Genomic DNA, 52,765 nt, shown 5'->3' on the forward strand with positions numbered 1-52,765 from the left:
GTGCCAGGGGCGAGAAGCTTGAGTGGCGGGACGACGCCTGCCTGGCCTGGGCCGAATTTTACGGCCAGATTGCTCGCTGGAGTAACGGCGTGGATGCCTGGCTGGCCAGCGAATCGCCGCGTCGTCAGAAGCAGTTTGTCGAAGACCTGGACCGGGCCGTGCAGAAGGCCGGTATCGGGGCGCTGAAGCCGAATTCCGGGACGTTCGATGAGCTGTTCGCTTTGCTGGACGGATTGGGAGGGGATTTTTATCGCGGTTTTTACTCCGAATCGGAGCGGCAATGCTGGCGTCCCGAGGGTGGCTTCGAGTCATGTCGTCGCACGACATTTGTCGACATTCATGACATGGCGGTCGGCAATCTTGAAGAACGCTGGCCGCTACTGAGCGAGTTTCTGGGGTTCGAGGCAGAGGAATGGGTGTTTCACCAGGGTGAGGGCGAATACGCCGACCCTTTGATCGAGGCCCATTTACGCGGCCTGGAAGCCGAGTTCCTCAGCGATCGCAGCTATGAAGCGGGGTTCTCGGAACATGTCCAGCGCATGCTGGCGAACATGCAGCTGCAGCGGGTGCCGGAACCGGTCTGCGAGCAGATGATCGCAAGATTGGGGCAACGGCAGACCACGGAAGAACTGCGCGAAGCAGCGGCGAGCTGGCTGCACCAGACTTACGGTCTGAACGAAGCACAATGGGTCTGCCTGCTGTTCACGCCGTTCATCGAGCGTGGAGCCGGGCTCGAGCGGTTTCTGCGCAGCTGTCATCCCGGCATGTTGGTGGCGCTGCCTGATTTGCATCGGGCCATGCAGGGGCTGCACGGCCCGGAGCAGGTAATGCAGTGGATGATGGACGTCAGCGGTTTACCGGTTCGGCTCATCGGCCACCTCTACGCCATGGAACCCTTGCCTGCGCACGGTGCGGCCCGGCAAACACTGGAGACCGCACTCGACGCGGCAGGCCTCGATGGCTCCGGCGTGGGTGACCGGTCAGTGGAACGATGAAGTGAGCGAGCGATCCTTGGGCGCACCAACGGTTATGGTGTCCGCCTCATGAAGGCTGCACGGGAATCCGGTTTCGCCTACCAGGCAGTCTATCGATACCTGATGCGCTTGATGGCCGAGTCGGCTTGCGATGGCAATTCAAGGCTGCCATCGCTGCGTCAGTTGGCAGATCGCTTGAACGTGTCGATCTCGACCATTCAATACGCTTACTCGTTGCTCGAAAAGGAAGGGCGGATCTATTCGGTGGCCAAGTCCGGGTATTACGCCAGGGCGGTTTCGGGGGGGGCGCCACCTGCCATGAGCAATGATCTGCTCGAAACGCTCTATGTCAACGCGCGGCACCCGGGTATGCGTTTGTTGAATGCTGATGATCCGGTTTCGCTGCAATCACTGGACAGTCCATTGCTGTTGTTGGAGCGCGAGCTGCTGCGCCAGTATCCCCGCCAGCCGCCGTTGCTCGACCAGCCCTGTGGTGAGCTGGAATTACGCGCCGTCCTGGCGGCCCGCTATACCACCTCGCCAAAGCAGTGCTGGCACGCCGAGGACGTTTACATCGGCGCGGATATGCGCGGGGTGCTGGAGATCCTGGTGGCCGTTCTGCAGCTCAGGCACACAACCATTCTGGTCGAGTCGCCCTGTGACTGGGTGATACTGCGGTTGCTGCAGGCGGCTGAGGTGCGTGTAATCGAACTGCCGTTGCAGGCCTGTGGCGGGCTGGAGCTGCAGCGGCTGGAAACACTGCTCAAGACCGAAGACGTGCGGCTGATTCTGCTGTCCTCGGGCCTGTGCATGCCGCGCGGTACACAGGTTCCAGCGGATAACCGCAACGCGATCGCCGGCCTGCTTGGCGAGCACGGCACCTGGGTGCTGGAAAACGACTGCTACGGTGAACTGGGCGAGGCAACGGGCGTCGAGCGTCTGCGTGATCAACTGGACCCTGACCGACTGCTGGTCTTCTCCACGTTCGAGAAATTCATAGGTATCGAAGCGCCTTACGGGTACGTGTTGACGCGCCAATGGAAGCACGAAATGCAGCGGCATTTTCTGATGCGCTCGTTCCGGTTGTCGCCCGTTCTCCAGAAAGCCATTGCCCGGCTGTATGGAAACGGTCGGGTCGATCAGCACCTGCACGTACTTCGCCGGCTCCTCAAGGAACGCCGTACGCCGATGATCGACTTGTTGCGCGAACGTCTGGGCGAAGCGCTGCAGGTTGTCGAGCCACAAGGTGGGGCGACGGTCTGGGTGCGGGCACGGCGGCCGGTGGACATGCGCGATGTGTTTCAGCGCCTGCTCAGGCAACAGGTGTTGATTGCGCCGGGCGAACTGTTCAGCTTGCAGGGATTGCACCGTCGGCATCTGCGCCTGAACCTGCTGGATCACGGAGAGAGCGGCTTGGGCGGAGCGCTCGAGAGGCTGGGAGAGGCATTGCGCTTGGCGCCGCTGGAGTGAACGTTGAAATCTGTCGGATAGATCCCGTCGCGCTGCGGTCGAACTGTCAGTAAACTGCGCTGTATTTCCTGAACCACTCTATTTCAGAGGTTTTGCATGACTATCAGTCCTTTTGCGGGCAAACCGGCACCAGCAGAATTGTTGGTCGACATCCCGCGACTGGTAACGGCTTATTACACCGGCCAACCGGACGCTTCGATTGCCACCCAGCGTGTTGCGTTCGGTACTTCCGGGCACCGCGGCAGCTCCTTCGACCTGAGTTTCAATGAATGGCACGTTCTGGCAATCAGCCAGGCGATCTGTCTGTATCGCGAAGCCCAGGGCATCGACGGCCCGTTGTTCGTCGGTATCGACACCCATGCGCTGTCGACCCCGGCCGGGGCCAGTGCGCTGGAAGTGCTGGCGGCCAACGGCGTGACCGTAATGATCGCCGAAGGTGACGAATACACGCCGACACCGGCGGTTTCGCATGCAATCCTCTGCTACAACCGTGGCCGCACCTCGGGCCTGGCCGATGGCATCGTGATTACGCCGTCGCACAATCCGCCACAAAGCGGGGGCTACAAATACAACCCTACCAACGGCGGCCCGGCCGACACCTACATCACCAAGTGGATCGAAGCCAAGGCCAACGAACTGCTGGCCAACAAGCTGGCAGGCGTCAAACGCATCAGCTACGAGCAGGCGCTCAAGGCCAGCACCACACACCGTCACGACTACCTCAACACCTACGTCGCTGACCTCATCAACGTGATCGACTTCGATGCCATCCGTGACGCCAAGCTGCGTCTGGGTGTAGATCCGTTGGGCGGAGCAGGGGTGCGCTACTGGTCGGCGATTGCCGAGCATTACCGTCTTGATCTGGATGTGGTGAACAAGCAGGTCGATCCGACTTTCCGCTTCATGACGGTCGACTGGGATGGACAGATCCGTATGGACCCGTCGTCCAGCCATGCCATGCAAGGTTTGATCGGTCTCAAGGAGCGTTACGACGTGGCGTTCGCCTGCGACCCGGATCACGATCGCCATGGCATCGTCACCCCGTCGGGTGGTCTGCTGGCACCGAACAACTATCTGGCGGTGTCCATCGATTACCTGTTCCAGAACCGTCCGCAATGGCGCGCCGACGCCGCCGTAGGTAAAACCGTGGTCAGCAGTGGCCTGATCGATCGTGTGGCCAAGCGTCTGGGACGTCGTCTGTACGAAGTGCCGGTCGGTTTCAAATGGTTTGCCGATGGCCTGTTCGATGGTTCGCTGGGTTTTGGTGGCGAGGAGAGTGCTGGCGCTTCGTTCCTGCGCAAGGATGGCGGCGTGTGGAGCACCGACAAGGACGGCCTGATTCCAGCCCTGCTGGCGGCGGAAATGACTGCTCGTACCGGGCGTGATCCAAGCCAGGCTTATCGCGCCCTGACCGATGAGCTGGGCGAGCCGTTCTCGGTGCGCGTAGACGCCAAGGCCAACCCTGAGCAGAAAGCGCTGTTGAGCAAACTGTCGCCGGAGCAAGTGACGTCGACCGAGCTGGCAGGCGAGAAGATTCAGAGCATTCTCAGCCATGCGCCGGGCAACGATCAGGCCATTGGTGGTCTGAAGGTGATGACCGAAAACGGCTGGTTCGCCGCACGTCCTTCGGGCACCGAAGACATCTACAAGATCTACGCCGAAAGCTTCATTGGCGATGACCACCTCAAGCAACTGGTGGCTGAAGCGCAAACGCTGGTGGATGGCGCAATCAGCACCAAGTGATCTTCAGGGAGGTGAGTTCTTCCTGTGGTGAGGGGATTTATCCCCGATGGACTGCGTAGCAGTCCGCTCCATTGAAAAGAAGGCCGCTTTGCGGCCTATCGGGGATGAATCCCCTCACCACAAAAGCTGCAAAAAAGGGGCGACCATGACGGTCGCCCCTTTTTTTACCTGCATATCAGGCGATCAAGCCAGATCCACCAATACGATTTCGCTGTCTTCGAGCGCCGTCACAGTCAGTATTGACTCATGCTCGACGGCAACACCGTCTCGAGCTTGTGCGCGCAAGCCATTGACTTCAATCAGACCGGTGGCGGGTACCAGATACGCTCGACGTCCGGCATCCAGCTGATATTCAGCAGTTTCGCCAGCCTTGAGGTTGGCCGCGACCAACCGCGCATCACCGCGAATGCGCAGGCTCTGATCGTCGCCGTCCTTGCCGCTGGCGAGGGTCACAAAGCCTTCGCGCTGGCCTTTGGGGAACGGTTTGGCACCCCACGATGGCGGCGCGCCAGTTTCCGTCGGCAGAATCCAGATCTGAAAGATTCGGGTTTCCTTGTCTTCCAGGTTGTATTCGCTGTGTGCGATGCCGGTGCCGGCGCTCATGACCTGCACGTCGCCTGCTTCAGTACGGCCCTTGTTGCCAAGGTTGTCCTGGTGGGTAATCGCACCTTCACGCACGTAAGTGATGATTTCCATGTCGCGGTGCGGGTGCAGCGGGAATCCGGTGCCGGCGGCGATCACGTCATCGTTCCACACCCGCAGATTGCCCCAGTTCATGCGTTGCGGGTCGTAGTATTCGGCGAACGAAAAGTGGTGATGGGCATCCAACCAGCCGTGGTGAGCGCCGCCCAGTGTATTGAAAGGTCTGAGTTCAAGCATGATCGTCTCCTGAAAAGGTTCGTCATGGGGCGTAACGCCAGAGCCACGAAGCGAGACCGTCGGTTAATGACGGGCATCATCCATCAGTCAACCATCGAGAAAAAGCGTAAAAAGTGCGGCATTCTCATCGAATCCGTTGATGGGAAACCGGCTCAAAATAATCTCACGCAACTTTCAGTTCATCGCCTAAACCAATGAGCTGTAAGCATTTCGCTAGAACTCATGAGCAAATAAAGCCACCATAGCCCCCAACAGCCTCACACACTGGAGCCCCTCAGCGTGGCGCAACACACTCCCGATCTGCCTCCCGAACTCCGTCCACTGGCCGAAATGCCATGGTTCAAGCGTCTGGCCGCGCGTTTCTTCGGCCATGGCCTGACACGCTTGCGCGCTCAACACCGTGCGTCGTGGCTGCACGGCCAGGCGGACGGTTTTCGCAGCGGACACACCGCTGGCGTGGAGTACGGCTTCAAGGAGGGGAAACTCGAAGGCCTGGAAGAAGGCCGGCAGGTGCTGTTGATTCGTGACAGTCGCAGCACCGAGCATCGTTCGCCGAGCGTCGATAATCATCTGTTCGACGACTGGCGTCTGCCACTCAGCGCCGAGCTGAAGAAGCGCATGAAAGCCGATGTGGCACGCCTGCTGCCCGAACATGCCCAGCCAAGCGCCGCGCAATGGAAGATGATTTTCAGTGACACTCCTTCGACCTCGGTGATCGCCGGGGCCGGGGCAGGCAAGTCGACCACGTTGGTGCTGCGCATCCTGTTGCTCACGCATTATCTGGGGTTTGAGCTGGATTCAATGACCGTGGTGACCTTCACCCGTGAGTCGCGCAAGGATTTCATCAATAAGCTGATCGAAATGTTTGCGCTCTGGGGCCAGCCATTGAGCCTCAAACAGGCGCGGGAACTGGTGCGCACCTTTCACTCACGCATTTTGCCGATGGTACGCAGCCTGCCGGGGTTCGAACGCTTGCAGGCTTTTGAAAATCTAAGCAATCGGCCACAAGGCGCTGATGAGGAGGTCGACAGCAACCCGTTCGATCTGCGAATCAATGATGCCCAGCGCCAGCAGCTCAACGCGTGCTACCACCGATTATTCAATCAGGACCAACGTTTCCGCCAGTTGATTCAACCACTGGCCAAGGCTGCCTTGCAGCTCAAGGAGCTTGAGCGCGATCACCCGGACGTGCAAAAGCGCATGGCGGTGACCGAACTGGCAGCCAAACGCGACGAAGAACTGTGCGATGCCATCGAAGACCTGTGGTTTCGCGCCGGTGCCTGGCCGATCAAGGGCATTGAGCCCAGCCGGCAGACGTTCGAGATCAACGGTTCGTCCTTTCACTGCCACGGCTACATTCCCAGCCTCGATGCCTGGGTAGTGCTCGGCTTCGATCCCCGGGAAAACCCGCAAATCTGCCGCCCCAACGCCAAGCTCAGCCTGCGCGCTGAATGGGCCGTGAAACGCACCCTGTTTCAAGCTTTCTGTCGTAACCCATTGATTTGGTTGGATAGCTACGAAGCATCGAAGCGGGTGTTGGCGACATTGGCCGGCGACGCGAGCGCCGGTCCGGGCTTCGATTACAAGGTCAAAGGTGAACTGGTTTCGGCGCCGTTACTGGACTGTTTTGTTGCGGCGGCCGGCTTTATCGAAAACCTTGGGCTGGACGTGCCGGATGCCGTCGGCCGCATGAGTTTTGCCAAAGACGACCCGGACCGATTCTTCTTTGAGGCGCTGAGCCTGTTCTGGCGTGCCCTTGAAGATCATCTGCTCGATCAGAAGCCGCCGGTGATGACCTACAACCGGATGTTCGCGCTGTTCAGCGAACACTCGCCGGAGAACCTGAAGCTGCTGAGTGATGAGCTGCTGCGACCGATGTCGCACCTGATGATCGACGAATTTCAGGACGTATCGCCGCAGATCGTCTCGTGGATCCGTGCCAGCCTCGCGGAAATCCGCAGTCGCGGCCCGGCCATGCATGTCGGGCGGGGTGCACAGCGTTCTTCGTTGCTCTGCGTAGGCGATGACTGGCAGTCGATCTACGGCTGGCGCGGCAGTTCGCCGAGTTACTTCATGGAGTTCAACAAGGAATTCCCGTCGCCGAGCACTACTCGGGTGATGCTCAGCGACAACTATCGCAGCCATCAGCACATCATCGATGCTGCCGAACACATCGTCCGCGCAGCGCCGGCAATCCCCGGCAAGAAGGCCAAGGCCAGCGGTGCGCCCAAGGCATTGCAGCCAGTCAATGTGCTGGAGCGCGATGACCAGGCCATGGGGCAGCGCTTGGCCGAACATTACAATCGTGGCGATTCGATCTTGATGCTCTATCGAAAAAGCAGCGATAAGTTATTGATAGAGCAGCATATTCAGCCTGTAGTTAATGTTGATTCGAGCTTGCCGTACGAAGCGCGACGGCTGAAACAGCTGACTTACCACAGCGCCAAGGGGCTGCAGGCTGATGCGGTGTTCCTGCTCGGTGACTGCCAGCACCTGACCAGTTCGCCCTACAAGAACCAGGTGTATCGCATGGCCGGCTTGGGCAAGGCTGGCGACAGTGAGCCTTATGACACGGCGCAGAAGGACGAGATTCTGCGGCTGGCCTACGTTGGTATCACCCGGGCGGTCAGCCATTGCTACTGGTACGTCGAGCCGCAGGATACCCAGGCGGTGAACATGCCAAGGGCGTCCGATCGGGTTGCCCAAGGCAAGGCATTCTTCGTCGATCACCGAAAACAGCCGCAAAACGCGTAGCACGCAAGCACAAAAAAAGCCCGCCTGAATTGGCGGGCTTTTTTATATAAAACAATAGTTTATGCGTAACTCTTGAGAGATTCCGGAGGAATGAAAGCCTCCAGTTCGTCTTCCACAGCCTCAATGATGCGCTCGACATCGGCCGCGTTCATCACCGTCGCACAAGGAATACCGGCGATGGCGATCATGGTTTCACCGCTGGCACGATCAAACAGACGGGCAATCATGCTGCCCGGCGCATCCATCGTTGCCTCAAAACCCATGGGATGAAAGTGCCAACGCATCAGTTGGCACGCATTGGGAAACGTGACTTTACTGGAGCCTTTATTCATGTGTTGCCCGCCTTCTTCATCGAGCGCTTCCTTTTGCTCATGTTAGGTGGGAAGAGCCTTCATTGGCTCAACCGGTCAGTGACGTTAAAAGTAGCACCCGCATGTGAATTTTCCGTGAGATTTTTCAGTTCATTTTGCGATTGCTGCGCGTTTTTTGATGTAAGTCACGTCGGGATCAGTCATCGCCAAATGGCCACTACGGTTTGCTCGTTGATCGTTTTGTCGAACTTGGGCAAGCTCGGTTCTTTTGCGCCGAGCCCTTTATGCACGCCGACGATGACGGCCCCGAACAGACCCCGGCCACGGCCGCCACGGTCATGCGCTACCACCTGAGCTGGAAGCACCGCGATCTGGACAGCGTCATGGCGCTGTATCACCCGGACGTCCAATACAACGATTTCTTTCAGAACCGGGTCCTGGGTCTCGACGAATTGCGCGAGTACGTGCGCGTGAGCATGCCGCGAGAATCCGACGAAGCGCTCGAGCATTGCGACCGGATTCGCGTGGATGGCAACACCGCGTTCATTCAATACGAAGTGACTTTGCGCGGTGGCGACGGGCTGGTGTCGTTCCGATCCAGCGAAGCGATCACGGTCAAGGACGGGCTGATCTGGCGGGTCAACGAATACGCCTCGCTGGTCCGCACGCAAACCAACGGCGCAGTAGCACCCAGTCAGCGTCCGGCGGTGAGTCGTCTGGGGCTGTCGCCGCGCCAGATCAGTTTCATGGCCGAGGATCTGCAGCAATATTTCGAACGCCAGCAACCGTATCTCGATCCGGAACTGGATCTGCAACGGGTGGCGAAGGAGTGCGGCTACAGCCGCAATCAGATTTCCTACCTGCTCAATCAGGTGCTCGGCCAAAGCTTCTACCGCTACGTCAACCAGGCCCGCCTGCAGCACTTGCTCAAGACGCTGGATCAGGCCACGCCACCGCTGCGTATCGACGAACTGGCGTTTGCCGCGGGTTTCAACTCGCTGTCAGCGTTTTACAGTTGTTTTCGCCAGCACACCGGCCAGTCGCCGAAGGCCTACGCCAAACAAATTTCTTTGCGGGCACGCGCGCAAGACAGTGATTGAAGTCACGCACTAGGATCGACGCCATCGAAGGTTTTCAGTGGCGGAGTCTTGCATGCCGGCGTGGCGCACTATCAGTTTGTGGATGGATCAACTCGACGAGCCGTTGATTGCGCGGCCGGCGTTGGAACAGGATCTGGATGTCGACGTGGCGATCATCGGCGCCGGTTATACCGGGTTGTGGACCGCGTACTACCTGAAAAAACTCGCTCCCGGTCTCGATATCGCCATCGTCGAGGCGCAAACCGCCGGTTTCGGCGCGTCCGGGCGCAATGGCGGCTGGCTGATGGGTAACCTGCTGGGCGAGGATCGACTGCTCGCCGGTCTCTCTCCAGAACAACGTCGCGCATCGTTTGATCTGCTGCACAGCATTCCGGATGAAGTGGAAGTTGTCCTCGAACGTGAGGGCATCCACTGCGATTACCGAAAAGGCGGGGTGCTGTACTGCGCCGCCCGTTACCCGGAGCAGGAAGCCAGCCTGCGCGAATACCTCGACAAACTGCACGCCCAAGGCCTGACCGACAACGATTACCGCTGGCTGAACCCCGAGCAACTGGCGCAACAGATTCGTGTGGCGAAACCCTACGGCGGCATATATGCGCCGCACGTGGCGACCATTCACCCGGCGAAACTGGTGCGCGGTCTGGCGCGCACCGTGCAGAGCATGGGCGTGAAGATCTATGAAAACAGCCCAGTCACCCATTGGCAGTCCGGCAGTTTGCGCACGGCCAGGGCCAGTGTGCGCAGTCGCTGGATTGTGCCGGCGGTCGAAGGTTATTCGGTCACGCTCCCACCGTTGGGTCGCTATCAGTTACCGGTGCAGAGTCTGATTGTTGCCACCGAGCCGTTGTCGGCAGCGACCTGGGATGAAATCGGCCTCAACCGTGGCCAGGCCTTCAGTGAGTTCAGCCGTCAGGTCACCTATGGCCAGCGCAGTGCCGACAATCGCCTGATCTTCGGCGCCCGCGGCGGTTACCAGTTCGCCGGCAAACTGCGCCACAACTTCGATCTGACCCGTGATGAAGTCGAGCTGCGCCGCTATCTGTTCGGCGAGCTGTTCCCGCAGTTGAAAAACGTGCAGATCACCCACGCCTGGGGCGGCAACCTCGGCATGTCCCGGCATTTCAAGCCGCACATGCTCTGCGATCGCGCCAATGGCATTGCGCTGTCCGGCGGTTATGGCGGGGAGGGTGTGGGTGCCAGCAATCTCGGCGGCCGCACCCTGGCCGATCTGATTCTTGAGCGCGATACCGAACTGGTGCATCAGCCGTGGGTGCTGCCGGACGGCGGAATTCATGCGCTACGCGCCTGGGAGCCGGAGCCGTGCCGCTGGCTTGGCTACAACGCGATCATCAAAAGTTTCGTCCACGAAGACCAGACCCTGGCCAACCCGGCCAGCGCACCGTGGCGGCGCAAGCTGGCCAGTCAGGTCGCTGGGTTCATGGAAGGTTTCATGCACTAACCGCCGTTTTCTTCACAAGACAGGTCCCACCATGAGCATTACGCAGTTCAAGAACACCGCCAGCCTGCAACTGGATGAATCCAACCCGGTGGCCGTGCCACTCGGCGAGCCGGTCGCCATTGCCTCGACCACCAGCGTCGAGCGCGACGATGGCGTCGAAACCGGCGTCTGGGAATGCACACCAGGGCGCTGGCGCCGGCAGATCACCGCGCAGGAGTTCTGCCATTTCATCTCCGGGCGTTGCACGTTCACCCCGGACGACGGCAGCGAAACCCTGCACATACAAGGTGGCGACTCACTGATGTTGCCGGCCAACACGCTCGGCATCTGGGATATCCAGGAGACCGTGCGCAAGACCTACGTCCTTATTTTCTGATTGTTTGATCCTTTGATTGCCTGCCAACAAAAATAGCCACTACAGGAATCGACCCCATGATCCAGAAAACCCTCGCTCTGGCGCCGCTGCTGCTGGCCGCCTCCATTAGTCATGCCGCCGAAACGGTGAAAATTTACAACTGGTCGGACTACATCGCGCCGGACACCACGAAAAACTTCCAGAAAGACACCGGCATCGGCGTCACCTATGACGTCTACGACAGCAACGAAACCCTGGACGGCAAGTTGATGACCGGCAAATCCGGTTATGACGTGGTGTTCCCGTCCAACCACTTCATGGCGCGGCAGATCCAGGGCGGGGCGCTGAAGAAGCTCGACAAGAGCCAGTTGCCGAACTGGAAAAACCTCAACCCGGTGTTGCTCAAGGCCTTGCAGGTCAACGACCCGAACAACGAGCACGGCTTTCCGTATCTGTGGGGCAGCACCGGCATCGGCTACAACGTCGCCAAGGTCAAGGCGGTGCTGGGTGATAACGCGCCAGTGGATTCCTGGGATCTGATCTTCAAGCCCGAATACATGGAAAAACTGCAGAAGTGCGGCGTGGCGATCCTCGATAACGGCCCGGAACTGCTGCCGGCAGCGCTCAATTACCTGGGCCTGCCGCCCCACAGCAAGAACCCCGAGGACTACAAGAAAGCCGAAGCACTGCTGATGAAAGTGCGGCCGTATGTCAGTTACTTCCATTCCTCGAAGTACACCAGCGACCTGGCCAATGGCGATATCTGCGTGGCGGTCGGTTTCTCCGGTGACATCCTGCAGGCGGAAAACCGCGCCAAGGAAGCAAAGAACGGCATCGACATCGGTTACGCGATTCCCAAGGAAGGCGCCGCCATCTGGTTCGACATGGTCGCCATGCCCGCCGATGCGCCGGACGAGAAGGCCGGTTACGCGTTCATGAACTACCTGCTGCGTCCGGATGTGATGGCCGGCATCAGCAATTACGTGCACTACGCCAATGGCAACCAGCAGGCCGACAGCCTGATCGATCCGGCAATCAAGGGTGACACCAAGGTCTATCCGAGCCCGGAAATGATGGGCAAGCTGTTTGCGCTGGAGGCAATGCCGCTGAACATTGACCGGATCCGCACACGGGTGTGGAACAAGATCCGTACCGGTAGCTAAACCACATCACCCCTCCTGTGGGAGCGGGCTTGCTCGCGAATGCGTTCGATCAGTCAGCAAACAGGTTGGCAGATAAATAGCATTCGCGAGCAAGCCCGCTCCCACAAGTGTTTTAGCACGCTGATTTGATTGATATCACTACACTGGCATCGCACTAATAGAGTGCAGCAAAGTGAGACGTATCTATCAAAAAGCAACTTACCGATATTTAATATTTAAATAGAAAATCGTCAGACAATTAGGCGAGAACAAACACCTCATAACAATCTTTCGACCCCGCAGTCATTGTTTACGGGCATTTGACGGAGCAGTCGGTTTTGATCTCAAAAAAACGCTAGACGACAGATTTCAAATTGTGTCAGGTTTCTTACGCCTTCATTGGGCGAGTGATAGGACGATCTCGCCAGGGATCGTCGCTATCTGACAAAAACTGTTCCATTGCTAAACAAGGAAGTGTGTTTATGTCGAAAGTAAAAGCGAATGCTATTGATATCACCGCAGACACATTCGTGCCTGTCGGCTCAGCGCAATCTCTGGCTGCGACCAGCTCTGCCTGGAACCAGATCAATAGCTTCAGCCATCAATACGATCGTGGCGGCAACCTCACGGTCAATGGCAAACCGTCCTTCTCGGTGGATCAAGCCGCCACTCAACTGTTGCGCGACGGTGCCTCCTGGCACGACCTGGACAACAGTGGCAAGATCGAACTGACCTACACCTTTCTGACCGCCAAAACCGCTAACTTCAGCGGCCTGGGCGTCACCGGTTTCAGTCAGTTCAGCTCCCTGCAGAAAGCCCAGGCCGTGCTCGCCATGCAATCCTGGGCGGATGTCGCCAACGTGACGTTCACCGAGTCGGCCCGTGGTGGCGACGGTCACATGACCTTCGGTAACTACAGCGGCGGCCAGGAAGGCGCAGCGGCGTTTGCGTTCCTGCCAGGCACCGAGCCAGGCTATGACGGTCAGTCCTGGTACCTGACCGGCAGTGGCTACGACGTCAACAAAACCCCGGGTCTGAACAATTACGGGCGTCAAACCCTGACCCACGAAATCGGCCACACCCTGGGCCTGTCTCACCCTGGCGACTACAACGCCGGCGAAGGCAATCCGACTTACAAGGATGCTTCCTACGGGCAAGACACCCGCGGTTACAGCCTCATGAGTTACTGGAGCGAAAGCAACACCGCCCAGAACTTCAGTAAGGGTGGTGTGGAAGCCTATGCTTCCGGCCCGCTGATGGACGACATTGCAGCGATCCAGAAGCTGTACGGCGCCAACCTGACCACCCGTACCGGTGACACCACCTACGGCTTCAACTCCAACGCCGGTCGCGATTTCCTCAGCGCCTCGTCGTCGAGCGACAAGCTGGTGTTCTCGGTCTGGGACGCGGGCGGCAAGGACACCTTCGACTTCTCGGGTTTCACCCAGAATCAGAAGATCAATCTCAACGAAGCCTCGTTCTCCGACGTTGGCGGCATGATCGGTAACGTGTCCATCGCCAAGGGCGTGACCATCGAGAACGCCATTGGTGGTTCGGGCAACGACCTGCTGATCGGTAACAGTGCGTCCAACGAGCTGAAGGGCGGTGCCGGCAACGACATCATCTACGGCGCTGGTGGTGCGGACAAACTGTGGGGCGGTGCGGGTTCGGACACTTTCGTGTTCGCCTCCAGCTCCGACTCCAAGCCGGGTGCAATCGATCAGATCCTCGATTTCGTCAGCGGTCTGGACAAAATCGACCTGAGCGCCATCACCAACGGTTCCGGCCTGCACTTTGTCAGCAGCTTCACCGGTTCGGCCGGCGACGCGATCCTGACCTCGTCGGGCGGCAACAGCCTGTTGTCGGTGGACTTCTCCGGGCACGGCGTGGCGGACTTCCAGGTCAGCACCGTGGGCCAGGCAGCGACCAGCGACATCGTGGCGTGATGTGAAACGGGAAGCGGCGCTTGATGCGCCGCTTTCTTTGCTTGCATCGTGTTGATGGCTGGGCAAGGCTAGGTGCTGGAGCGAATTTTCTGATGATCTGTAAAGTTTTTACCTACAAGGCAATGGCGTGGCTTTCGGCGGCGCTGATCATGATTTCTGGAGAAACAACCATGGCAAGCAGCCTCAGACTTGAAGATCCATCGGTTTTTGCCGGGCAATGGCAGGCGACGTTGAGCACTGAAAATGACGCGCCCGAAGCGCAAAAGCTGCAGGATAAACCGTCGAACACCTGTGCCCTCGAACTGCAAGCCAATCAGACCGTCGGCAAGGGCGCCGAATGCCTTGGCGCATGGCTGGAAGATTCGCCCATCGGCTGGTTTCCGGAACCCGACGGAATTTCGATCACCGGCAAGGAAGGTTCAAGAATCGTGTTTTTCAGCCGACAACGTGACGGGCTCTATTCCAGCACTTTGAAGTCGGGCCTGGTTGTTACACTCGAACGCGCGACGAAATAAACGCTCAACTAATCCAGATTGAATATATGGCAGTGTTTGAACGTTATAAGTGATCGTCGCAGTTGTTGTTGAATGGTAAGCGAGTACTTGCAAAACATCTTTCGCAGGTAGGCGGAACATTAATTGAGCGCTCGCCGAAGTCTGGCGGGATCTATCATTTCAGGAAGAAACAATGAAGATGGCGAAGGCCCCAGCCACCGCTCCCTTGTTCAAGGCTTTGGGTGACTATAAAAGCATTCTGATCAGCGTCGGGTGCTTTACCGCACTGATTAACGTGCTGATGCTGGTGCCCTCCATTTATATGCTGCAGGTCTACGACCGCGTCCTGTCTTCGCAGAACGAAACGACGTTGGCGATGCTGTCATTGATGGTGGTTGGCTTCTTTGCCTTCATCGGCATGCTGGAGGTGATCCGCAGCTTCATCGTGATCCGCATCGGCAGCCAACTGGAGCGCCGCTTCAACCTGCGGGTGTATCAGGCGGCGTTCGAACGCAACCTGTTCAAGGGCGAGGGCAACGCCGGGCAATCGCTGGGCGACCTGACCCACATTCGCCAATTCGTCACCGGCCCGGCCCTGTTCGCGTTTTTCGACGCGCCGTGGTTCCCGGTCTATCTGTTTGTCATCTACCTGTTCAACGTCTGGCTGGGCGTGCTCGCCACGGCCGGCGCGCTGCTGCTGATTGCGCTGGCCTGTCTCAACGAATACATGACCAAAAAGCCGCTGGGGGAAGCCGCCGGTTACTCGCAGAAGTCCAGCCAACTGGCGACCAGCCACCTGCACAACGCGGAAACCATCCAGGCCATGGGCATGCTCGGCGCGTTGCGCAAGCGCTGGTTCGGTGTGCACTCGCGTTTCCTCGGCCTGCAGAATCAGGCCAGCGACACCGGTGCGGTGATCAGCTCGATCAGTAAGACCCTGCGTCTGTGCCTGCAATCGCTGGTGCTGGGCCTCGGTGCGTTGCTGGTGATCAAGGGCGACATGACCGCCGGGATGATGATTGCCGGTTCGATCCTGATGGGCCGCGTGCTGAGCCCGATCGACCAGTTGATCGCCGTGTGGAAACAGTGGAGCGGGGCGAAGCTGGCCTATCGTCGTCTGGACTCTTTGCTGCAGGCGTTCCCGCCGAGTGATGACGCCATGGCGCTGCCGGCGCCGAAAGGCCAGATCACCTTCGAGCAAGTCAGTGCCGGCCCTCCCGGGCAGCGCGCGGCAACCCTGCAGATGATCAATTTCAATCTGGGCGCTGGCGAAGTGCTCGGCGTGCTCGGTGCTTCCGGTTCCGGCAAGTCGACCCTGGCCCGTGTGCTGGTCGGTGTGTGGCCGACCCTCGGCGGCACGGTGCGCCTGGACAGTGCCGACATCCATCGCTGGAACCGCGACGAGCTCGGCCCGTACATCGGCTACCTGCCACAAGACATCGAACTGTTCAGCGGCAGCATCGCCGAAAACATTGCCCGTTTCAGCGAAGCCAACCCGGAGAAGGTCGTGGCCGCCGCGCAACAGGCCGGCGTCCACGAGATGATTCTGCGTCTGCCGCAAGGCTATGACACGCAACTGGGCGAGGACGGCAGTGGCCTGTCCGGCGGTCAAAAGCAGCGTGTGGCCCTGGCCCGTGCGATGTATGGCGATCCGAGCCTGGTGGTGCTCGATGAGCCGAATTCCAACCTCGACACTGTCGGTGAAGCCGCGCTGGCCAGCGCCATCGCCCAGCTCAAGGCCAAGGGCACCACGGTGGTGCTGGTGACGCATCGCTCTTCGGTACTGGCTCAGGCGGACAAACTGCTGGTGCTCAACGATGGCCGCTTGCAGGCGTTCGGCGCCAGTCAGGAAGTGCTCAAGGCGCTGTCCGGCGCTCAGGAACAACAACGGGAAAAATCCGCGCAGGCACCGGGCGGGCTCAGCATGAGCCGGCAGTACCAGCCCTCGACAAGGAATTCGGGTGTATGAGCAGCGCCAGCATGAACACTGAAAACGAAGCCTCCATGGAACACGCGTACGTCACCGAGCGCCCGGAGCGCGATGCGAAATTCTTCGCCCGCATGGGCTGGATTCTGGCCATCGTCGGCGCCGGCAGTTTCTTTACCTGGGCCGCACTGGCGCCGCTGGATCAGGGGATTCCGGTGCAAGGCACCGTGGTGGTCTCGGGCAAGCGCAAGGCTGTGCAGTCGATGAGCAGCGGCGTGGTCAGCCGGATTCTGGTGCGCGAAGGCGAGATCGTGAAGCAGGGTCAACCGTTGTTTCGCCTCGATCAGACCCAGGTGGCCGCCGATGTGCAGTCGTTGCAGGCGCAATACCGCATGGCCTGGGCCAGCCTCGCACGCTGGCAGGCCGAGCGCGACAACCGCAAAGAGATCACCTTTCCTGCCGAACTGAGTAACGACCCGGATCCGCGTCTGGCGCTGGTTCTTGAAGGCCAGCGTCAACTGTTCAGCAGCCGTCGCGAAGCGTTCTACCGCGAGCAGGCCGGTCTGCGCGCCAGCATTGAAGGCGCCACCGCGCAGCTGGCGGGCATGCGCCGCGCCCGCACCGACCTCAATGCCCAGGCCGATTCGCTGCAACAGCAACTGAGCAACCTGCAGCCACTGGCGGACAACGGCTACATCCCGCGCAACCGCTTGATGGAGTACCAGCGTCAGCTGTCGCAAGTGCAGCAGCAACTCGCGGAAAACACCGGTGAAAGCGGCCGGGTGGAGCAGGGCATCCTCGAATCGCGCCTGAAACTGCAACAGCATGGCGAGGAATACCAGAAGGAAGTGCGCACGCAACTGGCCGACGCGCAGCTCAAAAGCGTGACCCTGTCGGAGCAACTGACCTCGGCCGGTTTCGACCTGCAACACAGCGAGATCCTCGCCACCGCCGACGGCGTGGCGGTCAACCTTGGCGTGCACACCGAAGGCGCGGTGGTGCGTCAGGGCGAAACCCTGCTGGAGATCGTCCCGCAAGGCACCACCCTGGAAGTCGAAGGGCACTTGCCGATCAACCTGATCGACAAGGTCGGCACGCATCTGCCGGTGGATATCCTGTTCACCGCGTTCAACCAGAGCAAGACCCCGCGTGTACCGGGTGAGGTCAGCCTGATTTCCGCCGACCAGATGGTCGATGAGAAAACCGGCGTGCCGTACTACGTGTTGCGCAGCAGCGTCAGTGATCAGGCGATGGAAAAACTCCATGGCCTGGTGATCAAGCCCGGTATGCCGGCGGAAATGTTCGTGCGCACGGGCGAACGTTCACTGCTCAACTACCTGTTCAAACCATTGCTCGATCGCGCTGGCTCTGCGTTGACTGAAGAATAAGGATGTTCGGCTGTATGAATAAGCTTTCGATGTTGGGAGCAGCGTTCGCGCTGCTCGCAGGAAACAGCGCGCTGGCGGCCATGGGGCCATTCGAGGTCTACGAACAGGCATTGCGCAACGATCCGGTGTTCCTCGGCGCGATCAAGGAGCGCGACGCGGGCCTGGAAAACCGCACCATCGGCCGTGCCGGGCTGTTGCCGAGACTGGGTTACAACTACAACCGGGGTCACAACACCTCCAAGGCCACGCAACTGACCGCCCGCGGCAACCTCACCGAAGACCGCAACTACAACAGCTATGGCTCGACCCTGACCTTGCAGCAACCGTTGCTCGACTACGAAGCCTACGCGGCGTATCGCAAAGGCGTGGCGCAGTCGCTGTTCGCCGACGAGGCGTTTCGCGGCAAGAGTCAGGAGCTGCTGGTGCGGGTGCTGGACAACTACACCAAAGCCTTGTTCGCTCAGGATCAGATCGACATCGCCCAGGCCAAGAAGAAGGCTTACGAGCAGCAGTTCCAGCAGAACGAACACATGTTCAAGCAGGGCGAGGGCACGCGCACCGACATTCTCGAAGCCGAGTCGCGCTATGAACTGGCGACCGCCGAAGAGATCGAGGCACGCAACGAGCAGGATGCCGCGCTGCGTGAGCTGGGCGCGCTGGTCGGCGTGCAGACGGTGGACATCAGCGAGCTGGCGCCGCTGGATCAGAACTTCCAGACTTTCGCGCTGATGCCAGCCAACTACGACACCTGGCATGAGCTGGCGATCAGCAACAACCCCAATCTGGCGTCGCAACGCCAGGCGGTGGAAGTGGCCAAGTACGAAGTCGAGCGCAACCGCGCCGGGCACCTGCCGAAAGTCAGTGCCTACGCGTCGATCCGCAAGACTGAATCGGACAGCGGCAACACCTATAACCAGCGCTACGACACCAATACCATCGGCTTTGAAGTCAACGTTCCACTGTACGCCGGTGGCGGGGTATCGGCCTCGACCCGTCAGGCCAGCCGCACCATGGAGCAGGCGGAATACGAGCTCGATGGCAAGACCCGCGAGACGCTGATCGAACTGCGCCGCCAGTTCAGCGCCTGCCTGTCGGGCGTCAACAAACTGCGCGCCTACCAGAAGGCCCTGGCTTCTGCTGAAGCGCTGGTGGTGTCGACCAAGCAAAGCATTCTTGGCGGTGAACGGACGAACCTCGATGCGCTGAACGCCGAACAGCAACTGTTTACCACCCGCCGCGACCTGGCGCAGGCGCGCTACGACTACTTGATGGCCTGGACCAAGCTGCATTACTACGCGGGGACGCTGAACGAACAGGATCTGGCGCGGGTGGATGAGGCGTTCGGACAAGGCCCGAAAAGCAACCCGCGTTAATGCTTGGCACCGAACCTGTGGCGAGGGAGCTTGCTCCCGCTTGAGTGCGTAGCGCTCACAAGATTTTGGGCTGCTGCGCAGCCAGCGGGAGCAAGCTCCCTCGCCACAAATAGACTCGCTCGATATTTCAAGAAGTGCTCGCCCGGCGAAACGGGTCATAACAAAAACATAAGAAAAGTGAGTGGTGAACATGGAAGTACGCATCAAGCCGGCAGCGGTCGGCACCCTGTTGCTCGCAGTTTCCATCGCGCAAGCCCATGCGCAGTACCTCGAATCCGGCAAGCCCGGCGATCCCGCCAGTTGGCGCAGCGCCGAATTCCAGCGTGACTGGGGCCTTGCGCGGATGCAGGCGGATCAGGCCTACGCTGCCGGCATCACCGGCAAAGGCGTGAAGATCGGCGCCCTCGACGCCGGCTTCGACGCCGCCCATCCTGAATTCGCCAGCGACCGCTATCACCCGGTAATGGCCTCCGGCAGTTACGTCGACGGCTCGCTGTTCAACGTCAACGGCACCCTCAACCCCAACAACGATTCCCACGGCACCCACGTGGTCGGCACCATGGGCGCGAGCCGTGACGGCACCGGCATGCACGGGGTGGCGTACAACGCGCAAATCTACGTCGGCAACACCAACAACAACGACAGCTTTCTGTTCGGCCCGAAACCCGATCCGCGCTATTTCAAAGCCGCCTATGACGCCCTGGCCGCTGCCGGCGTGCGCGCAATCAACAACAGTTGGGGCAGTCAGCCGCCGGACGTCAGCTATCGCACCCTGGCCGATCTGCATGCCGCTTACGCCCAGCACTGGAATCAGGGCACCTGGCTCGATGCAGCGGCGGACGTCTCGCGCCGTGGCGTGATCAACGTGTTCAGCGCCGGTAACAGCGGCTACCCGAATGCCAGCGTGCGCTCGGCGTTGCCGTACTTTCAGCCGGACCTCGAAGGCCACTGGCTGGCAGTTTCCGGGCTGGACCAAAGCAATCAGCAGAAATACAACCAGTGCGGCATCGCCAAATACTGGTGCATCACCACGCCGGGGGCGAAGATCGACAGCACCATTCCGGGTGGCGTTTACGCAATCAAGTCCGGCACCTCGATGGCCGCGCCGCACGCTACCGGGGCACTGGCGCTGGTGATGGAACGCTACCCGTACATGAATAATCAGCAGGCGCTGGAAGTGCTGCTGACCACCGCCACGCAACTCGACGGCTCGATTACCGATGCGCCGACCGAGCGGGTCGGCTGGGGCGTGGCCAACCTGAACCGGGCGATGCGCGGGCCGGGGCAATTGCTCGGCGCGTTCGATGCCAACCTGGCGGCCGGGCAAAGCGATGTGTGGAGCAATGACATCTCCGACAAGGCATTGATTCAGCGCCAGCGCGATGACCTCGCCGAACACGGCGCCTGGCAGCAGACCTTGCAGGACAAGGGCTGGCAGAACGGTATTCCGGCCGGCGCCACTCAGCAGGATCAGACCGACTACGCCGTCGGTATGGCGCGCGATGCCGCAGCGGCGACCCGGGTCTATCAGGGCAGCCTGATCAAGTCCGGGGCAGGGCGCTTGCTGCTGACCGGCGACAACACCTTTCGTGGCCCGACCACGGTCAATGGCGGCTTGTTGAGCGTCAACGGCTCGCTGGCCTCGGCGGTGACCGTCAACGACAGCGGCACCCTCGGCGGTTCCGGGCGGATCGCCTCGTTGCTCGCCAACAGCGGCGGCCGCGTAGCGCCGGGCAACTCCATCGGCACCTTAAGCGTGGCCGGTGACGTGACCTTCGCCCCAGGCTCGACCTACGCGGTCGAGCTGTCGCCGACCAGCAGCGACCGCATCGTCGCTGGCGGCAGCGCGAGCATCAGCGGTGCCACGGTCAGCCTGTCGCTGGAAAACAGTCCGACCCTGCTCAGCACCACTGAAACCCGCAGCCTGCTCGGCCATTCGTACGACATTCTGCAAGCGGCCGGTGGTATTCAGGGCCAGTTCGGCGCGGTGCTGCCGGATTACCTGTTCATCGGCGGCAACCTCGACTACACGGGCAACGCCATTCAGCTCGACATTCAGCGCAACGCCACCTCGTTCGCCAGCGTCGGGCAGACCCCGAATCAGCGTGCGTTGGCGGCCGCCGTCGAAGGCCTCGGCGCCGGCAATTCGGTGTACGAAAGCCTGCTGCTGTCGGCGTCTGCAGCCTCGGCGCAACAGGCGTTCCAGCAATTGAGCGGCGAAATCTACCCGGCGCTCGGCTCGATGCTGATCAATGACAGCCGCCAGTTGCGCGACGCGGTCGGTGAGCGTCTGCACGATGCCAACGCCACGCAAAGCAATGGCTGGATCAAGGCCCTCGGCGCCTGGGGTTCGACCAACTCCGGTAACGACACTTCGCGCTACAGCACCTCAATCGGTGGTCTCCTCGCCGGTGTCGACGGCGCGCTGGACGAGCAGACGCGCATCGGTCTGGTCACCGGTTACAGCGACAGCTCACTGAACATGGGCTCGGAGACGCATTCGTCGGCCAAGGTCGACAGCTATCACCTCGGCGCTTACGCCGGACATGAAATCGGCGCCTGGCGCCTGAGCACCGGCGCGGCCTACAGCTGGCATCGCGCCGATGTGAAGCGCGATCTGCAATACGGCGACGTCAGCGCCAAACAGAAAGCCAAGGTCGATGCGGCCACCACGCAGGTCTTCGGCGAAGCGGCTTACCGGCTGAACCTGCAGCCGCTGGCACTGGAGCCGTTCGCCAACCTCGCTTACGTGCATCTGGATACCGAAGGCTTCACCGAGAAGGGCGACGCGGCAGCGCTGAAAAGCTCCGGCGAGCAGCGTGATGCGGTGCTGAGTACGCTCGGTGTGCGTGCGGTCAAGCGCTTCAACCTGTCGGCCGCGCAGGCGCTGGACCTGAGCGGGCATCTCGGCTGGCAGCACAGCCTCAGCGACATCGAATCTGAACAAAATCTGCGTTTTGCCAGCGGCAGCACACCGTACGCGGTTGAGAGTTCGGCACTGGTGCGTGACGCGGCGCTGGTCGGCGTACAAGCCAGCCTGGCGTTGAGCAAGGACGTGCGGGTCAACCTCGATTACAACGGACAACTGGCCAACCGCGAGAAGAGCCACGGCGTGGGGCTGAGCCTGAACTGGCAGTTCTGAAACAAACCCCGCAGGTCAGGTGAACACACACTTGTGGCGAGGGGATTTATCCCCGATCGACTTCGCAGCAGTCGCTCACCCGGACAACTCGGTTACTGGAAACTGCTCGGGGTCGCTTCGCGCCCCATCGGGGATAAATCCCCTCACCACAAGCGTTATTTCCCATGCCCGGGTGTGGGCCTGGTAGACGGTTTTTTCGCAACAACACTAAGGAAGGTCGCTGGATGAATAACAACAATACCCCCGCGCAAACGGGCGGTCGCTTCGCCATGAAAACCCTCAATTGCGCCGTGCTCTGCGCACTGACCAGCTGGGGCACCGCGCACGCGGCGCCTTACGTGGAAAGCGGCCGCAGCGGCGATCCCGCCAGTTGGCGCAGCGCCGAGTTCCAGGCGGAATGGGGCCTGGGCGCCATTGGCGCGGATCACGCTTACGCCGCCGGTTACACCGGCAAAGGTGTGAAACTGGGGATCTTCGACCAGCCGGTGTATGCCGCGCACCCGGAGTTCTCCGGCCCCAACAAAGTCGTGACCCTGGTCACCAGCGGAATCCGCGAATACACCGACCCGTACATCCCGGTCAAAGCCGGGGACGCGTTCCGCTATGACGGTTCGCCCTCGGTCGGTTCCGACGGCAAGCTCGGTGCCCACGGCACCCACGTCGGTGGCATCGCTGCCGGTAGCCGTGACGGTGGGCCGATGCACGGCGTGGCGTTCGGTGCGCAGATCATCAGCGCCGACAACGGCGACCCGGGGCCGGAAGACGGCATCGTCCGTGGCAACGACGGTGCGGTGTACAAGGCCGGTTGGGATGCGCTGATCGCCAGTGGCGCGCGGATCATCAACAACAGCTGGGGCATCGGCATCACTGACCGTTTCGACCTCGGCGGCCGCGACCCGGCGTATCCGCACTTCACCGTCAACGACGCGCAATTGCAGTTCAACGAAATCCGCACGCTGCTCGGCACCAAGCCCGGCGGCGCCTACGACGGCGCCATCGCCGCCGCCCGCAGCGGCATCGTGACGATCTTCGCCGCCGGTAACGATTACAACCTGAACAACCCGGACGCCATCGCCGGCCTCGGCTACTTCGTGCCGGACATCGCGCCGAACTGGATCACCGTCGCCGCGTTGCAGAAGAACCCTGATCTGGCCAGCGCCAATCCGTACATCATGAGTACGTTTTCCTCGCGCTGCGGCTACACCGCGAGCTTCTGCGTCTCGGCGCCGGGCACGCAGATCTACAGCTCGATCATCAGCGGCACCAACGCCGACAACCTGACCACCGGCTACAAGAACTACAACGGCACCTCGATGGCCGCACCGCATGTGGCGGGCTCGATGGCGGTGTTGATGGAGCGCTTCCCGTACATGACGGGCGATCAGGTCGCCACGGTGCTGCGTACCACCGCGACCGACCTCGGCGCACCGGGCATCGACGCCTTGTACGGCTGGGGCATGATCAACCTGCGCAAAGGCATCGACGGCCCGGCGATGTTCATCACCGAGCAGGACATCCCGGAAGAGTTCCGCATTCAGGGGGCCTACGGTTCCGGGCAGTTTGTCGCGGACTTGCCGGGCATCGGCGCGATCATCGACAAGGGCAAACCGACCGAGCGCGTGTGCAACGACATCACCTGTGGCCTCGACACCTGGCGCAACGACATTTCCGGTCACGGCGGCCTGACCAAGCAGGGCATCGGCACACTGGTGCTGACCGGCAACAACACCTACAGCGGCCCGACTCTGGTCAATCAGGGGCGTCTGGCGATCAATGGCACGCTGGCTTCGGCGGTCACGGTCAACGACAGCGGCATCCTCGGCGGTAACGGCCGCATCGGTGCACTGACCGCGAAAAGCGGCGGTACCGTCGCCCCGGGCAACTCGATCGGCACGCTGAACGTCGCCGGTGACGTGACCTTCGAGCGCGGTTCGACCTACGCGGTGGAAGTCTCACCGACCAGCAGCGACAAGATCATTGCTGGTGGCAAAGCGGTGATTGATGGCGCCACGGTCAGTCTGTCGCTGGAAAACAGCCCGACCTTGCTGACGACGACTGAAGTGAAGAGCCTGCTCGGTTCGCAGTTCAACATCCTGCAAGCGGCCGGTGGCATCCAAGGCCAGTTCGGGCAAGTGCTGCCGAACTACGCGTTTCTCGGCGGCACCCTGGCGTACTCGGCAAACGGCGTGCAACTGGACGTCGGGCGCAACGGCGCATCGTTCGCCAGTGTCGGTCTGACGCCGAACCAACGTGCGGTTGGTGCGGCTGCCGAAGGGCTGGGTGCGGGCAATGCGCTGTACGAAACCCTGCTGTTGTCGCCGAATGCGGCGTCGGCGCAGCAGGCGTTCCAACAGTTATCCGGTGAGATCCACCCGGCCATCGGCACGCTGCTGATCAACGACAGCCGCTACCTGCGTGAAGCGGTGGGCGAACGTCTGCGCGAGCGTGATCTGTTCAATGCCGACGCACCGACCGACGACCGCAGCAATGCCTGGGTCAAGGTGCTGGGGTCGTGGGGCAAGAGCGATGGCGGCCACGAAAACGCCGACTCCAACAGCTCCATCGGCGGGCTGCTGGCCGGTGTCGACGGTTTGATTGCTGAAGATACCCGTCTGGGTTTCGTTACCGGTTATAGCGACAGCTCGTTGAACATGGGCAGCGACACGCATTCGTCGGCTTCGGTCGACAGCTACCACCTGGGTGCGTACCTGGGGCATCAGATTGATGCGCTGCGTCTGACCGCCGGTGCGGCTTACAGCTGGCACCGCGTGGACGTGAAGCGTGATCTGCAGTTCGCGGGCGTCAATGGCAAAGAGAAAACCAAGCACGAAGCGACGACCACTCAGGTGTTCACCGAAGCGGCTTACGATCTGCGTCTGCAACCGATGAACCTGGAGCCGTTCGCCAATCTGTCGTACGTGCACTTGAACACCGAGAGCTTCACCGAGAAGGGTGATGCGGCGGCGCTCAAGAGCTCTGAAGACAACCGCGATGTGGTGCTGTCGACTCTTGGCGTACGCGCCAAGCGCAGCTTCGCGCTGTCGGACAAACATCAGCTGGAACTGGGCGCGACCCTCGGCTGGCAGCACAACCTGAGCAGTGTCGATGCTGACAGCCACCTGGCCTTCGCCAATGGCAACAGCGCGTTCACCGTGCAGAGTGTGTCGATGGATCGTGATGCGGCAGTGGTCGGCGTCCGTGCCGGGCTGGCGCTCAATCGCGATGTCCGGGTCAACCTGGACTACAACGGACTGATCGGTAACAACGAGAAAGACCACGGTGTGGGTCTGACCCTCGACTGGCAGTTCTAAAAGCGTGCCGGCAGTCCCTTGGGGGCTGCCGGTTTTGAAGGAAGAGAGAGCACAACATGGGATTGTTCGATTATAAAAATGCCGACGGCAAAGCGTTGTACAGCGACGCCATCGCGCTGACGCTGTATGCCTACACGCCAACCGGCCAGCCGTTGCCGGCCACCGCCTGGAAACCGCTCAGCGCCACGGCGCTGGGTTATCAGGGCAAGGTCGGCGCGCAGGGCACGTTCTTCGGCGAGAAGGACGGCTTCACCAGCGCCGAGGCCGAAGTGCTCGGCCGGTACGACGCTGGCGGTAAATTGATCGGCATCGGCGTGGCCTTTCGCGGCACCGGCGGGCTGGGTTACAGCGACACCTTCGGCGACATGAAAAACAATCTGCTGGCCGCCATCGGGCCGTCGGATTACGCGAGCAACTACGCGAAAAACGCCTTCGACAACCTGCTCAAGGCTGTCGCCGCGTTCGCCATTGCCAACGGTATCGCCGCCAAGGACGTGCTGTTCAGTGGCCACAGCCTCGGTGGTCTTGGGGTCAACAGCGTGGCCGAGTTGAGCGGCGGCAATTGGGGCGGGTTTTTCAAGGACGCCAACTACATCGCGTTCGCCTCGCCGACCCAGAGCAGCACCGGCAACAACGTGCTGAACATCGGTTACGAAAACGATCCGGTGTTCCGTGCGCTGGACGGCACCACGTTCAGCAGCGGTTCGCTGGGCAAGCACGACGGGGCGCATGAGTCGACCACCGACAACATCGTCAATTTCACCGACAACTATGCGTCCACCGCGCAGAACCTGGTGCCGTTCAGCATCGTCAATCCGCTGAACTGGTCGGCCCACAGCTCGCTCGGGTATGCCGATGGCTTGAACCGGGTGATCGATTCGAAGTTCTACAACCTCACGCACAAAGACTCGACCCTCATCGTCTCCAACCTTGAGGAATCGTCCCGGGGCAAGACCTGGGTCGAGGATCTGGGGCGCAGCGGCGAGCCGCACACCGGCAGCACCTTCATCATCGGTACGCAGAGCAACGACTGGCTCAAGGGCGGGGCGGGTAACGACTTCCTCGAAGGCCTGGGCGGCGATGACCGCTTCCGCGATGACGGTGGTTTCAACATCCTCCTCGGTGGTCAGGGCCACAACACCTTCGAGCTGCAGAAACCGCTGCAGAACTTCAGCTTCGCCAACGACGGTGACGGTACGCTGTACGTGCGCGACGCCTACGGCGGCATCAGCATGACCCGCGACATCGGCGCGCTGGTGAGCAAGGAGTCGGGTTCGTGGTGGGGCAGCAAGGAAATCACCTGGGGTGTCACGGCCAAGGGTTTGACCAATGGCAGCGAACTGACCCAGTACACCCATTCGCTCAACGGCGATGCGTATGGCAACGCACTACACGCCAGCGCCGAGGGTGACTGGCTGTTCGGGCTGGGTGGCGATGACAAGCTGATCAGCGACAAGGCCCACGTGACCTTCGTCGGCGGCGCCGGCAACGACGTGATGACGGCGGTGGGGGGTAACAACACCTTCCTGTTCAGCGGCGCGTTCGGTTTTGATGCGATCAATGGCTACCAGGGCAGCGACAAACTGGTGTTCATGGGCGTCGAAGGCGCGGGGCAGGGCTTCGACTACAAGCAGCATGCTGCACAGTCGGGGGCCGATACCGTGCTAAAGATTGGCGAATATGCCGTGACCCTGGTCGGGGTGGGAGTGGCTAACCTGTCGGACTCGGCGTTCGTGTTCGCCTAGCTCCTTGTTAAGACAAACCCTGTAGGAGTGAGCCTGCTCGCGATCGCGGTGAGTCAGTCTCCATCCATGTTGCCTGACACGGTCTCATCGCGAGCAGGCTCACTCCTACAGTTAAAAGCAATGCAAGTAGTACTGAAATGCTCCGGGGCGTGCCCGTGAGGGGCGCCCTGGCTGTGAGCTATCTCTGACAATTCCAACAAAAGAGAGGCAATAGCAATGGGTGTGTATGACTACAAGAACTTCGGCACAGCCGATTCCAAGGCGCTGTTCAGCGATGCCATGGCGATCACGCTGTATTCCTACCACAACCTCGATAACGGCTTTGCCGCCGGTTATCAGCACAACGGCTTCGGCCTCGGCCTGCCCGCCACGTTGGTCACCGCGCTGCTCGGCGGTACTGATTCGCAAGGGGTGATTCCCGGTATTCCGTGGAACCCCGACTCGGAAAAACTCGCCCTCGACGCCGTGAAAAAGGCTGGCTGGACACCAATCACCGCCTCGCAGCTGGGCTACGACGGCAAGACCGACGCGCGCGGAACCTTCTTCGGCGAGAAGGCCGGTTACACCACCGCCCAGGTGGAAATCCTCGGCAAGTACGACGCCCAGGGCCATCTCACCGAAATCGGTATCGCCTTTCGCGGCACCAGCGGGCCGCGGGAAAACCTGATCCTCGACTCCATCGGCGACGTGATCAACGACCTGCTGGCAGCTTTCGGTCCGAAGGACTACGCCAAGAATTACGTCGGCGAAGCGTTCGGTAATCTGCTCAATGACGTGGTGGCGTTCGCCAAGGCCAATGGCCTCAGCGGCAAAGACGTGCTGGTCAGCGGCCACAGCCTCGGCGGGCTGGCGGTCAACAGCATGGCCGATCTGAGCGGTGGCAAGTGGGGCGGATTCTTCGCCGATTCCAACTACATCGCCTACGCCTCGCCGACCCAGAGCAGCACCGACAAGGTGCTCAACGTCGGTTACGAAAACGATCCGGTGTTCCGCGCCCTCGACGGCTCGACCTTCACCGGCGCCTCGGTCGGCGTGCACGACGCGCCCAAGGAATCGGCCACCGACAACATCGTCAGCTTCAACGATCACTACGCCTCGACCGCGTGGAATCTGCTGCCGTTCTCCATCCTCAACATCCCGACCTGGATCTCGCACCTGCCGACCGCTTACGGCGACGGCATGAACCGCATCATCGAGTCGAAGTTCTACGATCTGACCAGCAAGGACTCGACGATCATCGTCGCCAACCTGTCGGATCCGGCGCGGGCCAACACCTGGGTGCAGGATCTGAACCGCAACGCCGAAACCCACAAGGGCAGCACGTTCATCATCGGCAGTGACAGTAATGACCTGATCCAGGGCGGCAGCGGCAACGACTACCTCGAAGGTCGCGCCGGCAATGACACCTTCCGCGACGCTGGCGGCTACAACGTCATCCTCGGTGGCGCTGGCAACAACACCCTCGATTTGCAGAAGTCGGTGAACACCTTCGACTTCGCCAACGATGGCGCCGGCAATCTGTACGTGCGCGACGCCAACGGCGGGATCAGCATCACCCGCGACATCGGCAGCATCGTCACCAAGGAGCCGGGCTTCCTCTGGGGCCTGTTCAAGGACGACGTGACCCACAGCGTCACGGCTAGCGGTCTGAAGGTCGGCAGCAATGTCACGCAGTACGAGTCCAGTGTCAAAGGCACCAGCGGCGCCGACACGCTCAAGGCAAATGCCAGCGGTGACTGGTTGTTTGGTCTGGATGGCAACGATCATTTGATTGGCGGCGTCGGCAATGATGTGTTTGTCGGTGGCGCCGGTAATGACCTGATGGAATCGGGGGGCGGGGCGGATACGTTCCTGTTCAACGGCGCGTTCGGTCAGGATCGGGTGGTGGGTTTTACGTCGAATGACAAACTGGTATTCCTTGGCGTCCAGGGTGTGTTGCCCAATGACGACTTCCGCGCGCATGCCTCGATGGTGGGGCAGGACACGGTGCTGAAGTTTGGTGGGGATTCGGTGACATTGGTTGGGGTGGCGCTGAATAATCTGAGTGGCGACAGTATTGTGATCGCCTGAGGTTGATAGGGCGCCGGTAAGGGCCTATTCGCGAGCAGGCTCGCTCCCACATGGGGCTATGTGATCGACACAGGTCCAGTGTGGGAGCGAGCCTGCTCGCGAAGGATTCAGCTCGGTATCAAAAGTGACTCAACAGCCACACCCTGACTCAAAAGCTGTGCAAACAGCAGAAGCGGCCTAAAGCCAGCACGTGCACACACGTTCTATAGCCAGCCGCCATTGAGTACAGGAGATGCACACGTGAAAAGGTTCAAGGGGTATGTCGGGATTGTCGGACTGGCGCTGTTATCGGCCAATGCCTGGGCCGATCTGCCTCAAACCTCGATTCTGAGCCGCTACGGCATCAGCAGTGACCAATTGCCGAAACCGGCGAAGACCGAAGCAGCCGAGCCGGTCGAAGAGAAAAGCCTGTTTCAGATCCAGCCCGAACAGCCGTTCGTGACGTTTCGGCGGGGTGACGACAAACAGGCGCAAGCCACCGGTAACCTGAGCATCGACCGCATGACCCAGCAGGATCTGGAGCGCTGCCGGCGTCTGCAAGCCGAGCTGGCGCGGCGCGGTGAGCAGTATTTCAGTTGCGATCACAGCATTGTGGGTCTGCCTGCTTTCGAATAACCCACACAGATCACGTTCTCCCCGTAGGAGCTGCCGAAGGCTGCGATCTTTTGATTTTGATCTTGAAAAACAAAGTCAAAAGATCGCAGCCTTCGGCAGCTCCTACAGGGTTATCGGGTGGTCAGTCTTCTTTGCGCACCGTCGCGACCTCGTCGCCGCGGACTTTCACCTTGGTCCCGGAAATATCCTCGAACTCATAGAACCCATCCTTGTTCTTGGTTTTCGGCATGTCCTTGGTCAAATACTGAGTACCGTTCTGCAAGGTCACCACGGTTGGTGTCGAGCAGCCGCCCAATGCCAGGAAGGCTGCTACCGCCAGGGGAAGACCCAGAGTCTTGATGTTCATACCCACCTCAAATACCTCATTCCATATCAATTGACCGTATCCGGTCTCTAACGCGGTTGGTGCCGTCGAACCGGAAAAAGTTCGATGGCACCCTGAAAAAATCCCGATTGCCGCTGCCACTGATCTTTTTCCGTTTGCAGGAGACAGGGCAGAGCTGGTATCTGTACGCATAACCAGTATTCGCTCGCCATGGCCCTGAATTCCCGTGACTGCCAACCCGCTCGACGATCCGTTTTATTACCTCAACAACTTCCGGCAAGTGCTTGATTGGCTTGAGCTTCGCTATGCCGATGTGATGAGCGAATCCGAGCACGGCTTTATCCGCGACTTCAAGGCCTTGCCACGCACTTCGCAGGCTTTGCTGGTGCGCATGATAATGCGCAAGGGCGTGCATTTCCGCCTCGGCAAACTCAATTACCCGGAAATCGGGGACATCAGCAACGCCGCGCAGCCGTTGTTGCGTCACGGCTGGCTCGACGATCAGGCTTTGTTGAGCGTGGCCGAAGTGTTCGACGTGTTGCTCAAGGCCGAACTGCTGCAGGCGTTCGGCAGCTTTATCGAGCAACCCAAGGGCCGCAAGGACGACTGGCTGCCGGCGCTGGCCGAGCAATTCAGCGAGTCGCGCAGCCTCTGTGATTGGGCGCCGACGCTCGGCGACTGCTTGCTCAGCCTGACCATCATGGACCTGTGCGACCGCCTGCGTCTGATGTTCTTCGGCAACCTGTACCAGGACTGGTCGGAATTCGTCCTCGCCGACCTCGGGATCTTTACCTACGAAAAAGTCGAGTTCTGCGCTGACTCCCGTGGCCTGCGCAGCCGTGAAGACGTTGACGCCTGCCTGTTCCTGCATCAGTGCCAACTGCGTTTCGAAGCCGGTGAACCGTTGGAGCCCATTGTCGAACAGGTCCGCGCGTTGCAGTTCGACAACCCGTGGCTGCAGCGGCGGCGCGGCAAGGTGCTGTTCCAGATCGGCCAGTATTGCGAGCGCGTCGCCGAGTTCGCCCTGGCGTTGAGCATTTACCGCGATTGCACCTACCCCGGCGCCCGTCAGCGAATGATCCGCGTGCTGGAGCGCTGCGGCGAATACGCACTGGCGCTGGAGCTCGCCAGCCTCGCTGAACAGGCGCCGGAAAGCGCTGCGGAGCAGCAGAGCCTGCAACGGATGCTGCCACGGCTGCGGCGCAAACTCGGCGGGCCGCCGCTCAAACGGGCAACGCCACGCCCGGTCGAGCGCCTCGATCTGCAACTGCCGCGCGTTGATCCGGGATTGTCGGTGGAGTTCTACGTGCAGGCGCATCTGCACGAAGACAGCGGCCCGGTGCATTACGTCGAAAACAGCCTGATCAACTCGCTGTTCGGCCTGTTGTGCTGGCCGGCGATTTTTGCGCCGTTGCCGGGGGCATTCTTTCACCCGTTTCAGCGCGGGCCGGTGGATCTGCTCAACGAAGACTTTCAGCAACGCCGCGCCGAACTGTTCCAGGCTTGTCTCGACCAACTCGACGACGGTCGTTATGCGGCGACCATTCGTGAGCGCTTCGTCGCCAAATGGGGCGTGCAGTCGCCGTTCGTGTTCTGGGGCGCGTTGAATGAGCAACTGCTGGAGCAGGCGCTGGCGTGCTTGCCGGCGGAACACCTCAAGCACTGGTTCAATCGCCTGCTGCTCGACATCAAGGCCAACCGCGCCGGCATGCCTGATCTGATCCAGTTCTGGCCGCAGCACAAGACCTACCGGATGATCGAGGTCAAAGGTCCCGGTGACCGCCTGCAGGATAACCAACTGCGCTGGCTGGAGTTCTGCCACCAACACCAGATGCCGGTCGCCGTGTGCTACGTGCAATGGGCGGAGCAGAGCGCTTGAGCTACAGCATTGCCGTCCGTGCCCTATGCGAGTTCACCGCCAAGACCGGCGACCTCGACCTGCGTTTTACCCCTTCGCCGACAGCCCTCGAAGGCATGCTCGGGCACCGCACCGTGGCCTCGCGGCGCAACGACAAATACCAAAGCGAAGTGGCACTGGAAGGCGAGTTTCTGCAGTTGAAGGTCAGGGGCAGGGCGGACGGCTATGACCCGGCGCAGAACTGTCTGGAAGAAGTCAAAACCTATCGCGGTGACCTGAGCAAGCAACCGGCCAACCATCGGCAGTTGCATTGGGCGCAGGCGAAAATCTACGGCTGGCTGATGTGTCGCAAGCTGGAGCTTGCGCAGATCAATCTGGCGCTGGTGTATTTCGACATCGTCAGCGAAAAGGAAACCTGTCTGGTCGAGTCCTTCAATGCTCCAGCCTTGCAGGTTTTTTTCGAACAGCAATGCCGGTTGTTCCTGGACTGGGCCGAGCAGGAAATGGCCCACCGCGAGGCGCGCAATCTGGCGGCGCAGCAATTGGGCTTTCCCCACGCCGACTTTCGCCCCGGCCAGCGGCATCTGGCTGAATCGGTGTTCAAAGCGGTCAGCACCGGCCGCTGCCTGATGGCCCAGGCGCCCACCGGCATCGGCAAAACCCTCGGCACGCTGTTCCCCATGCTCAAGGCACTGGCGCCGCAGCAACTGGACAAGGTGTTCTTTCTGACCGCCAAGACCCCGGGGCGCAAACTGGCGCTGGATGCCAGTCAGGTGTTGTTCGATCAGTCTGAACGCTTGCCGCTGCGGGTGCTGGAGATGGTCGCCCGCGACAAGGCTTGCGAACACTTGGACAAAGCCTGTCACGGTGAATCCTGCCCGTTGGCCCAGGGCTTTTATGATCGCCTGCCCGCCGCCCGGCAAGCGGCCAGCCGGATCAATCTGCTGGATCAGGCGGCGATGCGCGAAGTGGCCCGTGAGCACACGGTGTGCCCGTATTACTTGAGCCAGGAAATGGCCCGCTGGGCCGACGTGGTGGTGGCGGACTACAACTATTACTTCGATTTCAGCGCGCTGCTGTTCGGTCTGGCCCAGCTCAATCAGTGGAAGGTTGCGGTGCTGGCCGATGAAGCGCACAACCTGGTCGAACGCGGGCGCTCGATGTACAGCGCCAGTCTCGATCAGGCCGCGCTGGCCAGTGTGCGCAAGACGGCCCCCGAAGTGCTGAAAAAATCCCTGCAAAGGGTCAATCGCGAGTGGAACGCGCTGCACCAGCCGCAACTGGCGCCGTATCAGGCCTACGACAAGGCCCCGGAAAAACTGCTGCAAGCGGTGTCCCTGTGCAGCGCGGCGATTGGTGATTACCTCAACGACCATCCGCAGGGACTCGACAGCGCGCTGCAAACCTTCTATTTCGACATGCTGCAGTTCGGCCGGGTGGCGGAGCTGTTCGACGAGCATTACCTGTTCGACATCAGCAAGCGCGACCTTGAGCGCAAGCGGCCGCTGTCGCAGTTGTGCCTGCGCAACGTGGTGCCGGCGGCGTTCATCGGCCCGCGCCTGAAAGCGGCGCGCAGCAGCGTGTTGTTCTCGGCGACGCTGAGCCCGCGACGCTATTACGCCGATCTGCTCGGCACGCCCGCCGACACGGTATGCATAGACGTCGAATCACCCTTCAGCGCCGAACAGCTGCAAGTGCAGATCGTCAGCCGTATCTCCACGCGCTTCAATCATCGTCAGGCGTCGCTGGAACCGATCGTCGAGCTGATCGCCCGCCAGTTCAGCGAGCGCCCGGGCAATTACCTGGCGTTCTTCAGCAGCTTCGATTACCTGCAACAAGTGCTGACGCTGCTCGCCGAACGCCATCCGCAGATCAATCTGTGGCAGCAGTCCCGGGGCATGGCCGAAGGGCAGCGGCAGGCCTTTCTCGATCAGTTCACCGCCGACAGTCAGGGCATTGGCTTCGCCGTGTTGGGCGGTGCGTTCGGCGAGGGCATCGACCTGCCCGGAGCACGGCTGATCGGTGCGTTCATCGCGACCCTGGGGCTGGCCCAGCTCAATCCGGTCAACGAGCAGTTGAAACGGCGCATGGCGGCGATTTTCGGTGCCGGCTACGATTACACCTACCTGTATCCGGGCGTGCAGAAAGTGGTACAGGCTGCCGGGCGGGTGATCCGTACGCGTCAGGATCGCGGCGTGGTGATGCTGATCGATGACCGCTTCGCCGAACCGCGCATTCAGCAACTGCTGCCACGCTGGTGGTCGCTCAATGCGGACGAAAACGTCCCGATATCGGCAGGGTGAAGCGGCATTTTTCTGTCCGTCAGGCGCTCACCAGACGTCAGCGGTTTGCTGTTCTGGTGTAGGAAAATATCCTTTAAAAAACAGCGACATATTCTGTCTTGAAGTGCTTTTTGCATATCGTCTGCAATCAGGCTTTATTGAGAGGGCAGAGTATCTGCCATCGACACTTGATAAGGACATCAAGACATGAACGCGACTACCGCTTATACCTACACCGCCGCCGACATCAACACAGCCTTCAACAAAATCAGCGCCACTCTGTTCGCCGGGAAAACCGCCGAAACCATTCCCCGGATGCTGATTACCGCAGGTGTACAAGCGTCAGGCAAAACCTATCTTTTGGAGAAAAGCCTGCTGACTTCGGGTCGATACGATAACTATGTGCGCCTGTACAAACCCGAGTATCGCGAAGAGCATCCGCAATACAGGCAAATGGTCGAGCTCGGCAAACTGCACGCCTATGAACACACCGAAGCCTTTGTGAGAGCAGTGTGTGCGAGGATTTTCGAGGAAGCATTCCGGCGCAAACTCGACATCATCATGGAGTGCGCCTTCGATAGCATCGATTTTGCTGCGCTGCCAACGGCGGCTGCGACCAACGGCTACCAGCTGGAAATCCATATTGTTGCCTGTGGTCATGCCTTCGCCTTTCTGTCTAACGTCAAACGCGGGTTGAGAAGCCTGGAAAAATCGGAGCTGGAACGGTTTGTCAGGTCCTCTGATCTGAAAACCAGTTTGAACAACTCGCACGCAGTGATCTTTCAACTTGAATCCGCTGCAAAAACCGTCGAGGGTTCGCAGATATTCCTTTACGAGCGTGGGCTGGGCGTCTTGAAAGACAGGGCGTTGCGCGGGCACAGTACCTGTAAGCGGAACACGCAAGGCACGCTGGAGTTGACATCGACCGGACAAGGGTACGACTACGCCAGCTACGAAAGCATTGCGAGCAACACCATCAATAGCCTTGCCGAGCGCGACGAGATGATCAAGGAGTGTCATCTGGCCCTGCAAAAAACCGCTCAGTACGCCGACCAGATCCCGGCATTTGTTTACAACGCTTTGTACTCACGCATTATCAAATACGCCAATCGTTGAGCATCATTGCGGTGGCGGTAATTAGAAGCGCGTTTGCACCTTCCCATGGCGCCGGATTGCCGCATACTTGTGCTAATGAAAAGCAGCGGTGAACCTGATGAGTGACAACCCGAGCAAAACTGCCGCGATCGAGGAGATGCGTTTTCGTCTGCTGATCGATGCGGTGGTCGATTATGCGATTTACATGATCGACCCGGACGGCATCATCACCAGCTGGAACTCCGGCGCCAAACGCTTCAAGGGCTACGAAGAGGCGGAGATTCTCGGCGAGCATTTCTCGCGTTTCTATACCGCCGATGATCGTGTGGCGGGCCTGCCGCAACGCGCGCTCGACACGGCTCTGCGCGAAGGACGCTTCGAAGGCGAGGGCTGGCGGGTGCGCAAGGATGGCACCAGCTTCTGGTGCCATGTAGTCATCGATCCGATCATTGATCCCAACGGCAAACTGCTCGGCTATGCCAAGATCACCCGTGACCTGACCGACCGCAAGATGGCTGAGGAAACCCTCAAGCAAAGCGAACAGCAGTTTCGCCTGCTGGTGCAGGGTGTCACCGATTATGCGATCTACATGCTCAGCCCCGAAGGTCGTGTGAGCAACTGGAATCAGGGCGCCCAGCGGATCAAGGGGTACCAGCCGGAAGAAATCATCGGCCAGCATTTTTCGATTTTCTACACCCCGGAAGACCGTGTGGCCGGCGAACCGCAACGGGCACTGGAGATTGCCACCCGCGAGGGCCGTTTCGAGAACAAGAGCTGGCGCATGCGCAAGGATGGCACGCGGTTTCTGGCCCACGTGGTGGTCGATGCCATTCGCGGCGAAACCGGCACGCTGCTCGGGTTTGCCAAGATCACCCGCGATGTCACCGAAGCCCATGAGTCGCAAGTGGCGCTGGAAAAGACCCGCGAAGCGCTGTTTCAGGCGCAGAAGATGCAGGCCATCGGTCAGCTCAGCGGCGGCATCGCCCATGACTTCAACAATCTGCTGACGGTGATTCTGGGCAATCTGGAGATTCTGCAAAAGCGCATCGGTGACGATCCGAAAAACAGCCGTCTGCTGGAAAACGCCACGCAGGGTGCGTTGCGTGGCGTATCGCTGACCCAACGCATGCTGGCCTTCGCCCGCCGTCAGGAACTCAAGACCGAGCCGGTCGATATTCCCCAACTGGTGCAAGGCATCACCGGACTGTTGCGCAGCTCGATAGGCCCGGGGATTCGCATCGAGACACGCTTTCCCGAGGATCTGCAACCGGTGCTGGCCGACAGCAACCAACTGGAACTGGCGTTGCTCAATCTGGCGACCAACGCCCGCGACGCCATGGTCGACGGTGGCAGCCTGTGCATTACCGCGCAGCCGGAAGTCGTGCTTGAGCAAAGCCATTCGTCAATGGCGGCCGGGCACTATGTGTGCCTGAGCGTGATCGACACGGGCGAGGGCATGGACGAAGCCACGCTGGGTTCGGCCAGGGATCCGTTTTTCACCACCAAGGGCGTGGGCAAGGGCACCGGGCTGGGCCTGTCGATGGTGCATGGCTTTATCGAGCAACTGGGCGGCCGTTTCATTCTCAAGAGCGAAAAAGGCCATGGCACCCGCGCTGAAATGTGGATACCGGTGGCGTTAGCCGGGGAGACGGCAAAAAACCTCTACCCGGCGGTCAAACCGGTGTTGGTGCCGCGCCTCAGCGTTCTGGTGGTGGACGACGATTCGCTGGTGATGACCAGCACCACGCTGCTGCTCGAAGACCTTGGCCATCGCGTGATCAGCGCCACGTCCGGTGCCAAGGCGCTGGCGTTGTTCGAGCAGGGCGAAGTCATTGATCTGATGATCACCGACATGGCCATGCCGCAGATGAGCGGCGCGCAACTGGCGCATGCAGTACGTCTGCTCAAGCCGGATCTGCCGATCATTCTGGCCACCGGTTACGCCGAACGTCTGGAAGGCTTTGCCGCGCAATTGCCGCGTCTGCCCAAGCCATTCACCCAGCTCAACCTGGTGGAAATCATCGCGCAGTCGATGAAGTGAATCCGCCTGAACTTGTCCGTGGCGAGGGCCTTCTAAAAGGTTTCCCCGCCACGGAGTGCGCGTCCCTTGCCTCGCATACTGACTGAGCCCAGCGCTGAAGAGCACCTGACTGAACACGACGCCAAGATGTTCGGCTCACCCAAGGAACGGCTGGACTTCTATCGCAAGGAAATCCAGTACGAAACCAGCATCCTCGCCAACCGCACCGATGCCTATCTGGCGGCGCAGTCGTTTCTGGTGATTGCCTTCGCTTCGTGCATGGCCAACCTCAACCCCGAGTGGGGCAAGCTGTTCACGCTGGTGGTGCCGCCGTTTCTCGCACTGCTCGGGCTGCTCAGTTCGCTCAATGCCTGGCCGGGGATTCGTGCGGCGTACGACATCATCGATCACTGGCACTACAAGCAAAGCGAGTTGTTGCGCAGCGAGCCGATCATGGGCATGGCTTACGACGAGTCGCCGCTGTTCAGTGAAATGGAGTCGAGCCACAAGGGCTATCGCAAGTCGCTGTTGTTTTCGGTGCGCACGCCCTGGATCTTCGCCACGTTCTGGATCCTGCTCGGGGCTTATGCAGTGTTCATTCAGGTGACCAACCCCGGGGGCTGAACGCCGCCCAAAGAAAAAGCCCGGACATCGCTGCCGGGCTTTTTCTTGTGTGCTTTATTCGACGGTTTCAAGTTGCCGACGCAATTCCTGCGAGTGATGCGGTGACATTGGAATCGGCGGGAAGTCTTCGTTGAGGACGCACAAGTGATCGATGGCTTCCTCGAACTTCCCATCGGCTTTGCGGCGCATTGCTCGATAGTGCTCAAACTGTTCGAGGTCCAGATTGTCCGCTTCCAGCAGCTCGTAAGCCGCTCGGTTGAGGGCGTGGGCATCTTCGAACAGTTGACGATTGCGTTCCAGGGCCAAAGCCCTGCAAGCCTTGATTTGTGCCGGAGTCGAGCATTCTTTCATGACCGTGACCTTGTTATCCAAAGATTCCTCTTCATGGGCTGCAAGCCGCAGGGGAACCGAACCTGCCGGACCTCGCCGAGTGCATCCAGCGAGGGGTTATGGTTGTGACTGTCGGTTTTGGCCGAGGGATCCATTTATTTTCAGAAAAAACTTCGATGGATTTCCCGACATATTGCCGCCGGAAAAATCAGTTTTTTCGTTTTTGCCGTTGTTCGTAGCGCGCCAGCAGCGGCTGCGTGCTGATGCCATGCAGCAAAATGCTCAATGCCACCACGGACAGGGTGATGTTGGTGCACAACGTCGCGACTGAAGGACTCAGCCCGTGGTTCAAGGCATAAAACAGATAGAACAGACTGCCGATCCCGCGAATGCCGAACCAACCGATCAACAGCCGTTGACCACCGTCGAGCAAAGTGCCCCATGGCATCAGCGCAACGCAGGCCGGACGCACCACGCAGAACAGCACCGCGCCAATGACCAACGCCCGCCAGTCCCAATGCGGCACCAGTACCACACCCAGCAAGGTCACCAGAAACACTTCCATGGCCCGTTCCACCAGACTGCCGAACGAGAGCATGTCGCCCATCATGATCCCGGCGGCGACCTGACTGCTTTCCAGTCGTTCGGTATCGCCGTGCACCGCGTGCTGCGGTTCGATGTTCTGGTGGCCGACCACCGGTTGCACCAGATGTTCGGCGGGCGGCTGGCTGGCGCCGGTGGATTTGACTTCTTCTTGACGCAAGCCGAGGCCGGCGGCGAATACCGACAGAAAACCATAACCGCCAATCGCATCTGCGCCGACATAAGCCAGAGCAATCAGCGACAGCGCCAGATAATCATTCGGGCTCAGGGTGCTGTCGTCGTTACGAATGCGCAACGACAGCGTCAACCGACCGATGCCGCGCCCCATCCAGTAACCGGTGAGCAAACCGACCGGCACCGCCCAGAGCAAGCCGTGCAGCACCCAATCGGTCAAGGCGCCGGGTTGCGCGTCGGCCTGCAACAGCAGCAAGCCGAGAATCACGAACGGGAACGCGATGCCGTCATTGAGCCCGGCTTCTCCGGAAAGGCCAAAGCGCACGCTGTCGACATCCCGCGCATCGTTGACCTGCACCAGCGCGGCCAGTACCGGGTCGGTCGGCGCGAGCATCGCCCCGATCAGCAGCGACGGCCCCCACGACAGTTGCAGGCCCCAGTGCAGCAATACGCTGACCCCGGCGATGGTCAAGACCATCACCGGGCCCGCCAGCCCGAACGCAATCCGCCAACGCTTGTCGCGCAGTGGCAGACGCAGCTTGAGCCCGCAGACAAACAGCGAAAACAGCACCGCCACTTCCGTGAGGTGCTCCATCCACACCGACGCGTTTTCCAGTGACAGCTTCAGCAGATCCAGACCGCTGGGGCCGATGCCGATCCCCAGCAGCAGGCACACGGCCGAAGTGGTGACCGGCATCCAGCGCAGGTACGACGAGGTCAGCGCGAGGGTCAGCAACACCGCGCCAAGCACCGCGACCCAGATGACAAAGCTCATGTTCGGCCGTCCATCGACGACAGCGTTGGCACCGGGTTAACCAACGGTAGTTCGCAAGTACTCGGGCGCGAGCACGTTGAACCACAGCAGAATCATCGACACCAGAATGGTCACCATCACCAGCAGGCCGACGCCCCAGACGCAAGCCGAATACAGCAGGCCCTGTTCCTTGCGTTCATGCATGAACGTCGGCAGGCCGACGAACAGCAGGAACGTCGAATACACCGAAGCGGCACCCAGCACCAGAATAGCCAGCCAGCGACTTGGATAGAGCCCGGCGATGCCGGCGACGAAAAACGGCGTCACGGTATAGGCGGCAAAGCCGATGCACTGGTTAAGCGTGGGGCGCGCGTCGAACGTACGTGACATCCAGCGGATGAACCCGCCGATGATCGCGACCCCGGCGACAATCGCCACATACAGCAGAATGCTCAGTTGCAGTGCACTGGCCGTGCTCAAGCGTACGGTCTCGCCGGCTGCCAGACTCCAGCCGACATACGTGGTACCGAGGAACAGACACACGGCGGGAATCAGCGCCAATAGCAACAGATGCGCCAGGTAGTGACGGGGATGGGCCTCTTCCTCGCGGCGGATATCGGTCCAGGCGAAGTTGGGCTGGGTGAAGAGTTTGATGAGAGGGGCGGACATGACGACCTCCTGATCCTGCAGACCGGTTGGGACTCTTAAAGGTATGGAGGGACGTCATGCCACCAGGTTCAGTTTTTCTCGCGCCGCTTAGAGCATCGGCTTGCCGCCGGTGACGCCATAGCGCTGACCGGTGATGTAACTGGCTTCATCGGAGGCGAGCAGCACATAGATTGGCGCCACTTCCACCGGTTGTCCGGGGCGCCCGAGCGGGGTTTCGCTGCCGAAGTTCTGCACCTCTTCATCGGGCATGGTCGAGACGATCAGTGGCGTCCAGATTGGTCCGGGGGCCACGCAGTTCACGCGGATTTCTTTTGGCCCGAGTATCTGTGCCAGTCCGCCGGTGAAGTTGGCGATCGCACCCTTGGTGGTGGCGTAGGCGAGCAGGGTCGGTTTGGGCATGTCCGAGTTGACCGAGCTGGTGTTGATGATCGACGCGCCGGGGCGCATGTGTTTGATCGCTGCCTGGCACAACCGGAAAATCGCGGTGATGTTGACGTCGAAGGTCATCACCCATTCTTCGTCGGGGATTTCTTCGAAGGTTTCGTGGGTCATCTGGAACGCGGCGTTGTTGACCAGAATATCGATGCGCCCGAAGCGTTCGACGGTCTTGTCCACCAGTTCCTGACAATGGGCCTTGTGCGCGAGGTCGCCGGACAGCAACAGGCACTGGCGGCCTGCCTGTTCAACCCAGCGTGCGGTCTCTTTGGCGTCTTCATGTTCATTCAGATAAGCCACTACAACGTCTGCACCTTCACGGGCAAAGGCAATCGCCACCGCGCGGCCAATGCCGCTGTCGGCACCGGTAATCAGCGCAATCTTGCCAGCCAGCCGCCCGGAGCCAACGTAGCTTTGCTCGCCGCAGTCGGGATACGGCTGCATTTTGCTTTGCGCACCGGGGACGGCTTGGGCTTGTGCGGGGAAGGGTGGTTTTGGGTAATCGGTCATCACAAATCTCCGAGGTTCTCAGGGCAGGTATGGGTGGTTGACCCGGACGGTTTGCCGTGAGTTCGATCGGATTTTGGATGACCACAAAACCATTGTAGGAGTGAGCCTGCTCGCGATGGCGGTGTATCAGCCGACATTAATGTGGAATGTCAGTCAGCTATCGCGAGCAGGCTCACTCCTACAGATGGGTGGTGTTTTCAGATATTGCGGTTTGTCAGGGCACGCTCCATGCGGCTGATGCCCTCTTCGAGCAACGACCGCGGGCAGCCGAAGTTCAGGCGCACGAATTGTTGGTGCTGATCGCCGAAATCCAGCCCGGCGCTCAGACCAACCTTGGCCTGCTCAAGAAAGAACTGCTGCGGATTGTCCAGGTCCAGCGCCGAGCAATCGAGCCACGCCAGATACGTCCCTTGCGGCACGTTGATCGTCACTCCCGGCAAGCGGCTGCGCACCGCATCCACCAGCCAGTCGCGGTTGGCCTGCAGATAGGTTTTCAGTTCGGCCAGCCACGGCGCGCCTTCGCTGTAGGCGACGCGGGTGGCTTCCATGCCCAGCGGGTTGACGCTGTCGACCATGCCGCAACGGGCGTGGTTGACGCGTTCGCGCAGGGCGGCGTCCTGGATGATCATGAACGAGGTTTTGAGGCCGGCGATGTTGTAGGCCTTGCTGGCTGACATCAGGGTGATGGTGCGCTTGGCGATTTCCGGGCTGAGGGACGCGGTCGGAATGTGCACGCGGCCGTCGAAGCACAGCTCGGCGTGGATCTCGTCGGAGATGATCCAGGCGTCCTGTGCCGCACAGATATCCGCTACGGCTTGCAGCTCCTCACGGCCAAACACCTTGCCGATCGGGTTGTGCGGGTTGCTCAGGAGCAGGGCGCCGCCGCCGTTCAGCGATTCGCGCAAGGTCTCCAGCGGCGTGGCGTAGCTGCCATCGGCCTGAGGGATGAATTCCAGCTCGACCTTGTTCAGCCCCCAATGCCCCGGCGCATGCCGCAGCGGCGGGTAGTTCGGCACCTGCACCACGACGTTTTGCTGCGGCTGCACCAGCGCTTTCAAAGCCATGTTGAAACCGGATTCAACGCCCGGCAGGAAGATCAGCTCCTGCGGTTTGACCTTCCAGGCGAACTTGTCCCACAGGTCGGCGACGATCGCTTCACGCAAGTTGTCCTGCGCCACGCTGTAACCCACCAGCGGGTGCAGCAGACGCTGCTGCAACGCCTCGATGATCACCGGCGGCGCGGCGAAATCCATATCAGCGACCCACATCGGCAACACATCGGCCGGGTAGCGGCTCCACTTGGTGCTGCCGGTGTTGTGGCGGTCGAATACCTGATCAAAATCGAAAGTCATGCGCGGTCTCGTGAAGGCGGGTTGTTCATGGGCGCCATGATAAACCCATGACACTTGGGGATACACAAAACCTGTGGGAGCGAGCCTGCTCGCGAAGGCGGTGTGTCAGTCAATATTTGTCTCAACTGACAGGGCCTCTTCGCGAGCAGGCTCGCTCCCACAGGTTTTCCAGGGCATGACCGATTGTCGCCGACGGTCGGTTTTCACACAGAGTGTGTGGTCATTGTCTACAGTGAAAAAGCCGGCAGGCATTCTGCCGTAACCGTGTTTGTCCAGAAAAAGCCCGGCTCAAGTACCGGGTTCCACCTGATCAGGAGTGCACGATGGATCTCAGCCGTCGTCAATTCTTCAAGGTCGCCGGTATCGGCCTTGCAGGCTCTAGCCTGGGCGCGTTGGGCATGGCCCCGACGCTGGCCTTCGCCGAGCAGGTGCGTCACTTCAAGCTTGCCCACACCCATGAAACCCGCAACACCTGCCCGTATTGCTCGGTCGGTTGCGGGTTGATCATGTACAGCCAGGGCGATGCCGCGAAGAACGTCGCGCAAAATATCATTCACATCGAGGGCGACGCCGACCATCCGGTCAACCGCGGCACCCTGTGCCCGAAAGGCGCGGGCCTGCTGGACTTCATTCACAGCCCGGGCCGTCTGCAATACCCGCAAATGCGCAAGCCCGGCAGCAGCGAATGGACCCGGATCAGCTGGGATGAAGCACTGGATCGCATCGCCGACCTGATGAAGGCCGACCGCGACGCCAACTTCATCGAGAAAAATTCCACCGGGCAAACGGTGAATCGCTGGCTGACCACCGGGTTCCTCGCCGCGTCGGCCGCGTCCAACGAAGCCGGTTACATCACCCAGAAGGTGATTCGCAGTCTTGGCATGCTGGGGTTCGATAACCAGGCGCGTGTCTGACACGGCCCGACGGTGGCAAGTCTTGCCCCGACGTACGGCCGTGGTGCCATGACCAACACCTGGACCGATATCGCCAACGCGAATCTGATCCTGGTGATGGGTGGCAACGCAGCAGAAGCGCATCCGTGCGGCTTCAAATGGGTGACCGAGGCCAAGGCGCACAACGCTGCCCGGCTGATCGTGGTCGACCCGCGTTTTACCCGGACCGCTTCGGTGGCGGACTATTACGCGCCGATCCGCACCGGTACCGACATCGCCTTCATGGGCGGGCTGATCAATTACCTGCTGACTCAGGACAAGATCCAGCACGAATACGTGCGCAACTACACCGACGTTTCGTTCATCGTCAAAGCCGGGTTCAGCTTTGAAGACGGCATCTTCAGCGGGTACGACGCGGCCAAGCGCAGCTACACCGACAAATCCGGCTGGGGTTACGAGTTGGGCGAGGACGGCTTCGTCAAGGTCGACCCGACCCTGCAGGATCCACGCTGCGTCTATCAATTGATGAAGCAGCATTACAGCCGCTACAACATTGAGCTGGCGAGCCAGATCTGTGGGATGCCGGTCGATGCCATGCAGAAAATCTGGGATGAGATTGCCACGTGCTCCACGCCGGGCAAGACCATGACCATCCTCTATGCACTCGGCTGGACGCAGCACTCGATCGGCGCACAGATCATCCGCAGTGCGGCGATGGTGCAACTGCTGCTGGGCAACGTCGGCATGCCGGGCGGCGGGGTCAATGCCTTGCGTGGGCACTCGAACATTCAGGGCCTGACCGACCTCGGGTTGTTGTCCAACTCGCTGCCGGGTTATCTGACCCTGGGTGGCGATGCCGAGCAGGACTACAACGCCTTTATCAAAAAACGTACGCAAATGCCGTTGCGTCCGGGGCAGTTGTCCTACTGGCAGAACTACAGCAAATTCCACGTCAGCCTGATGAAGTCCTGGTACGGCGCCAACGCCACGCTGGAGAACAACTGGAATTATGACTATCTGCCGAAACTGGATATCCCGAACTACGACGTCCTGAAGATGTTCGACCTGATGAGCCAGGGCAAGGTCAACGGCTACATGTGCCAGGGCTTCAACCCGATCGCTGCGTTGCCGGACAAGAACCGGGTGATGGCTGCGCTGGCCAAACTCAAATGGCTGGTAGTGATGGATCCGCTGGCCACCGAAACCTCGGAGTTCTGGCAAAACGTCGGGCCGTACAACGATGTGAAAAGCGCCGAGATCCAGACCGAAGTGATTCGCCTGCCGACCACCTGCTTTGCCGAGGAGGACGGCTCGCTGGTCAACAGCAGTCGCTGGCTGCAATGGCACTGGAAAGGCGCCGACGGCCCCGGTGAAGCGCAAACCGACATCCGCATCATGAGCGAACTGTTCCTGCGTCTGCGCAAACGTTATCAGGCCGAGGGCGGCAAGTTCCCCGATCCGCTGCTGAACCTGTCGTGGCCGTACAAGATCCCCGACGAGCCATCGCCGGAGGAGCTGGCCAAGGAAATCAACGGTAGCGCCATGGCCGACTTCACCGATGCCAGCGGCGTGGTTGTCAAAGCCGGTTCGCAACTGGCCGGGTTCGGTCTGCTCAAGGATGACGGCAGCACCGCGTCCGGTTGCTGGATCTTCGCCGGCAGTTGGACCGAGGCCGGTAACCAGATGGCCCGGCGTGATAATGCCGACCCGTATGGCATGCATCAGCATCAGGGCTGGGCCTGGGCGTGGCCGGCCAACCGGCGGATCCTCTACAACCGCGCTTCGGCGGACGTCGCCGGCAAACCGTGGGATCCGAAAAAGCGCCTCGTATGGTGGAACGGCAAGGCCTGGGGCGGCACCGATGTGCCGGACTACAAGGCCGATGTGCCGCCGGAAGCCGGGATGAACCCGTTCATCATGAACCCCGAAGGCGTGGCGCGGTTCTTCGCCGTCGACAAGATGAACGAAGGGCCTTTCCCCGAGCACTACGAGCCGTTCGAAACGCCGATCGGCATCAACCCGCTGCACCCGCAAAACAAGAAAGCCACCAGCAACCCGGCAGCGCGGATCTTCGATTCGGTCTGGGAAAGCCTCGGCGAAGCCAAGGACTTCCCGTACGCCGGCACCAGTTACCGGTTGACCGAGCACTTCCACTTCTGGAGCAAGCATTGCAAGTTGAATGCGATTGCCCAGCCCGAGCAGTTCGTCGAAATCGGCGAAGTGCTGGCGAAGGAGAAGGGCATCGCGGCTGGAGATCGGGTGCGGGTCAGCTGCAAACGCGGGTTCATCGAGGCGGTGGCGGTGGTGACCAAACGCATCCGGCCGCTGCAGGTCAACGGCCAGGTGGTGCATCAGATCGGTATCCCGCTGCACTGGGGATTCACCGGCCAGACGCGCCACGGTTACCTGACCAACACCCTGGTGCCGTTCCTCGGCGATGGCAACACACAGACCCCGGAATCCAAGTCATTCCTGGTCAACGTGGAGAAACTGTAAATGGCCAGCCAAGACATCATTGCCCGCTCGGCCACCACCACGGTGCCGCCCTCGGTGAGGAATCAGCAGGAAGTCGCCAAGCTGATCGACACCACCAAATGCATTGGCTGCAAGGCCTGCCAGGTCGCCTGCTCGGAATGGAACGAGCTGCGCGACGAGGTCGGCCACAACCACGGCACCTACGACAACCCGCAGGACCTGAGCGCAGAAACCTGGACCTTGATGCGCTTCACCGAACACGAAACCGACGCCGGCAACCTGGAGTGGCTGATCCGCAAGGACGGCTGCATGCATTGCGCCGAACCGGGGTGCCTCGCGGCATGCCCAAGTCCCGGGGCGATCATCAAGCACGCCAACGGCATCGTCGATTTCGATCAGGATCACTGCATCGGCTGCGGTTATTGCATCACCGGTTGCCCGTTCAACATTCCGCGGATCTCGCAGAAGGATCACAAGGCCTACAAATGCACCTTGTGTTCCGACCGCGTCGCGGTAGGGCTGGAGCCGGCCTGCGTGAAAACCTGTCCTACCGGCGCCATCGTCTTCGGCACCAAGGAAGACATGAAGGAACACGCCGCCGAACGCATCGTCGACCTGAAAAGCCGGGGCTTCGACAACGCCGGGCTGTATGACCCGGAAGGCGTCGGCGGCACTCACGTGATGTATGTGTTGCACCACGCCGACACGCCGAAGATCTACGCCGGGTTGCCAGATGCGCCGGCCATCAGCCCGCTGGTGGGCTTGTGGAAAGGCATCAGCAAACCGTTGGGCCTGCTGGCGATGGGTGCAGCGGTGCTCGCCGGTTTCTTCCACTATGTGCGCATCGGGCCGAACCGCACCGAGGAGGATGATCATCCGGCGCCACCGGATACTTCGGTGCACGTTGTCGATCCGACGGTGCACACCTTCGATCCACGCGGGGAGGACCGGCCATGAGCAACAAGACGATCCTGCGTTACACCGCCAACCAGCGCACCAATCACTGGCTGGTGGCGATTCTGTTCTTCATGGCCGGGCTGTCCGGGCTGGCGTTGTTTCATCCGTCGATGTTCTGGCTGACCCACCTGTTCGGCGGCGGGCCGTGGACGCGGATTCTGCACCCGTTCATGGGCGTGCTGATGTTCGTGTTGTTCCTCGGCCTGGTGTTCCGCTTCTGGCGCGCGAATTTCTTCATCGACAACGACTGGAAGTGGATGCGCCGCATTGATCGGGTGTTGGTCAACGATGAAGAAAGCGTGCCGCCGGTGGGCAAGTACAACGCCGGGCAGAAGATGCTGTTCTGGACTTTACTGCTGTGCATGCTCGGGTTGCTGTTCACCGGGCTGGTGATCTGGCGCGCGTATTTCAGTGAGTACTTCGGCATCACCGTGATCCGCTGGGCCATGCTCCTGCATGCGCTGGCCGGGTTTGTGCTGATCCTCAGCATTATCGTGCACATCTACGCCGGGCTGTGGATCAAGGGTTCGGTGGACGCGATGCTGCATGGTTGGGTCAGCCGCGCCTGGGCGAAGAAGCACCATGAACTGTGGTATCGCGACATCACCCGCGATGAACGCAATCCGGACGTGCCGGAGCGACCGATCACCAAAAAGGGCTGACTTTTGGCAACCATTCTTGAACCCGGGGAAATCGAAGCGGCGGCCAGTTCGCCGCCGTTTCTGCACCTGCCGCCGCACAATCTGTTCACTTTGCGCGCCCAGCGCCTGGAGCAATTGGCTCAGGGGCATCCGCTGGCCGATTACCTGCGGCTGATCGCCGGATTGTGCCGGGCTCAACAGCAGGTTTTCGACGATCCACCGCTGACGGCACCGTTTGATCAGCAAAGGATCGAAGCCTGTCAGCAACATGGTTTGCCGCCGTTTGCTGCCGACACCCTGGTTCGCGAAGACGCTTGGCGGGCTTATCTGGATGCTTTATTGCAACGTTACGTGGCGCCCGATCAACCCGCCGTAGTCGACGCGCTCGCGACACTGCGCGGCGCCAGTGCCGGCCAGTTGCGGGCGTGGGCGGTGGCGTTGGTCAGCGGTCAATATTCGATGGTGCCGGCACAGTTGGTGCCGTTTCTCGGCGCCGGGCTGCAAGCGGCGTGGAGCCACTGGCTGCTCAGCGCACCGAACCTGCAACTGAAACCCGGCGACAGCCTCAGCCAGTGCCCGGGCTGTGGTTCACCAGCGATGGCCGGGGTGATCCGCCATCGCGGCAAACACAACGGCCTGCGCTATCTGGTGTGTTCGTTGTGCGCCTGCGAATGGCACGTGGTGCGGGTCAAGTGCGTGTATTGCGAGTCGAGTAAAGGCCTGGATTACTTGAGCCTGGAGGACGATCGCCACGCCGCTAATCAGGCGCCGATTCGTGCGGAGGTGTGCCCCAGCTGCAACAGCTACCTGAAACTGGTTTATCTGGAGAACGATGCCGAAGGCGAAGCGTTGTCGGCTGACCTCACCAGCCTGCTGCTCGACATGCGTCTGGCGCAGGACGGCTATCAGCGTCTGGCACCGAATCTGTTGCTGGCGCCGGGAGACGAATGACCAGAGCGTCTACACTCCTGAAAAACCTGTGGGAGGGGGCTTGCTCCCGAAGGAGCCGTGTCAGTCAGATTATTTGTGGCTGACTCACCGCATTCGCGAGCAAGCCCGCTCCCACAATTGGGGGCCGGTGTGCTGTATTTAGACGCGTTGCGTCAGGTCATGCCGGAGAGTCTTGTTTTCGGGAGTGGCTGATGTCTTCGAGTGTTGCCCTGCGGTTGCCTTCCATTGATGGTTTGTTGCGTCACCCGGCCTGTCTGCCGCTGGCCGAGCGTTATGGTCGTGAGGCGTTGCTGAGCGGCTTGCGGCAGTTGCTTGATGAGCTGCGGCTCAGCGTGTTGCAAGGTCAACTGTCTGCCATTGAAATCAGCCCCGAAGTGCTCGCCGGCCGCGTCGGCGAGCGTCTGGCGCAGCAACAGCGCAGCAACGTGCGGCGGGTGTTCAACCTGACCGGCACGGTGCTGCACACCAATCTGGGCCGCGCCTTGCTGCCGGACGAAGCCATCGACGCGGTGCAGATGGCCGCACGTTATCCGCTTAATCTGGAATTCGATCTGGCCAGTGGCAAACGCGGTGATCGCGATGACCTGATCGAAGGCCTGATCCGCGAGCTGACCGGCGCTGAAGCCGTCACCGTGGTCAACAACAATGCCGCTGCGGTGCTCCTGACCCTGAACAGCCTTGGTGCGCGCAAGGAGGGCATCATCTCCCGTGGTGAGCTGATCGAGATTGGCGGCGCGTTCCGCATTCCCGACATCATGGCCCGCGCCGGTGTGCGCCTGCATGAAGTCGGCACCACCAACCGCACCCACACCCGCGACTACGAAGCGGCGATCAGCCCGCGCAGCGGCTTGATCATGCGCGTGCATGCGAGCAACTACAGCATCGAAGGCTTTACCGCCCGGGTGCCCACCGCCGAACTGGCCGAGCTGGCGCATCGGCACGGCTTGCCGCTGCTGGAGGATCTGGGCAGCGGCAGTCTGCTGGACTTGACCCGTTGGGGCCTGCCGGCGGAACCGACGGTAAGGCAGGCGCTGCTCGACGGTGCGGACATCGTCACCTTCAGCGGCGACAAATTGCTCGGCGGGCCGCAGGCCGGGTTGATTGTCGGGCGCAAAGACCTGATCGCGAAGATCAAGAAGAATCCGTTGAAACGCGCCTTGCGGGTCGACAAGTTGACTCTGGCCGCACTGGAAGCGGTGCTGGGCCTGTATCGCGACCCGGATCGCCTCGCCGAACGACTGCCGAGTTTGCGGCTGTTGACTCGCCCGCAAGCCGAGATCCTCGTCCAGGCTTGCCGTTTGCAACCGGCGATGGCTGAAGTCTTGGGCGAACCGTGGCAGGTCAGCGCCGTGCAGGCGTTGGGCATGATCGGCAGCGGCAGCCAACCGGTGGCGCGGTTGCCGAGTGCGGCGCTGTGCTTGCGCCCGCAAGTGTCTAAGCGTTTGCGCGGGCGTTGTCTGCTGAATCTGGAAGCTGCGTTGCGCAATTTGCCGATTCCGGTGCTGGGTCGAATTGACGACGACGCGCTGTGGCTCGATCTACGCCAACTCGACGACGAGCCGACGTGGCTGGCGCAGTTGCCGCAGTTGCAGGTCGAGTCGTGATCGTCGGCACCGCCGGGCACATCGACCACGGCAAGACCTCGCTGCTGCAAGCGCTGACCGGGCAAATCGGCGACCGCCGCCCGCAGGAACGCGAGCGTGGGATGACCATCGACCTCGGTTATCTCTACGCGGAACTGGAAGCCGGTGCCGGGCTGACCGGGTTCATCGACGTGCCGGGCCACGAGAAATTCACCCACAACATGCTTGCCGGGGCGCAGGGCATTGATCTGGTGTTGCTGGTGGTGGCGGCGGACGACGGGGTGATGCCGCAGACCCGGGAGCATCTGGCGATTGTTCAGTTGTTGGGCATTCCCCGGGCGCTGGTGGCGATCACCAAATGCGATCGGGTTGAAGCGGGCAGGGTGGAGGAGGTGCAGCGCCAGGTTCTCGATCTGCTCGAAGCCGGGCCATTCGCCGATGCGCCGACGCTGGCGGTGTCGAGCGTGACCGGGCAGGGCGTCGATGAACTGCGCCAGAGCTTGCTGCAGATTCAAAGCGAAGTGCATGAGCGCAGCCGCGAAGGTGGTTTTCGCCTGGCCATCGACCGCGCCTTCAGCGTGGCGGGCGCCGGGATTGTGGTCACTGGCACGGCGTTGTCGGGAACGGTGTCAGTCGGGGACAAACTGGCCCTCGGGCCGTCCGGGAAATCGGTGCGGGTGCGAGGACTGCACGCGCAAAATCAGGCCGCCGAGCAGGCCTTCGCTGGGCAACGGGTGGCGCTGAACATCAGTGGCGATCGATTGACCCTGGAGCAGATCCATCGCGGCCAATGGCTGTTGGCCGAATGGCTGCACGCACCGACGCAACGGGTCGATATCGAGTTTCAGTTGTTGCCCGGTGAGCGCACCTTCGAACACTTTCACCCGGTGCATGTGCACCTCGGTACGCAAGACGTCATCGCCCGCGTGGCGTTGCTCGAAGGCCCGCGCTTGAGTCCCGGTCAGCGCATGTTCGCGCAATTGCTGATCAACGCCCCGGTGCACGCGGTGAAGGGCGATCGCCTGATCCTGCGTGACCAAAGCGCGCAACGCACCCTCGGTGGCGGTCAGGTGCTCGACCCGTTCGCCCCGGCCCGCCAGCGCCGCAGCCCGGAACGGCTGGCGCAACTGCAGGCCCTTGCCGGTAGCGACAGTCTTGAGCAAGCGCTACCACTGCTGCTCGACCACAGCGCGGGCGGCCTCGATCCGCAACGGCTGGAGCGTCAATTCAATCGTCAGCGTGAAGACTGGGCGCTACCAGCCAACGTGCGCCTGATCGACACCCGCCAGGGCCCGGTGCTGTTCAACGTGCAGCGCTGGGGGCAGTTGAAGTTCATCCTGTTGGAACAGTTGGCGAAATTGCACGAGCTGGAACCGGACCAGATGGGACCGGATCGCGATCGCCTGCGACGCTTCAGTGGTCTGGCGCTGGAGCGCTCGACCTTTGTCAGCCTGCTGGAAGAACTGCGCGCCGCCGGATCGATCAACGCCAGCGGGCCGTGGTTGCATCTGCCGGATCATCAGGTGCGTTTGAGTGCTGAAGACGAAACCCTGTGGCAGCGCATGCAGCCGCTGTTCGAACAGGCCGGGTTTGATCCGCCGTGGGTACGTGATGTCGCCAAAGTGTTGGGCGTGGAAGATGCCGTGGTGCGCCTGTTGCTGCGCAAACTGGCACGCTTGGGATTGATGCACCAAGTGGTGCGCGACCTGTTTCTGTCTGACAGGCAACTGCGGCGCATGGCCGACATTCTGTTGCAGCTGGAGCAGGAAAATCCGTCGATCCAGGTGACAACCTTCCGTGATGCGCTAGGCTTGGGACGCAAACGCTGTATTCACTACCTGGAATACTTCGATCGCCTCGGCCTGACCCGGCGCATCGGCGAATCCCGGGTGATCCGCCACGACAACGCGCTGGCCAGTGCCGACGCACCCTGAGTTCAAAGGAAGGCAATCGCGCCCGGTGGCGCGGCCGGGCTTCAAACCCGGTTGGGGACGGCATCCGTTCCCGGGCAGGTTCGACTCCGGCTGCCTTCCGCC

At 60.8% G+C, this 52,765-nt stretch carries 37 protein-coding genes and 1 tRNA gene (1 of these 38 running past the window's edge); 30 read left to right on the forward strand and 8 right to left on the reverse strand.

Annotated features, from left to right (window positions below):
- The 3 genes from H043_RS0116485 to pgm form a co-directional block, all read left to right on the forward strand.
- Window positions 1-995: the 3' portion of a hypothetical protein gene (locus tag H043_RS0116485; protein ID WP_027612771.1), read on the forward strand. It extends 475 nt beyond the left edge of the window; the window shows 995 of its 1,470 coding nt (coding positions 476-1,470); its start codon lies beyond the left edge, outside the window; its stop codon occupies window positions 993-995.
- Window positions 996-1,043: 48 nt separating this feature from the next.
- A complete protein-coding gene (locus H043_RS0116490; protein ID WP_027612772.1) occupies window positions 1,044-2,444 on the forward strand; it encodes a PLP-dependent aminotransferase family protein in 1,401 nt (466 codons plus the stop codon).
- A gap of 96 nt (window positions 2,445-2,540) precedes the next feature.
- Window positions 2,541-4,187, forward strand: a complete 1,647-nt coding sequence (gene pgm / locus H043_RS0116495) for a phosphoglucomutase (alpha-D-glucose-1,6-bisphosphate-dependent) (protein WP_027612773.1) — start codon at window positions 2,541-2,543, stop codon at window positions 4,185-4,187.
- A gap of 183 nt (window positions 4,188-4,370) precedes the next feature.
- Here pgm and H043_RS0116500 read toward each other — a convergent pair whose 3' ends face one another.
- Window positions 4,371-5,066, reverse strand: a complete 696-nt coding sequence (locus H043_RS0116500) for a pirin family protein (protein ID WP_027612774.1) — start codon at window positions 5,064-5,066, stop codon at window positions 4,371-4,373.
- A gap of 279 nt (window positions 5,067-5,345) precedes the next feature.
- Between H043_RS0116500 and H043_RS0116505 the strand changes: the two genes are divergently transcribed.
- Window positions 5,346-7,820, forward strand: a complete 2,475-nt coding sequence (locus tag H043_RS0116505) for a UvrD-helicase domain-containing protein (protein WP_027612775.1) — start codon at window positions 5,346-5,348, stop codon at window positions 7,818-7,820.
- Between the two features lie 59 nt (window positions 7,821-7,879).
- Here the strand turns inward: H043_RS0116505 and H043_RS0116510 are convergent, their stop codons facing one another.
- Window positions 7,880-8,152, reverse strand: a complete 273-nt coding sequence (locus H043_RS0116510; protein ID WP_025109621.1) for a DUF1652 domain-containing protein — start codon at window positions 8,150-8,152, stop codon at window positions 7,880-7,882.
- A 263-nt stretch (window positions 8,153-8,415) separates the two neighbouring features.
- Here H043_RS0116510 and H043_RS0116515 point away from each other — a divergent pair, with 263 nt between their 5' ends.
- The 14 genes from H043_RS0116515 (at window position 8,416) to H043_RS0116580 (ending at window position 30,198) form a co-directional block, all read left to right on the forward strand.
- Window positions 8,416-9,231: an AraC family transcriptional regulator gene (locus H043_RS0116515; RefSeq protein WP_027612776.1), complete on the forward strand. Its 816-nt coding sequence runs from the start codon at window positions 8,416-8,418 to the stop codon at window positions 9,229-9,231.
- A gap of 52 nt (window positions 9,232-9,283) precedes the next feature.
- On the forward strand, window positions 9,284-10,690 hold the full coding sequence (locus H043_RS0116520) for an FAD-binding oxidoreductase (protein ID WP_027612777.1): 1,407 nt from the start codon (window positions 9,284-9,286) through the stop codon (window positions 10,688-10,690).
- A 31-nt stretch (window positions 10,691-10,721) separates the two neighbouring features.
- Window positions 10,722-11,066, forward strand: coding sequence for a cupin domain-containing protein (locus H043_RS0116525; protein WP_027612778.1), 345 nt, complete (start codon window positions 10,722-10,724; stop codon window positions 11,064-11,066).
- A 56-nt stretch (window positions 11,067-11,122) separates the two neighbouring features.
- Window positions 11,123-12,208, forward strand: coding sequence for a polyamine ABC transporter substrate-binding protein (locus H043_RS0116530; RefSeq protein WP_027612779.1), 1,086 nt, complete (start codon window positions 11,123-11,125; stop codon window positions 12,206-12,208).
- Window positions 12,209-12,669: 461 nt separating this feature from the next.
- Window positions 12,670-14,133, forward strand: coding sequence for a serralysin family metalloprotease (locus tag H043_RS0116535; RefSeq protein WP_027612780.1), 1,464 nt, complete (start codon window positions 12,670-12,672; stop codon window positions 14,131-14,133).
- 92 nt (window positions 14,134-14,225) lie between these two features.
- Entirely contained in the window at window positions 14,226-14,648 is a 423-nt protein-coding gene (locus H043_RS0116540; RefSeq protein WP_155953498.1) for an AprI/Inh family metalloprotease inhibitor, read from the forward strand.
- Between the two features lie 172 nt (window positions 14,649-14,820).
- Entirely contained in the window at window positions 14,821-16,596 is a 1,776-nt protein-coding gene (locus H043_RS0116545) for a type I secretion system permease/ATPase (protein WP_027612782.1), read from the forward strand.
- On the forward strand, window positions 16,593-17,942 hold the full coding sequence (locus H043_RS0116550; RefSeq protein WP_049827896.1) for an HlyD family type I secretion periplasmic adaptor subunit: 1,350 nt from the start codon (window positions 16,593-16,595) through the stop codon (window positions 17,940-17,942). Before H043_RS0116545 ends, H043_RS0116550 begins: the two co-directional genes overlap by 4 nt.
- Window positions 17,943-17,944: 2 nt before the next feature.
- A complete protein-coding gene (locus tag H043_RS0116555) occupies window positions 17,945-19,315 on the forward strand; it encodes a TolC family outer membrane protein (RefSeq protein ID WP_027612784.1) in 1,371 nt (456 codons plus the stop codon).
- Window positions 19,316-19,505: 190 nt separating this feature from the next.
- Window positions 19,506-22,457, forward strand: a complete 2,952-nt coding sequence (locus tag H043_RS0116560) for an autotransporter serine protease (protein WP_027612785.1) — start codon at window positions 19,506-19,508, stop codon at window positions 22,455-22,457.
- A gap of 224 nt (window positions 22,458-22,681) precedes the next feature.
- The gene (locus tag H043_RS0116565; protein WP_027612786.1) at window positions 22,682-25,768 is read left to right on the forward strand and encodes an autotransporter serine protease; all 3,087 of its coding nucleotides are present in this window, start codon (window positions 22,682-22,684) and stop codon (window positions 25,766-25,768) included.
- A 56-nt stretch (window positions 25,769-25,824) separates the two neighbouring features.
- Window positions 25,825-27,513, forward strand: a complete 1,689-nt coding sequence (locus H043_RS0116570; RefSeq protein WP_027612787.1) for a polyurethanase — start codon at window positions 25,825-25,827, stop codon at window positions 27,511-27,513.
- 216 nt (window positions 27,514-27,729) lie between these two features.
- A complete protein-coding gene (locus tag H043_RS0116575) occupies window positions 27,730-29,583 on the forward strand; it encodes a polyurethanase (RefSeq protein WP_027612788.1) in 1,854 nt (617 codons plus the stop codon).
- A 240-nt stretch (window positions 29,584-29,823) separates the two neighbouring features.
- Window positions 29,824-30,198, forward strand: coding sequence for a hypothetical protein (locus H043_RS0116580; protein ID WP_027612789.1), 375 nt, complete (start codon window positions 29,824-29,826; stop codon window positions 30,196-30,198).
- 121 nt (window positions 30,199-30,319) lie between these two features.
- On the opposite strand, the gene H043_RS0116585 is transcribed toward H043_RS0116580, so the two are convergent.
- On the reverse strand, window positions 30,320-30,544 hold the full coding sequence (locus tag H043_RS0116585; RefSeq protein ID WP_027612790.1) for a YgdI/YgdR family lipoprotein: 225 nt from the start codon (window positions 30,542-30,544) through the stop codon (window positions 30,320-30,322).
- Window positions 30,545-30,749: 205 nt separating this feature from the next.
- Between H043_RS0116585 and H043_RS0116590 the strand changes: the two genes are divergently transcribed.
- The 5 genes from H043_RS0116590 to H043_RS0116610 all read left to right on the forward strand — a co-directional run bounded on the left by H043_RS0116590 (window position 30,750) and on the right by H043_RS0116610 (window position 38,402).
- Entirely contained in the window at window positions 30,750-32,402 is a 1,653-nt protein-coding gene (locus tag H043_RS0116590) for a VRR-NUC domain-containing protein (protein ID WP_027612791.1), read from the forward strand.
- Window positions 32,399-34,684, forward strand: coding sequence for an ATP-dependent DNA helicase (locus H043_RS0116595; RefSeq protein WP_027612792.1), 2,286 nt, complete (start codon window positions 32,399-32,401; stop codon window positions 34,682-34,684). Before H043_RS0116590 ends, H043_RS0116595 begins: the two co-directional genes overlap by 4 nt.
- Before the next feature lie 186 nt (window positions 34,685-34,870).
- Window positions 34,871-35,779 carry a zeta toxin family protein gene (locus tag H043_RS0116600; protein ID WP_027612793.1) on the forward strand — a complete coding sequence of 303 codons (909 nt, stop codon included), beginning with the start codon at window positions 34,871-34,873 and terminating at the stop codon, window positions 35,777-35,779.
- Between the two features lie 97 nt (window positions 35,780-35,876).
- Complete coding sequence (locus tag H043_RS0116605) at window positions 35,877-37,799, forward strand: PAS domain-containing sensor histidine kinase (RefSeq protein ID WP_027612794.1); 1,923 nt, start codon at window positions 35,877-35,879, stop codon at window positions 37,797-37,799.
- A 66-nt stretch (window positions 37,800-37,865) separates the two neighbouring features.
- On the forward strand, window positions 37,866-38,402 hold the full coding sequence (locus H043_RS0116610) for a hypothetical protein (RefSeq protein ID WP_007967008.1): 537 nt from the start codon (window positions 37,866-37,868) through the stop codon (window positions 38,400-38,402).
- Between the two features lie 54 nt (window positions 38,403-38,456).
- Here the strand turns inward: H043_RS0116610 and H043_RS0116615 are convergent, their stop codons facing one another.
- The 5 genes from H043_RS0116615 to H043_RS0116635 all read right to left on the reverse strand — a co-directional run bounded on the left by H043_RS0116615 (window position 38,457) and on the right by H043_RS0116635 (window position 43,229).
- Window positions 38,457-38,753: a hypothetical protein gene (locus H043_RS0116615; protein WP_027612795.1), complete on the reverse strand. Its 297-nt coding sequence runs from the start codon at window positions 38,751-38,753 to the stop codon at window positions 38,457-38,459.
- 187 nt (window positions 38,754-38,940) lie between these two features.
- Window positions 38,941-40,284: a sodium:proton antiporter gene (locus H043_RS0116620; protein WP_027612796.1), complete on the reverse strand. Its 1,344-nt coding sequence runs from the start codon at window positions 40,282-40,284 to the stop codon at window positions 38,941-38,943.
- Between the two features lie 36 nt (window positions 40,285-40,320).
- Window positions 40,321-40,932 carry a Yip1 family protein gene (locus H043_RS0116625; protein ID WP_027612797.1) on the reverse strand — a complete coding sequence of 204 codons (612 nt, stop codon included), beginning with the start codon at window positions 40,930-40,932 and terminating at the stop codon, window positions 40,321-40,323.
- A gap of 87 nt (window positions 40,933-41,019) precedes the next feature.
- The gene (locus H043_RS0116630; RefSeq protein ID WP_027612798.1) at window positions 41,020-41,877 is read right to left on the reverse strand and encodes a glucose 1-dehydrogenase; all 858 of its coding nucleotides are present in this window, start codon (window positions 41,875-41,877) and stop codon (window positions 41,020-41,022) included.
- A gap of 197 nt (window positions 41,878-42,074) precedes the next feature.
- Entirely contained in the window at window positions 42,075-43,229 is a 1,155-nt protein-coding gene (locus H043_RS0116635) for a MalY/PatB family protein (protein WP_027612799.1), read from the reverse strand.
- Between the two features lie 323 nt (window positions 43,230-43,552).
- Between H043_RS0116635 and fdnG the strand changes: the two genes are divergently transcribed.
- The 7 genes from fdnG (at window position 43,553) to H043_RS30290 (ending at window position 52,765) form a co-directional block, all read left to right on the forward strand.
- Window positions 43,553-46,618 carry a formate dehydrogenase-N subunit alpha gene (gene fdnG, locus H043_RS0116645; protein ID WP_155953496.1) on the forward strand — a complete coding sequence of 1,022 codons (3,066 nt, stop codon included), beginning with the start codon at window positions 43,553-43,555 and terminating at the stop codon, window positions 46,616-46,618.
- Window positions 46,619-47,554: a formate dehydrogenase subunit beta gene (fdxH, locus tag H043_RS0116650; RefSeq protein WP_027612802.1), complete on the forward strand. Its 936-nt coding sequence runs from the start codon at window positions 46,619-46,621 to the stop codon at window positions 47,552-47,554.
- Window positions 47,551-48,216, forward strand: coding sequence for a formate dehydrogenase subunit gamma (locus H043_RS0116655; RefSeq protein WP_027612803.1), 666 nt, complete (start codon window positions 47,551-47,553; stop codon window positions 48,214-48,216). Before fdxH ends, H043_RS0116655 begins: the two co-directional genes overlap by 4 nt.
- Before the next feature lie 3 nt (window positions 48,217-48,219).
- A complete protein-coding gene (gene fdhE / locus H043_RS0116660) occupies window positions 48,220-49,146 on the forward strand; it encodes a formate dehydrogenase accessory protein FdhE (RefSeq protein ID WP_027612804.1) in 927 nt (308 codons plus the stop codon).
- A gap of 191 nt (window positions 49,147-49,337) precedes the next feature.
- A complete protein-coding gene (selA, locus tag H043_RS0116665) occupies window positions 49,338-50,750 on the forward strand; it encodes an L-seryl-tRNA(Sec) selenium transferase (RefSeq protein WP_027612805.1) in 1,413 nt (470 codons plus the stop codon).
- Window positions 50,747-52,663 (forward strand): selenocysteine-specific translation elongation factor, encoded by a 1,917-nt coding sequence (gene selB / locus H043_RS0116670; RefSeq protein WP_027612806.1) that lies wholly within the window; start codon window positions 50,747-50,749, stop codon window positions 52,661-52,663. Before selA ends, selB begins: the two co-directional genes overlap by 4 nt.
- Window positions 52,664-52,670: 7 nt before the next feature.
- Window positions 52,671-52,765, forward strand: a tRNA-Sec gene (locus H043_RS30290).

The organism is Pseudomonas sp. URIL14HWK12:I6 (assembly GCF_000514195.1).
GTDB classification, from domain to species: domain Bacteria; phylum Pseudomonadota; class Gammaproteobacteria; order Pseudomonadales; family Pseudomonadaceae; genus Aquipseudomonas; species Aquipseudomonas putida_A.

Coding starts and splice junctions, on each gene's coding strand:
- H043_RS0116520 (WP_027612777.1), top strand. CDS start 9,284: ATGCCGGCGTGGCGCACTATCAGTTTGTGGATGGATCAACTCGACGAG.
- H043_RS0116530 (WP_027612779.1), top strand. CDS start 11,123: ATGATCCAGAAAACCCTCGCTCTGGCGCCGCTGCTGCTGGCCGCCTCC.
- H043_RS0116535 (WP_027612780.1), top strand. CDS start 12,670: ATGTCGAAAGTAAAAGCGAATGCTATTGATATCACCGCAGACACATTC.
- H043_RS0116655 (WP_027612803.1), top strand. CDS start 47,551: ATGAGCAACAAGACGATCCTGCGTTACACCGCCAACCAGCGCACCAAT.
- H043_RS0116545 (WP_027612782.1), top strand. CDS start 14,821: ATGAAGATGGCGAAGGCCCCAGCCACCGCTCCCTTGTTCAAGGCTTTG.
- H043_RS0116620 (WP_027612796.1), bottom strand. CDS start 40,284: ATGAGCTTTGTCATCTGGGTCGCGGTGCTTGGCGCGGTGTTGCTGACC.
- H043_RS0116625 (WP_027612797.1), bottom strand. CDS start 40,932: ATGTCCGCCCCTCTCATCAAACTCTTCACCCAGCCCAACTTCGCCTGG.
- H043_RS0116605 (WP_027612794.1), top strand. CDS start 35,877: ATGAGTGACAACCCGAGCAAAACTGCCGCGATCGAGGAGATGCGTTTT.
- H043_RS0116630 (WP_027612798.1), bottom strand. CDS start 41,877: ATGACCGATTACCCAAAACCACCCTTCCCCGCACAAGCCCAAGCCGTC.
- H043_RS0116570 (WP_027612787.1), top strand. CDS start 25,825: ATGGGATTGTTCGATTATAAAAATGCCGACGGCAAAGCGTTGTACAGC.
- H043_RS0116500 (WP_027612774.1), bottom strand. CDS start 5,066: ATGCTTGAACTCAGACCTTTCAATACACTGGGCGGCGCTCACCACGGC.
- H043_RS0116555 (WP_027612784.1), top strand. CDS start 17,945: ATGTTCGGCTGTATGAATAAGCTTTCGATGTTGGGAGCAGCGTTCGCG.
- H043_RS0116600 (WP_027612793.1), top strand. CDS start 34,871: ATGAACGCGACTACCGCTTATACCTACACCGCCGCCGACATCAACACA.
- H043_RS0116510 (WP_025109621.1), bottom strand. CDS start 8,152: ATGAATAAAGGCTCCAGTAAAGTCACGTTTCCCAATGCGTGCCAACTG.
- fdxH (WP_027612802.1), top strand. CDS start 46,619: ATGGCCAGCCAAGACATCATTGCCCGCTCGGCCACCACCACGGTGCCG.
- H043_RS0116490 (WP_027612772.1), top strand. CDS start 1,044: ATGAAGGCTGCACGGGAATCCGGTTTCGCCTACCAGGCAGTCTATCGA.
- H043_RS0116540 (WP_155953498.1), top strand. CDS start 14,226: ATGATCTGTAAAGTTTTTACCTACAAGGCAATGGCGTGGCTTTCGGCG.
- H043_RS0116515 (WP_027612776.1), top strand. CDS start 8,416: ATGCACGCCGACGATGACGGCCCCGAACAGACCCCGGCCACGGCCGCC.
- H043_RS0116635 (WP_027612799.1), bottom strand. CDS start 43,229: ATGACTTTCGATTTTGATCAGGTATTCGACCGCCACAACACCGGCAGC.
- H043_RS0116575 (WP_027612788.1), top strand. CDS start 27,730: ATGGGTGTGTATGACTACAAGAACTTCGGCACAGCCGATTCCAAGGCG.
- H043_RS0116585 (WP_027612790.1), bottom strand. CDS start 30,544: ATGAACATCAAGACTCTGGGTCTTCCCCTGGCGGTAGCAGCCTTCCTG.
- H043_RS0116525 (WP_027612778.1), top strand. CDS start 10,722: ATGAGCATTACGCAGTTCAAGAACACCGCCAGCCTGCAACTGGATGAA.
- pgm (WP_027612773.1), top strand. CDS start 2,541: ATGACTATCAGTCCTTTTGCGGGCAAACCGGCACCAGCAGAATTGTTG.
- selA (WP_027612805.1), top strand. CDS start 49,338: ATGTCTTCGAGTGTTGCCCTGCGGTTGCCTTCCATTGATGGTTTGTTG.
- H043_RS0116615 (WP_027612795.1), bottom strand. CDS start 38,753: ATGAAAGAATGCTCGACTCCGGCACAAATCAAGGCTTGCAGGGCTTTG.
- H043_RS0116565 (WP_027612786.1), top strand. CDS start 22,682: ATGAATAACAACAATACCCCCGCGCAAACGGGCGGTCGCTTCGCCATG.
- H043_RS0116560 (WP_027612785.1), top strand. CDS start 19,506: ATGGAAGTACGCATCAAGCCGGCAGCGGTCGGCACCCTGTTGCTCGCA.
- H043_RS0116550 (WP_049827896.1), top strand. CDS start 16,593: ATGAGCAGCGCCAGCATGAACACTGAAAACGAAGCCTCCATGGAACAC.